Here is a 45,255-nt window from a genome sequence, read left to right as displayed (position 1 = left end):
CATCGCGCGCAGCCGTCGACGCGGGCTTCGTGCCGAACGACTATCAGGTCGGCCAGACCGGCAAGATCGTCGCGCCGCAACTGTACGTCGCGGTCGGCATCTCGGGTGCGATCCAGCATCTCGCCGGCATGAAGGACTCGAAGGTCATCGTCGCGATAAACAAGGACGAAGAAGCGCCGATCTTTAGCGTGGCCGACTACGGCCTCGTCGGCGATCTGTTCACCCTCGTGCCGGAACTCGAGCAGGCGCTCGGCTAACCGCCCCCAGCAAGCGGAATAATCATGAATGAGCTTAACGGATACGATTTCGAAGACCTGCAACTGGGCATGAGTGGCCGGTTCGCCAAGACCATCACGGAGGCGGACATTCTGTTCTTCGCGAGCGCGTCGGGAGACATCAACGCGGTTCACATCAACGAGCAGTTTGCGCAAACCACACCCTTCAAGGGGCGCATCGCCCACGGCATGCTGACCGCCAGCATCATCTCCGCGGCGCTCGCGGGGCAGCTGCCCGGTCCGGGCACGATCTATCTCGGCCAGAACCTGCGCTTCAAGGCGCCGGTCCGACCCGGCGATACCGTGCAGGCCGAAGTGACCGTCAAGGAACTGATCCACGACAAGCGCCGCGTGGTGCTGTCCACCGTTTGCACGGTCGGCGGCAAGGTGGTGGTCGACGGCGAGGCGACGGTGATGCCGACAAGCTGCCGCGACCGTGTCGTCGAGGACGCGGCTTGCGTCGCCAGCGAAGCATGATAGCGAGCCCCGCCATGAGAATGCCATTCAGCATGCCACACGAGTTTTCCACGGGCTGGGTCAAGGCCGGCTTCGATTTCTGGCGTTTTTCGCCGCTCAAGGAAGAATTCGATGCGTCGGTGCCTGACACCGACGGCTCGGACTTCGATTTCGACGGGCCGTTCGCGCGAGGCTCCGTGACCCACACGAGCGCCCACTACCTTCAAAAGCAGGCGCAACTGTGGAGCGATGCCGTCGCCGGATTGATCGGCGGGCGCACGGAGTTGAAGGCGGTCGCCGAGCCCGAGCAGGGAGACCGGCGCTTTCACGCCGACGACTGGTCCAGCAACGGCTGGTACAGTCTTCTGAAACAGAGCTATCTGATCAATGCGAGGGCGCTCGCGGACTTCGTCGAAGCGAGTACGCTCGACGAAAAAGGCAAGCACAAGCTGCGCTTTTTCATGCGCCAGTTCATCGACTGCGCCAGCCCCGCGAATTTCCTCGCGACGAATCCCGAGGTCCTCCGGGAGGCGGTGGAATCGGGTGGCTCGAGCCTGCTGTCGGGCGTCACGCATCTGCTCGACGATCTGGGCAGCGGCTCGATTTCGATCACCGACCGAAGCGCATTCGAAGTGGGCCGCAGCGTGGCCACGTCCAGCGGCGCGGTGGTCTATGAAAACGATCTGTTTCAGCTGATCCAGTACGATCCGTTGACGCCGAAGGTTGCCGCGCGGCCGCTCGTGATCATTCCGCCGTGCATCAACAAGTTCTACATTCTGGATCTGCAGCCCGAGAATTCGTTCGTGCGCTTCGCCTCCGAGCAAGGCCTGACGGTGTTTGTCGTGTCGTGGCGCAATCCGCAGCAGGACATGGCGCAGACCACGTGGGACGCCTACCTCGAGGACGGCGTGATGCAGGCGCTCAAGGTGGCGCGTGAGATTAGCCGGGCCGACCAGGTGAATGCGTTGGGTTGGTGCGTGGGCGGCACGATGCTGTCGTCGGCGCTGGCGGTCATGCGTGCGAACGGCGAGGACTCGGTGGCGAGCCTGACACTGTTGACGGCACTGCTCGACTTCACCGATCCGGGCGATCTCGGCGTGTTCATCGACGAGCAGGGCGTGGCGATGCGCGAGCACACGATCGGCCGCGGCGGCCTTTATCCTGGCCGCGAACTCGGCTTCGTATTCCAGGCGCTGCGTGCCAACGATCTGATCTGGCCGTATGTCGTGAACAATTACCTGAAAGGCAAAGCCCCAGCCGCGTTCGACCTGCTGTACTGGAACGCGGACACGACCAATTTGCCCGGCCCGATGTACAGCTTCTATCTGCGCAACATGTACCTCGAAAACAGTCTGCGCGTGCCGAACAAACTGACGTTCTGCAACACGCCGGTGGATCTCGGCAACGTCGATATCCCAAGCTATCTGATGGCGGCCGAGGAAGATCACATCGTGCCGTGGCGATCCGCCTATCAGTCGACGCAACTACTTGGTGGTCAAACCGAGTTCGTCCTCGGGGCAAGCGGCCATATCGCGGGTGTGGTCAATCCAGCGTCGAAGAACAAGCGCAGCTACCGGACCAACGATACCTGCAACGAGAACGCCGACGAGTGGCTCGCGACGTCGGTTCAGCAGCGCGGCAGCTGGTGGAATCACTGGATCGAATGGGTCAAGCAGCATTCCGGAGAGCAGGTCGAGGCGCGCACCAAGCTCGGCAATCGGAAGTACAAGCCTATCGAGAGCGCGCCGGGCCGCTATGTGAAGCTTCGCGCGGAATGAGCGGATGGCGACAGCGCGTGCGGCAATGGCGGAGTGTGATGTTCAGTGCATCACACTCCGTTTTTTTTCTTCGTCACTTCGCATGGCTCGCGCGCCAGTCGCGCGGCGTCATATGGAAGCGCGACACGAACCAGTTCGTGAACGATCCCTGTTGCGCATAGCCGAGCAGCGCCGACACACGTCCGATCGGGTAGGTCGGATTGCTCATGTAGCGCACGGCGAGCTCGCCGCGAACTTCCTCGACCTGATCCGAAAAGCTGGTGCCGGCCGAACTCAACTGCCGTTGCATGGTGCGCACGCTCAGATGCAGATAACGTGCGACCAGCTCGGCGTTCGCCTGTTCGAGCGGCAGCAGCAGGTAGATCGCCTTGCGCACTTCGAGCGCGGCCGATTCCGCGGCGCTCGCGTTCTTCGGAGAGGCGAGGCTCTCCGCATAGCGCACGAGTTCAGGATCGGCCAGCGGATTCGGGTAGTCGAGATCGGCGCTCGCGCAGACGAAGCCATTGAAGTCGCTGCCGAACTGCAGCGGACAGCCGAAGAAGCGTCGATGGAACGTCAGGTCCTTCGGTGCGGCGTGTGTGAAATGGAGCTCGCGCGGTTTCCAGAACTTGCCGAGCAGAGCACTGGAGTGCCGCGCGAGCACAGCGAGCGCCAGTTCGATCGCCTGCTTCGTCGGTGTACCCGGTTCGACGACGAGTTCCTCCCGAATGGTGACCGTTTTGTCCGCGTCCTCGACGTACACCGCCAGCGCTTCGTTGAGCAGATGACGGTATTCGGCCGCGGCCAGCAAGACTTCGCGCAGCGTGCGTTTGTGCGCGAGCAGGACATTGATTACGCCGCTGCCGAAGGTCTGCCGCGTTTCCGCCATTTGCAGCGCGAGGGTCGGGCACGACGCCTTTTCGGCCGTCATTTCGAGCAGCCGGCAACAGGCGGTGGCCGATACGCGATCGTCCGGATTCGCGAGCGCGCCGGCATCGATGCCGGCCTGTTTCGCGAGCTCGACCGGATTCAGTCCGAGCCGTCGCGCCACTTCGAAATAACCGCTCATGGCTACCGACGTCACCATCGTTTCCATCGTAGTTTCTCCGGACGATTCAAACGCTGAGTCTTTTTCTTGTCATTAAACGCTTGCTTCGCGCAATTATTGGTGTTAACGCGCAGTGGCACGAATCGCTAAAAGGATGGCGTCCAATCATAAAAGTGTAGCGCTTGATTCCCGTATCGTGTGCACATGTCGTTCGATGTGTTCCAGCAAATTTTCATGCGACCTCGCGATAGCGGAACACCGTCACTCACAACTGGATGGAGGCAATCAAATGCAATTTCTCGACGATTCGCTGCACCCTGAGAATCAGGACAAGGTAGTCATCACCACCGCCCCTTACGGCCCGGAATGGATGCCCGCGGACTTCCCGGAAGACATCCCCGTGACGATGGACCAGCAGATCCAGAAGGCCGTCGATTGCTACAACGCCGGCGCCACGGTACTGCACCTGCACGTGCGCGAACTGGACGGCAAGGGCTCGAAGCGCCTGTCGAAGTTCAATGAACTGATCGCGGGTGTGCGCGCCGCTGTGCCCGACATGATCATTCAGGTCGGTGGCTCGATCTCGTTCGCACCGGAAGACGACGGACAGGCCGCGAAGTGGCTGTCCGACGATACCCGCCATATGCTGGCCGAGCTCGATCCGAAGCCCGATCAGGTGACGGTCGCGATCAATACCACGCAGATGAACATCATGGAGTTGCTCTATCCCGAGTATCTGGCGGGCACCTCGCTTTCCAACCCTGCGTTCATGGCCGCCTACAGCGAAATGACGGTTCCGGCCGGTCCCGCATGGGTCGAGGAGCATCTGCGCCGCCTGCAGGCTGCGGGCATCCAGCCGCACTTCCAGCTCACCGGCATTCACGCGCTCGAAACGCTCGAGCGCCTCGTGCGCAAGGGCGTCTACAAGGGCCCGCTGAACCTGACGTGGATCGGCATCGGCGGCGGCTTCGACGGCCCGAACCCGTTCAACTTCTTCAACTTCGTGCATCGCGCGCCGGATGGCTGCACGCTCACCGCCGAGTCGCTGCTGAAGAACGTGCTGCCGTTCAACATGATGGCGATGTCGATGGGCCTGCATCCGCGCTGCGGCATCGAGGACACGATCATCGATCAGCACGGTAAGCGCTTCACGTCGGTACAGCAGATCGAACAGTGCGTGCGCGTCGCGCGCGAACTGGGCCGCGAAATTGCCACTGGTAAAGAAGCCCGCGAGATCTATCGTATTGGTGTGCAGTACGAGACGGTCGAAGAAACGCTCAGCGCCAACGGGATGGCGCCGAACCGCCAGGCCGGCGTCAGGAACCTGCCGCTTCGCGCGGCGTGAATGCCAGGAGTCCGGGCCGACGCGTTGGCCGAGGCCGGGCTTCATGGGTAACGCTCCCGCTGGATAGCGGGAGCAGATAGCTGAATCCATAACAGGTCGTCGGCCCAAGCGGGCAAGGCGGCCGCCACGGAGTCAGCGTGGAAGGAGACTAAACATGCTCGTTCAGCATGCAGCGCCCACGGCGGGCGAAGTTACGGCAGCAAAGACGGATGTGCGCGCTTATGCGTGGGTGGTGTTTGCGTTGACGGTCGGATTGTTGCTTTCCGACTATATGTCGCGGCAGGTGTTGAATGCCGTGTTTCCGCCGCTCAAGGCGGCATGGAATTTGTCCGATGCGCAGCTGGGTTCGCTCAGCAGCGTGGTCGCGCTGATGGTCGGTGTGCTCACATTTCCACTGTCGGTGCTGGCCGACCGCTGGGGCCGCGTGAAGAGCATCGTGCTGATGGCGGCGATGTGGAGTCTCGCGACGGTGGGCTGCGCGATCTCGGCGAACTACGGACAGTTGCTGCTGGCGCGTGCCTTCGTCGGAATCGGTGAAGCGGCTTATGGCAGTGTCGGCATCGCAGTTGTCCTGAGCATCTTTCCGGTGCGGCTGCGCTCCACGCTGACCGGCACCTTCATGGCCGGCGGCGCGTTCGGCTCGGTGCTGGGCATGGCGCTCGGCGGCGCGGTGGCGGCTCACCTCGGCTGGCGCTCCGCATTCGGCGCGATGGCGGCGATGGGGATCGTGCTGGTCGTGATCTACCGCCTCGTCGTCACCGAAAAGCGTCTTGCGCCGCTGCAGCCGGCGAGCGTGACGAAGCAGACGCAAACGCGCGGCATGCGCATGAGTCTGCGCGAACTGATGAAGGGCTTGTTTTCGACGAAGTCCGTGGTGTGCGCCTATGTGGGCAGCGGTTTGCATCTGATGGTTCCCGCCGCTGTGTGGGCATGGATGCCGAGCTTCCTGAACCGCTACTACGGCATGGCCACCGGCAAGGCTGCGATGTGCGCGGCGGTGTTCGTGCTGGTGACCGGGGTGGGCATGGTGGTGTGCGGAAACCTCGCCGACCGGCTCAGCAAGAACGTGCGGGAACGCAAGTGGAGTGCCGCGATCACCTACTGCCTCGCCTGTTTCGTTCTGCTCGCGATCGGCTTCCACATGACGGCGGGGCCGTGGCAACTGGTCGTGATCGGCGTCGGCATGTTCTTCTGCGCCGGTGCGAGCGGCCCGTCGGGTGCGATGGTGGCAAACCTCACGCCGCCGACCATTCACGCCTCGGCGTTTGCGACGCTGACGCTCGCGAACAACCTGCTGGGCCTCGCACCGGCGGCTGTTCTGACGGGGATCATCGCCGATCGGATCGGACTGCTGGGCGCGTTGCAACTGGTGCCGTTCGCACCGCTCGTCGCGGCCGCCGCATTCATGATCGGCAAACGGAACTACTCGGGCGATCTCGATCGGCTGAACACGCTGCGCGAACAGGCCGCACGCTGAGATCGGATCGTGCCGCGCGGACGGCGCGGAAGAACGGAACGTGTAACTGCGCCGCGGGCGCAATGAATTCTGCCAAGTGCAGATCAAGCAAAGAATTGGAGAGTCAACATGGCAAAGGCAGTGCGCTTTCATGAAACCGGTGGTCCCGAGGTCCTGCGCTACGAGGACGTCGAAGTGGGCAACCCGGGTCCCGGTCAGGTTCGCCTGCGCCATCAGGCAGTGGGCCTCAATTTCGCCGACACCTACTTCCGCAGCGGCCTGTATCCGGTGCCGCTGCCCGCGGGGATGGGCGTGGAGGCCGCGGGCGTGGTCGAGGCCGTGGGCCCCGACGTCACGAACGTCGCGGTGGGTGACCGTGTGACCTACACGGGCTTCATCAACACGCTCGGCGCGTACAGCACCGAACGCCTGATTCCGGCCGCGCCGCTGATCCGGCTGCCCGATGCGATCGACTGCGAAACGGCTGCCGGCATGACCATGCGCGGCCTGACCGCCGCGTACCTGATGCGCCGCATTCACGACTTCAAGGTCGGCGACACGATCCTTCTGCATGCCGCCGCCGGCGGTGTCGGCCTGATCGTTTCGCAGTGGGCGAAGCTGCTGGGTCTGACCGTGATCGGCACGGTGTCGAGCGAGGCGAAGGGCGAGGTGGCCCGCGCGCACGGCTGCGATCACGTCATCAACTACAGCCGCGAAGACGTCGCGAAGCGCGTTCGCGAACTGACCGATGGCGTCGGCGTGAACGTCGTGTTCGACAGCGTCGGCAAGGACACCTTCGAGGCTTCGCTCGATTCGCTGAAACGTCGCGGTCTGCTGGTTTGCGTCGGCACGGCCTCCGGCCCGATCCCGCCGTTCAATCCGCAGTTGCTGGCAATGAAAGGCTCGCTGTATCTGACCCGCCCGGCTCTGGCTGACTACATCGCCGATCCGGCCGAGAAGGACGAGCTTGCCGGCGAAATCTTCGGGCTCATCGCGTCGGGACGCATCAAGATCGAGTTGAATCAGCGCTATGCGCTCGAGGACGCGGCGCAAGCGCATCGTGATCTGGAATCGCGCAAGACGACGGGTTCGTCGGTCTTCGTTATCTAAGGAGCTAGCCATGCGAGTCGAACAACTGACGTACTCGATCGGCGCGGAACTGACCGGCGTGAATCTCGCTCATGCGATCCATGACGACGGCCTGTTTGCGGAGATCCGCTCCGCGCTGCTGAAGCACCGGGTGCTGTTCCTGCGCGACCAGGACATCACGCGCGCCGAACACGTGGCGTTCGCGCGCCGCTTCGGCGAACTGGAAGACCATCCGGTCGCGGGCAGCGATCCGGAAAATCCGGGCCTCGTGCGTATCTACAAGACCCCGGACCAGCCCAACGACCGTTACGAAAACGCGTGGCATGCCGACGCCACGTGGCGCGAAAACCCGCAGTTCGGTGCCGTGCTGCGTTGCGTGGAATGTCCGCCCGTCGGCGGCGACACGATGTGGGCGAACATGGTCCTCGCCTACGAGAATCTGCCGGCCTACGTGAAGACGCAGATCGCGGACCTGCGCGCGCGCCACAGCATCGAGGCGAGCTTTGGTGCGGCGATGCCGATCGAAAAGCGTCTGGCGTTGAAGGCGCAGTTTCCGGACGCGGAGCATCCGGTCGTGCGCACGCATCCGGAAACGGAAGAGAAGGTGCTGTTTGTGAGCGCTTTCACGAGCCATTTCACGAACTTTCATACGCCGGAGCGGGTGCGCTTCGGTCAGGACGCGAATCCGGGCGCGGGCGATCTGCTGCGCTATCTGATCAGCCAGGCGTACATCCCCGAGTACCAGGTGCGCTGGCGCTGGCAGAAGAACAGCATCGCGATCTGGGACAACCGCAGCACGCAGCACTATGCGGTGATGGATTACCCGCCGTGCCATCGCAAGATGGAACGCGCCGGCATTATCGGCGACAAGCCGTACTGAACCAGTAAGTAGCTTCCCATGAATTACGAATTGAAACCGACCATTCTGATGGTCCCGGGTTTGCGCGACCACGTCGCCGAGCATTGGCAAACCCTGTTGCAGCAACGGCTGCCGAAAGCGCTGTCGGTGTCGCCGCTCGAGCACGACAAGCTCAGTTGCGAGGCACGGGTTGCGGCGCTCGATGCCGCGCTCGCGAGAATCGACGGCCCGGTCATTCTGGTCGCGCATAGCGCGGGTGTGATGATCACCGTGCAGTGGGCGGCGCGGCACCAGCGCGAGATTCACGGTGCGCTGCTGGCGGCGCCGGCGGACCTCGAGACGCCGATGCCGGCGGGCTATCCGGAGCTGGATACGCTCGAGCAGCACGGCTGGCTGCCGATTCCGCGCAAGCGTCTGCCGTTTCCGAGCATCGTCGGCGCGAGCCGCAACGATCCGCTCGCACGGTTCGAGCGGGTGCAGGAAATGGCGCAGGACTGGGGCAGCCGCCTCGTCGATCTCGGCGAAGTCGGGCACCTCAATCCCGCTTCGGGCTTTGGCGAATGGCCGATGGCGGAGACGCTGATTCGCCGGCTGGTGCTGATGTGACGCGGCCGGCGCCGGATCAGAAGGAGCCTGGGATGTCGCGTCGGATCGAGGTGGGTGTCGCCGGTGAACTCGCGCCGGGCCAGCGCAAGCTGGCCTTCATCGATGGCCGCAGCATCGTGCTGTTCAACATCGCAGGCACGCTTCACGCCATCGACAACACCTGTCCGCACAACGGGGCCGCGCTTTCGGGCGGTCAGCTGGAAGGCTGCATGTTGCGCTGTCCGGCGCACGGTCTGCGCTTCGACGTGCGCACCGGCTGCATGGCGGGAACAGGCGGATTGAGTGTGACGACCTTCCCGGTCGAAATAGTGGATTCAAAGGTGGTGGTGAGTCTCGACGAGCCGAACGCGACGCCCTCGCATGAGCGAGCGGGCAGCGCGGCAACGTAAGGCCGGGTAGGCGAGATTCGAGACGCCACCACCAATCAGGAGACGGAAAAATGCAAGGCTTGATGATGCAGCAGTCGCTGCTGGTTTCCGCGCTGCTCACGCACGCGGAGCGCCATCACGGCGAACAGGAGATCGTGTCGCGACGCGTGGAAGGAGACATCCATCGTTATTCGTATCGGCACCTCGCGCAGCGCGCGCGCCGCATGGCCAACGCTCTGGCAACGCTCGGCGTCGGCCAGGGCGAGCGGGTCGCGACGCTCGCGTGGAACGGCTATCGCCACATGGAGCTGTACTTCGCGGTGTCGGGCTCCGGGTCGGTGCTGCATACGCTGAACCCGCGACTGCACGTCGACCAGCTCGAATACATCATCGAGCATGCGCAAGATCGCGTGGTGTTCTTCGACCTGACGTTTCTGCCGCTGATCGAGAGCGTCGCGCCCCGGGTGAAGAGCCCGAAGGTATTCGTGGCGATGACCGATCGCGCGCACATGCCGCAAGCGGACGAGCTGGGCGGCATGCTGATGTGCTACGAAGACCTGCTCGAGCTGCACGACGACGTTTTCGAATGGCCGCTGCTCGACGAAAACAGCGCGTCGTCGCTGTGCTACACGTCGGGCACCACCGGCAATCCGAAAGGCGTGCTGTACAGCCATCGCTCTACCGTGCTGCACACCTACGCGGCGGCGCTGCCCGATGCGCTGAACTGTTCCGCGCGCGACGTGATCCTGCCGGTCGTGCCGATGTTCCACGTAAACGCGTGGGGACTGCCCTATATCGCGTGCATGGTCGGCGCGAAGCTGGTGTTTCCGGGTCCGGCGCTCGACGGCAAGTCGCTCTATGAACTGATCGAAACGGAACACGTGACACTGTCGGCCGGGGTGCCGACCGTGTGGCAGGGACTCCTCACGCATGTCGATGCGATGGGCGGCACCTTCTCGTCGATGCGACGCACGGTGATCGGCGGCGCGCCGTGTCCGACCGCGATGACCGAAGCGTTCCAGAAGCGCCATCGGGTCGAGGTGCTGCACGCGTGGGGCATGACCGAATTGAGCCCGATCGGCACGGTCTGTAGCTTCAAGGCGCATCAGCAGTCGCTGCCGATGGACGAGCAGTACCAGGTGCAGGCGAAGCAGGGACGTGCGCTGTTCGGCATCGATATGCGGATCGTCGGCACGCACGGCAATGAATTGCCGTGGGACGGCGATAGCGCGGGCGATCTGCAGGTGCGCGGCCACTGGGTCACGCAACAGTATTTCGGCGCCGACGTCGAGTCGCCGCTGTGCGACGGCTGGTTTCCGACCGGCGACATCGCGACCATCGACCGGCACGGCTTCATGCAGATCACCGATCGCAGCAAGGACGTGATCAAGTCGGGCGGCGAATGGATCAGTTCGGCGGCCATCGAAAACGTCGCGTATCTGCATCCGGAAGTCGCGACAGCAGTGTGTATCGCCGCACGGCATCCGAAGTGGGACGAACGGCCGCTGCTGCTGGTCGTGAAAAAGCCGGGCAGCGAGCTGGCCGGCGACGAACTGCTGTCCTTCTTCAACGGCCGGGTCGCGCGCTGGTGGACCCCCGATGCCGTGGTGTTCGTCGACACGGTGCCTATCGGCGCAACGGGCAAGGTGCTGAAGAACCAGTTACGCGATCAATACGGGAACTACTACCTGCCCTGACGCACGGCTTGCGCAGCGACACAGTTCGATTCACGCAACAACGCGGCCGGGTACGCCCGGCGCACACAAAATCACCAATCGATTGAAGCGACCGCAGCATGGGCTTTGGCGCCACCGCCGGTACGCGAAGGAGACACAATGAAGTTAAAGACAAGCAGCGCTATCGTGTTGGCCATTTTCGCCACCGCAGCTCATGCGCAGTCGTCAGTGACGCTTTATGGCGTGATCGATACGGGCTTCCTGTATCAGAGCACGTCGGCGGCCACCTTCCTGCCGCACGCGCCGAACACGGGCAAGATTTATCAGCTGAAGGACGGCGGTATCTATGCGAGCTTCTGGGGTTTGAAAGGCAGCGAAGACATCGGCGGCGGCTATAAGGTCAATTTCAAGCTGCAGGGCGTATTCAACTCCACGAACGGCAAGTTCGGTCTGTCCGATACGCCGGGCACCACCGCGATCTTCAACCAGTTCGCGACGATCGGCGTGTCCGGGCCCTTCGGTACCTTCGACGCCGGCCGGCAGATCATTCCGATGATCTACGCGATGGCGGAAACCGACGTGCGTGGTGCGCAGTATTTCGGCAGTATTCTGACCGCGTGGCTGGGCATCAATCAGGCGGCCGGCTGGCCGGGTACGAGCACGAACGCGCCGATCGGCGCGCTGTACGACAGCAACGCGCTCGTCTATAACTCGCCGAAATTCCACGGCGCGTCGCTTGCGCTCGAGTACGCGCCGGGCGGCGTCGCCGGTCATTTCCAGGGCGGCACGCGCGAGTCGGCGGTGGCCAAGTATTCGAACTACGGTCTGAATCTGTCCGCGGTGTATTACAACGGCCACGATACCAACCCGTTCCCGATCACGTACCCGGCGGCACCCGCCATCCCTGCGACCGGGCTGGCGAACAACCGTTTCTACTATTTCGGTGCGATGTACACGATCGCCGGATTTTCGGTGTCGGCCTCGTACGGCGCAGGCAAGAACCCGGCGCATAGCAACACCGCGGACTTCGAAATGATTTCGGGGGGCCTTGGCTACCAGTTCAATCCGCGTTTCAAGGTCACGTCGGGGTACTACTACCTGAAAGACAAGAACAACTCGGCGAACCATTCGAGCGAATTCGCGGTGGGTGCGGAATACAACCTGTCCCAGCGCACCAAGGCATACGCGCAGGTGGGTTATGTGGCCAACAAGGGGACCATGAACCAGACCATCATCTATGGCGCGCCGGTTGCGCCTGGCGTGTCCACCACGGCGGCCATGGTCGGCATCCGCCACAACTTCTGATTACGTCACGTATAACAATTGGAGTATTCGATGAAAAGCATTCAGGTACGCGCGTTGGCGATTATCACATTGATTCTGGCCGCGTCGGGCAGCGCATGGTCGCAGTCGGGTCAGACGGCCAGCGCAGCTTCGGGTGCGCCCGCGATGTCAGCCAGCGCAGCCGCTCCCGTCAGCCCGAGGCAAGCGAATCGCGCGCTGCGTCGGCAGGTGTATGCCGCGATCGGCAAGCACAAGGAGATCAGCGCCGGCAATATCAGCGTCATCGCAAAGGGCGGTGCGGTGACGCTGAGCGGCACGGTCACCGACGCTTCCCAGATCAATCAGGTCGCGGAGATCGCGAAGGGCGTTCCGGGCGTGACTTCGGTGACCAACAAGCTCACCGTGCAAAAGCCGTTCGGCGGGCAGTGAAAAGAGCTCACGCAATCGGGGGGCCAAGCGCGAGCAGCCCACTGTCACAACCCGCTAGTTGTCGAACAGCGCCGTGTAACGGCGCTGCATCTCTTCAGGCGTGAGCGCTTCGATCTGCGCGCCGAGCTGCCATTCGTGGCCGAACGGATCGCGCACGGTCGCCGAGCGCTCGCCATAAAAATGATCGGTTAGCGGGAGGACCACGGTTGCGCCCGCTTTGACCGCTTGTGCGAATAGCTGGTCGACGTCGTCGCAGTGGATATGCAGCAGCACGCCCGGCCGGCTGTCGCCGCTCGGGCCGAGCATATCGTGCTCGGGATATTCATCGGACAGCATCACGATGGCGGGACCGATCTTCACTTCGGCATGGCCGATGCGGCCGCCCGGTTCGGTCAGGCGAAACTGTTCGACGCCGCCGAATGCCTGTGCGTAGAACTCAATCGCCTGCGCGGCATTGCGCACGCGCAGATAGGGGTAGACCTCATGGATCGCGCTCATCGTCACCTCCAGGTGGTGGGCGAATGATTCGTGGGACGTCATGGTCGTTGAGGCACATTACATTAGAAACAGACAGCCGGGTTTGGCCCACCGTGAATCCGGAATCGCGTCACATTTGTCACTCCCATCAGTCGATGACCGGCGGCGTAAACTGAACCTTCATCAACAGCGAGCGATGCAAGGTGAGCGAATCGCCTTCCGACCCGAACGCACAGGACATCGCTCTAACCCGGAGGTTGCGATGACGACGAACAAGTCACCTGAGAAGAGTGGGAAAGATGGACAGCCTGCGATGAAGACGCCGCCGGTTGTGTCGCGGCAAGAGTGGGAGGCCGCGCGCGAGCAGTTGCTCGTCAAGGAAAAAGCCTTGACACGTGCCCGCGACGCGCTGGCCGCCGAGCGGCGTCGGATGCCATGGCTTGCCGTGGAAAAAACGTATGCGTTCGACGGACCGCAAGGCAGAGTGAGCCTGCTCGATCTCTTCGAAGGCCGCCGTCAGCTGGTCATTTATCGCGCCTTTTTCGAGCCCGGCGTGCACGGATGGCCAGAGCATGCGTGCATTGGCTGCTCGCTGGGGGCCGATCAGGTCTCCCACCTTGCGCATTTGCACGCTCGCGACACGACCCTCGTGTACGCGTCCCGCGCACCGCAAGCCGACATCGCGCGGCTGAAGGCCCGGATGGGCTGGGAGATGATTCCCTGGTACACGATCACCGACAGTTTCGACGCCGACTTCGGCGTGGACGAATGGCACGGCCACAACGCGTTCATCCGGGACGGCGAGCGCGTGTTCCGAACATACTTGATTAACGGGCGTGGCGACGAGGCGATGGGCACGGTCTGGAGTTACCTCGACATGACGGCGCTCGGGCGTCAGGAGACGTGGGAGGATTCGCCGGAAGGCTACCCACAGAGCCGGCCGTACAAGTGGTGGAACTGGAACGACATGTACGTTCCCGGCGCGGCGCCCGATCCGAAGTGGGTCGAGGTGTCGGATGCCGGCGAGGCCGCATTTCGGAAGCAAGACGAGTAGCGCCTGCGAATCGTCGCTCGGAGAAACGGAGTTCGCCAACGTACGGGCACGGCGGTTCTCGCAGTCCAGCGGTACGTGAATGCTAGAGTCACGCTCGCACGCAAAGACAGCAATCACTGCAAGCCTGACTTCGAGCCTATCTATGTTCGCACTACCGTGGATCGCGATTTTCCTCGCCGCGCCGGCGACGTGGGCCAGCACGTTTCGCTGGCTCGGCGTCGGCCTGCTCGTGATCGGATACGGCACGGCGTTGGCGACCGGGCAGCTCGGCCCCTTGGCGAGCGTCGCCATTGCGCTGCTCGGCGTGGCCGCGTACGCGGTGTCGCCGGCTCGCCCGCGTTACGTTCGATACGCTGGTCATCTGCTGTTCGTCGCGCTCGCAATTGCGCTCAGCCTGCATTGGCTGCCAGGCTTTCATAACCCGCGCGTGATCGGCCCCGTGCAGTTCACGCCGGATGCCGTGCCCTTCACGATGTACCTCAATTTCGACAAGCCGCTAATCGGCTTCTGGCTGTTGCTCGCCTTGCCGTGGATCCGGCCTTCGCACGCGCTGCGCACGTGGTTAGTCGCCGGCGTCGGCGGTTGGCTGATCACGGTCGCGGCTTGCATGGCCGTTGCGTTGTCGCTGGGGATCGTCGGATGGGCGCCGAAGCGGCCCGCCGACAGCGTGCTGTGGTTGGTGAACAATCTCTTTCTCGTCACGCTGACTGAAGAGGCGTTGTTTCGCGGCTATCTGCAAGGCGGTCTCACGCGACTCTTCGCGCGCTGGCAAAGGGCGGACCTGCTCGCGCTATGCGTGGCGGCCGCGCTGTTCGGGCTCGCACATGGCGCGGGCGGATGGCAGTGGATCGTGCTCGGAAGTGTGGCGGGCATCGGCTATGGGCTTACGTATCGCTTCGGCGGATTATCGGCGGCGGTGCTCGCACATTTCGGGCTGAACGTGGTCCACTTTTTCTTCTTCACGTATCCGATGCTGCAGCCCGCGGGCAAGCTGTGAAACTACGCGGATCGGCCGTGCGCCAACCGCAAATCCAGGCGAAGATTACCAATGAATGGATCGTTTCTCCGTTTGCGAGGGCCACACTCCGATGAACGCATCCGAACGTATCGACGAACTGATCGCAGGACTCACCGACTGGCGCGGCGCGACCTTCGCTCGCATGCGTCAATGCGTGCTGGCGGCCGACCCGGCGATCGTCGAGGAATTCAAGTGGATGGGTAGCCCAGTCTGGTCGCGCGACGGCATGATCGCGGTCGCCAACGCGCACAAGGGTAAGGTCAAGCTGACCTTCGCGCATGGGGCGGGCCTGGCCGATCCGGACGGTTTGTTCAACGCGGGCCTCGAAGGCAACGCGCGGCGCGCGATCGACTTCTTCGAGCGCGACGAGGTCGACGAGCGCGCACTGAAAGCGCTGATCCGCGCCGCGATCGACTATAACCAAAGTCATCTGAAGAAGAACACGCGCGGCGCATTACTTAAAGCCGGCCGTAAGCAGGCGGCCGGCGAGGCCTGAAGCCGGCACGGTCTGCTCGCCGACCCCGGCGCGCCGCCAGCCCCGGCGGATCGATACCAGAACTGATATCAATATCGCCCAAAATATAATTGGAAAGATATCAACCCGCTCCGTACACTTCACCATCCCTGGACATTGAGCGGCAGCCTTGCGCCGTGGCGCCGGGTGGGCCGCTTCAGTCAAATATGCCGGTGAGGGTCCCGGCGCATGCATCAAGGACCTAGCATGTCGGAAAAAAAGCGGAAATTGCGCTCGGCCGAATGGTTCGGCACGGCTGACAAGAACGGCTTCATGTATCGAAGCTGGATGAAGAATCAGGGCATCCCGGACCACGAGTTCGACGGGCGCCCTGTGATCGGTATTTGCAACACGTGGTCCGAGCTGACACCGTGCAACGCGCACTTTCGCAAGCTCGCCGAGCACGTGAAGCGCGGCATCTACGAAGCAGGTGGCTTCCCGGTCGAGTTCCCGGTGTTTTCGAACGGCGAATCGAATCTGCGTCCGACCGCGATGCTCACGCGCAATCTCGCGGCGATGGATGTCGAGGAGGCGATCCGCGGCAATCCGATCGACGCGGTGGTGCTGCTGACCGGCTGCGACAAGACGACCCCCGCGCTCTTGATGGGCGCGGCGAGCTGCGACGTGCCGGCGATCGTCGTGACCGGCGGCCCGATGCTGAACGGCAAGCTCGACGGCAAGAACATCGGCTCTGGCACCGCCGTGTGGCAGCTGCACGAATCGCTGAAGGCCGGCGAGATCGACCTGCATCAGTTTCTGTCCGCCGAGGCGGGCATGTCGCGCTCGGCGGGCACCTGCAACACGATGGGCACCGCGTCGACGATGGCCTGTATGGCCGAAGCGCTCGGCACGTCGCTGCCGCACAACGCGGCGATTCCCGCGGTCGACTCGCGCCGCTACGTGCTCGCGCATATGTCGGGCATCCGCATCGTCGAGATGGCGCTCGAAGACCTGAAGCTGTCGAAGATCCTCACGCGCGAGGCGTTCGCCAACGCGATCCGCGTCAATGCGGCGATCGGCGGCTCGACCAATGCGGTGATTCATCTGAAGGCGATCGCGGGGCGCATCGGTATTGATCTGGAACTCGACGACTGGGTGCGCATCGGCCGCGACACGCCGACGATCGTCGACCTGATGCCGTCGGGCCGCTTCCTGATGGAAGAGTTCTATTACGCGGGCGGTCTGCCGGCCGTGCTGCGCCGGCTCGGCGAAGCGAACCTGCTGCCGCATCCGGACGCGTTGACGGTCAACGGCAAGTCGCTGTGGGACAACGTGAAAGACGCGCCCAACACCAACGACGAAGTGATCCGTCCGCTCGACAAGCCGCTCGTCGCCGATGGCGGTATTCGCGTGCTGCGGGGCAATCTCGCGCCGCGCGGCGCGGTGCTGAAGCCGTCGGCGGCGACGCCCGAGTTGCTCAAGCATCGCGGACGCGCGGTCGTGTTCGAGAACTTCGAGCACTACAAGTCGCGCATCGTCGACGAAACGCTCGACGTCGATGCGAACTCGGTGCTGGTGATGAAGAACTGCGGGCCGAAGGGTTATCCGGGCATGGCCGAAGTCGGCAACATGGGCCTGCCGCCGAAGCTGCTGAAGCAGGGCGTGAAGGACATGGTGCGCATTTCCGATGCGCGCATGAGCGGCACCGCATACGGCACCGTGGTGCTGCACGTGACGCCGGAGGCGGCGGCCGGCGGCCCGCTCGCCGCGGTGCAGGACGGCGACTGGATCGAGCTCGATTGCGACGCGGGCACACTGCACCTCGATATCAGCGACGCGGAGCTCGAGCGCCGTCTCGCGAAGCATGTGCCGCCCGAGCCGCCGGAAGGTGGCGGGTACCGGCGCCTGTATATCGATCACGTGTTGCAGGCCGATGAGGGGTGCGACCTCGACTTCCTCGTTGGTTGTCGAGGCTCCGCGGTGCCGCGGCATTCGCACTGACGCGCTGATCTGCTGTTGCAACCGTAACGGCTCGACCGATGACCATGCGGGCGATGCATTTGTGCATCGCCCGCATTTTTTTGATTCGTGGCTATCGGCCGAGGTTATCGACCGCGTCGAGCACCAGCCCGAAAAACTCGTTGGCCGAGGCCGGATTCAGCCAGCGCACGACCACCGTCATGCGCCGCTCCGGTTCGACCCACGTGAACGAACTGCCCGCGCCGATGCCGAAATAGCTCGACTCCGGCACGTTCGGGAACACCTTGCGCCCGGTGTTGAGCCACACGAGGTAGCCATAGAACGGCGCGATCGCGCACGGAGTGCGCATGCGCGCGATCCATTCGGACGACAGCACGCGCTGGCCGTTCGCGACGCCGTCATCGAGCAGCATCTGCGCGACCTTCAACTGATCGTTCGCGCTGACCGACATGCCGCCGCCCCAGTGCGTACCACCCGGCACCGACTGCATGCGTCGCCCGTCGATCTCGACCCATGCGCCGTCGTAGCCGACCCATTGCCAGTTTTCGCTCGCACCCGTTGGCCGCATGATCGCTTCGCGAAACACCTCGGGCAGCGGCTGACGGAACAGATGCAGCAGCGCGAGCGACAGCTGGTTGATGCGGACGTCGTTGTATTCCCAGTAGCTGCCCGGCCGTTGCAGCGGACGCGGGTCGCCTTTCTTGCCATCGGGCGGCGCGGCGAAATTGACCGCTCGGTAGTGATCCGCCTGATCCGACAAACCGAAGTAAGTGCCGCGCCATTCGCTGGTTTGCTGCAGCAGATGTGCCCAGGTGATCGGTGCGTTGTGTTCGTCGTCGAAGCCGATGTTGGGCACGCGCACGCGCACCGGCTCGTCGACGTCGGGCAACAACCCGCGATCGTGCGCGACGCCGGCGAGCAGCGCGAGGTACATCTTCGCGACGCTGAAGGTCAGATCGGCCCGATCCGGTTCGCCCCAGCTCGTCAGCACGCGGCCGTCGACAGCGATCGCACCCGATACCGGTCCGCGATCATGCACGGGACCGAGCAGCTTGTTCCATGGCGGCGGGTCGTTCACGTGCACACCCCATGCGCCACCCACATGGCGGTCCCAAAGCGATTCATGATCCACCGCGAACTGCACGGCTTGCTGCAATCGGTCTTGCATGGATAAGGTCCTGTCGGTTCAACGAAGCCCGCTGGGCAGAGACTCAGCGGGCGTGCAGCCGCAGGCGTGCCCACATCACGGTGAAAAGGCTAAGCACGGCCGCGAGCATCAGATAGAGGCCGGGTGCGAGGTTATTGCCGGTTGCCGCGATCAGCGCGGCGACCGCCAGTGGCGTGAAGCCGCCGAACACGGTGGTGCCGATGTTGTAGCCGAACGCCATGCCGGTCGTGCGCGTGCGGGTTGGGAACAGTTCGGACATCATGGCCGGAATCGGCGCGAAGTAGCTCGCCTTCAGTATCGCGACCCACGTGACCGCGGCCAGCAACGAGCCGAGCGACGGATGCGCGTTCATCAGCATGAAGGCCGGGTAGACGGTCGCGAAGAACAGCACGCCGGCGCAGAGCATGATGCGCACGCGGCCCACCTTGTCGGACAGATGACCGACGATCGGCGTGAGCACCATCATGATCAGACCGGCCGCGAGCGTCGCGATGAAACCCGACGACGGCGCGAGCCCGAGTTGCCGCGCCGCATAGGTCGGCATGTAGAGCAGCATGTAGTTGGCCGTGGTGGTCAGCACGAGCGCGCCGATCGACACGAGCACCTGTTCCTTTTGCGTCGCGAGCAGTTCTCGCACCGGCGCGGCGGATTTTTCCGCGCGCTCGAACTCCGGCGTTTCGTCGATGCGGCGGCGAATGTACAGCCCGACCGGACCGATCAGCAAGCCGAACAGGAACGGAATGCGCCAGCCCCAGCCTTCGAGTTGCGCGGTGCTCAGCGTGCTCGTCAACACCGCGCCGAACAGCGACGCGAGCAGCGTGCTCGCGCCCTGGCTCGAGAACTGCCAGCTTGCCATGAAGCCTTTGCGCTCCGGCGCATGTTCGATCAGAAACGCGGTCGAGCTGCCGAACTCGCCGCCCGCCGAGAATCCCTGCAACAGCCGCGACGCGAATACGCCGATCGGCGCGAGCACGCCGATCGCCGCATACGACGGCATCAGCGCGATCATGCCGGTGCCGAGCGTCATCATTGCAATCGATAGCGTCAGCGATGCCTTGCGGCCTTTGCGGTCGCTGAACGAGCCGAGCGCGAGCGCGCCGATCGGTCGCGCGAGATACGACAGCGCGAAGGTGCCGAGCGTGAGCAGCAGCGACACGGTGCGGTCGTGCACCGGAAAAAACGTTCGCGACAGCACGGCCGCGAAGTAGCCGTACACGACCAGATCGTAGAACTCCAGCGCGTTGCCGATCGAGGTCGCGAGAATCAGCCGCGATACGCTCGAGCGCGAGGTGTGCCGCGCGAGCGCGTCGGCGGTGGTGGCGGAGTCCATGCTCATATCGAAGTCCTCTAGCGGCGTTGGGAGGCGCGCTGGCAGTGTCGCGTGAGCGGGGCGGGCGCGGGATCGAAGCGTGTGACCCGATGTTGCGGTGGCCGATATTTATAGACAATTACAATATTTGGCAGATATCGTTGCCGAAAAGGCAAAGCGCGCAGCCTGCGTCGAATCCGGCGTTGCTCGACTGATTTCGCACGGCAAAAAGCAAAAGCGCCCCGTAGGGCGCTTTCCATCGATTCAGCCAGGCAGGGAACACGGGTGTTCCCCACCGCGAACCGTCTGCTTAGAACTTGTGACGCATACCGACGCGGAACGCGAGCTGGTTGTCGGCGCCGACGCCCGACGTGCTGAAGTAGCTCGTGCTCGAACCGATCTGTGCCTGCAGGTCGCCACTTGCGGCGTTGTGGCCCGATGCGATCTGATAGATGCCCAGCAAGTAGACGTCCGTGCGCTTCGACAGCGCGTAGTCGCCGCTCAGGTTCACCTGGTTCCAGTGACCGACGTTCGCGCCGCTCAGGTGCATGTAGGTGTAGCCCGCGCCTGCCGTGATAGCCGGCGTGACCGCGTACTTCGCGCCTGCTTCGTAGGCTGCGAACGTGGTCGAGCCGCCCGAGATCGGGGCGAGGCGCGTGTTCGTGTACAGGGCCCACAGCGTCGCCGGGCCGAATGCGTAGCGGCCGCCAACGCCGAACGAGCGCAGATCCTGGATCTGGCCGGTGCCGAGCGACGGGAAGCTCACGTTAGCCAGCGAAGTCGAGAAGGCCGGCGATGCCTGGCCCGGGTAACGGATGTCCGTGTACGCTGCGCCGATGCCGAACGGGCCGTTCGCATAGTTCGCGCCGAAGCTGTAAGCGCGCGACGAACCCGCGACCGGTGCAGCCGCCGTGCCCGTAGCCGGCGTGCCGGCAAAGCCGCCCGCCGTGTTCGAGAAGCCGTACATCGCGCCGAAGGTCAGGCCCGAGAAGTTCGCGCTGCTGAACTTGACCGAGTTGTTGATACGGCTCGACGTGAGCTGGTCGACGTCGTTGATGTGGTAAGCGTAGTTACCCGCGACGGTCAGGCCGCCGGTCGAGTAGTTCGAGCCGAGGTAGTCGGTCGAGAACGAGTACTGGCGGCCGAACGTCAGCGAGCCGATGTTGTTCTGCGACACACCGACATAGGCCTGGCGGCCGAACATCGCGCCGCCCTGGCCGGCGGTGCCGTTACCGCTGTTGAAGCCGTTTTCCAGCACGAACAGCGCCTTCAGGCCGTTGCCGAGGTCTTCCGTGCCACGCAGGCCCCAACGGCTGCCTTGTGCGACGCCGTCGTCGTACTTGGTCAGGCTGCTATGGCCGGTGGACGTCTTCGAGTTGTTCACGTAGCTGATACCGGCGTCGATCAGGCCGTACAGCGTGACGCTGCTTTGTGCGTGAGCGGCGGAGGCGAATGCGGCAACCGTAGCGGCGGTCAGGATTTTCTTGTTCAACATACTTCTCCGAGTTAGCGAATTTTGGCAATCGCGACGCGCTGCTCTGCGGCAACGTCGCGCGATGGCCGGCAATTTAAGGGAACGCTGAGTAAGGTATGTGACAGTGAAAAATTATTTCCACGGTGTCGTGCGGGCGCGACACTTCGCGTGTGCATCGGGGGGCGGGAGCGTCGGTGGCGGGGCGGTCGACCCTCGCGCGAAGCGGGGCGCGTGGCAGCGGATCGCCCGCCGGGCGGCGGGCGATCGGTTACTTCGGCTGCTGCGTGAAAATTCAGTTACATGGCCGGCTGCGACGGCATCGGCGGTCGCAGCGGTTTTGGCGTCAGTTGCTCAGCAACGAGCCGCTGCGGAACGGCGTCGCGCCAGCGATGCGCGCGAACTCGAGGCCGGCCGTCGCGAAACGCGCCAGATGCCGCGCGTACAACACGCCGGCCACGGTGTTTTTGATCGTGACGACGCGGTCCGTCAACGGATCGACGATGTCGGCGATTTCCTGGTCCGCGTCCACCCACGTGCCGACCGGGCAGCGATACACGAGCACGCCGCTGATCGGCGCGACGAGCGGCTCGGCGCCCGCGAGCGGCGTCGCCGCGAATTCGAGCGGCGGCAGCGGCGCCGGTTCGCCGTCGACCACGCCGCGCAGGGTCAGATACTCGATGATGGCCTGCGCGTCTTTTTCCGCGTACTGGTACGACACGTCGCGCTGGCCGCGCAGCTCGATCGTGACCGAGATGCCGCCGTTCGGGATCGGGAAGCGCTCGCCGAAACGGCCGCGCAGATCCGACCAGCAGAAGCTGTGGATCTCGTCGAACGGATTGCCGACCGAGTTCAGCGCGAGCAGCGACGCCTTCGCATCGATGTAGCGCGCGAGCGGTTCGACTTCGGGCCACAGGTCCGGATTGGTATACAGGTGCATCGCGGCTTCCCAGTCGCAATGCAGATCGAGCACGACGTCGGCGTCGTACGAAAGCTTTTGCAGCGCGAGGCGTTGCGAGCCGAGTTCGGTGGTCGGCTTCTGCGCGTCGAGCGCTTCGCGCATCGCCGCGCGGATGGCGGCGCGGTTCTCATCGATGTCGCTGGTCAGACGCGACTCGATGGTCGGCAGCACGAGTTCGGCGAGGTCGTAGAAGTTGCGGTTGAAGTTCTGCGCGCTGCCGGTTTCGAAGCGCCCGAGCATCTGGCCGAGCAGATGCTGGTTCAGGCCGATCGGATTGGGCACCGGCACGACCACGACTTCGCCGCGCAGCTTGCCCGCGGCTTCGAGCGCGGCCAGCTTGCGGCGCAGCGACCACGACACCAGCATGCCGGGCAGTTCGTCCGCGTGCAGCGACGACTGGATATAGATTTTCTGGCCGCCGCCGGAACCGTAGTGGAAACTCGTCAGTTCACGGGCGGTGCCAAGCGACGGGGCAATCAGCGGATGGGTCTGGGTTTGCATGGTTTTGACTTCGCGGCCTGTTCGAAGCAGCCGCGCTAGGTTGTTGATTGCAAGGGGAAAGGTGCGCGCGGGCTGCGCGCGAGGTCCGCGTGCGCGGACTGCGGCCACCTGTCTCCCGACGACCGCGTGTTGCACGATCTTAGCCGATATGCCGCACGATGTGGCTTCATGTGGCTAGATGTGGAGCCGCAAAACAAAACGGGCTCCGCATCGCGGAGCCCGTTTCGGACAAGCTGCCGGCGCGCCGTGCGGCGCGCGTGGGCAATTAGCTGCCGTACACGTCGAAGTCGAAGTACTTCTTCTCGATCTTCTTGTAGGTGCCGTCCTTGATCATGTCGGCGATCGCCTTGTCGACCTTCGCTTTCAGATCGGTGTCTTCCTTGCGCATGCCGATGCCGGCGCCGTTGCCGAGGATCTTCGGATCGTCGAGGTTCTGGCCGACGAACGCGAAGCCTGCACCGCGCGGCGTCTTCAGGAAGCCCTGCTCAGCCTGCACCGCGTCTTGCAGCGCTGCGTCGAGACGGCCCGAGATCAGGTCGGCGTAGACCTGGTCCTGGTTCTGATACGGCACGACTTTCGCGCCCTTCGGTTCCCAGTAGGTCTTCGCGTAGGTTTCCTGGATCGTGCCCTGTTCGACGCCAACCGACTTGCCCTTCAGCGATTCAGCGGTCGGCAGGATGCCCGAGCCCTGCTTCGCGACGAGGCGCGTCGGCGTGTTGAACAGCTTCGACGAGAAAGCGACCTGCTCGGCGCGTTGCGGCGTCATCGACATCGACGACAGCACGCCGTCGAACTTCTTCGCCTTCAGTGCCGGGATCATGCCGTCGAAGTCGTTTTCCACCCACACGCACTTCGCACCGACGCGCTTGCAGATTTCGTTGCCGAGGTCGATATCGAAGCCAACGAGCTTGCCGTCTGCGCCTTTCGACTCGAACGGGGGATAGCTGGCATCAACGCCAAAACGGATCGTCGACCAATCTTTAGCGTGTGCGCCAATGGAGACGGTGGCAATCAAGGCAACCGTCAAAGCCGCTAGCAGTTTTTTCACTGTTCTTACTCCTCGGTGTAGTTCAATTTCGCCCTCGGCGGTTGTGCCGCCTCGGGACGCCCGGCGCGACTCGCAAACGGGCTTCTGGTCAGGATGCAAGCCGGGGTGGCCTGCAACGCGCGCCAAGCTTATCAGTTCAAAAATATTGGGAAGCTAGTAAAACACCGGATGGCGCAGGAGGAGGCCCTCTAGAGCGACGCGTGCGCCCAAGCCGATGTGACCGGATCGTACACCGTTGGTGGGGTTTGCGTAACACGGGTGCAATGCAGGAGCGGTAATACGGTGGGCCGGCGAACGTGACCGACTGGAATATACGGCGGTTTTCTTGCGAGTTCGCCGAAAACCGGTTTGAATCGCGAGTTTGAAACGTGGATATCGTTAAAGCTCGCGGCTGAACTTGCCGTTAATTAACAGTGGCCTCGCGACCATTGGCTTACACGCTATTACCAGCGCCGATATTTTTGCGCGGCCGTTTCGAGGCTGTGCGAAAACCGAGGCTTTTGGCGCTATCATCGATGCTCCATGCGTAGGACGCCGACCGCCCGCGCAGGCGCGGATCGCATCGAAGCAAATCGTCGGACAGCCGTGAAGATTCAAATGCCGCGCATTTGCGCTAGATCAAAAGGCCTTTCTGCTCAACGGTGTTATTCATGCGCACGATGTCGTTCAAGGCGGATCAAACAGGCTGTTGTAAACAGACTTTCAAGCGACAAATCGCGAGCGTCGGCGCGCGCGTTCGCGCGGCATTATTGCAGCGCCGTTTTTATGTCGGCTTTTTGTCGAGAATTACATCGGGATTTACATCGATTGGCGTATCCGGATTTTGGTGCGACGTTTTGCCCCGCGCGTTGCGGGTACTGACAGGCGCACTGCTGTGCGCGAGTTTTGCCGTGGCCACGCCCGCCGCGGCTGCCGACAAAGTGCTGCACGTCCTCGCATGGCCCGGCTACGCGGACCCGGATGTCGTGAAGGCGTTCGAAGCACGCTACGGAGCGAAGGTCGAGGTTACGCTCGTCGATTCCGACGAGGCGCTGTGGGCGCAGATGCACAGCAAAAGCGAGCCGCCTTTCGACGTACTCGCCGCCAACACCGCCGAAATCCGTCGTTATACGCAGGCTGATCTGCTTGCGCCGCTCGATCTCGCGAGTCTGCCCAATACGAAGAAGCAGTTGCCGCGTTTTCAGGCGCTCGGCTCGATCGGCGGCTTGACGTCGGCGGGCAAGGTCTACGCGATTCCGTTCACCTATTCGTCGATGGGCCTCATCTACGATCGCAAGCAGATTCCGGTGGCGCCGCATTCGATGCTCGAACTGTGGAACCCGCGCTATCGCGGCAAGGTGCTCGACTTCAATAGCGCGCAGCACAACTTCTCGTTCACCGCGCTCGCGCTCGGCTATCCGCATCCGTTTCAGCTCGACTCCGCGCAGTTGCGCACGATCGCGCACAAGCTCGTCGATCTGCGCCGCAATCTGCTGACCTACTACACGCTGCCCGAGGAGGCGACCGCGTTCTTCATCCAGCACAAGGTCGCGCTGATGTTCGGCAACTACGGCACGCAGCAGGTGCAGTTGCTGCGGCGCGCGGGCGCCGACGTCGGCTATGTAATTCCGGACGAGGGCGCGCTCGCGTGGCTCGATTGCTGGTCGATGACGCGCGCGGCGAGCGACCAGCCGCTCGCGCTCGCGTGGATCAACTACATGCTCGAGCCGAGCGTGAGCGCGCTGCTGACGCAGCGCCAGGGGCTCGCGAATACGCTGACCGAGCCGGCCGAAGGCAACCCCAATGCGCACATCGTCTGGATCAGTCCGGTCGAGGATATCGACCGGCGCGAGCGATTGTGGACCCGCATCGTGTCGGGCGACCGTTCGGAGCGCTTCTGATGCTGCATCGCGGCCTGACCTTCAAGCTATCCGTGCTGCTCGCGTGCATCGGCGTGCTGGCGTCGGGCGCGACCGGCTATTACGCGTATCGCGCGAATCGCACGATGCTGGTCAACGAAGCGGAGCGTAGCCTGCAGACTTCGACGGAGCTGCTCGGCCAGCGCATCGCGGTATCGATCGACGACGTCGCGGCGGACGCGCTCGTGCTGGCGACGATGCCGTCATCGGTGAGCGTCGCGCAGACCGACGACGGCATCGGCCCGAACCAGGGCCGCGAGCGGCTCGCGCAGGTGTATTCGAGCTTCATGCTGCACCACCCGGAGTATCTGCAGGTGCGGCTGATCACGCGGCAGCATCACGGGCTCGAGCTGATCCGTTTCGATCGCGACAGCGACGGCCTCGTGCGTGTACAGGGTGACGATTTACAGGAAAAAGCTCAGTTTCCCTACGTATTCGAAACGCTCGCATTTTCGGCGGGACGCATCTACACCTCGCCGATTTCGATCAATCACGAATACGGCACGCATGCCGCGCAAGGCAGGCCGACGCTGCGTCTGGGCACGCCGATCGCGGATGCGCGCGGCACCGTGGTCGGCGTCGTGGTGATCGACGTCGATCTGGCCGGCATGCTGCGGCGTTTGCAGAGCGATCTGCCGAGCGACTACCAGGTCTATCTGGCGAACGAGTGGGGCGACTTCTTGGTCCATCCCGACGCGTCGAAGACCTTCGGTTTCGACCGCGGCCGGCGCGTGCTGATGCAGGACAGCTTTCCGGTCACGAGGCAGCTGTTCGAGCAGCGGCGCAGCGAAGTGCTCGTCAACGGTCTCGCGCGGCCCGATGAGGCGCACGGGCGCGTGCTCGCGTTCGTGCGGCGGCCGTTCGGCGATTCGGAGGGCAATCGCTTCATCGTGCTCGGTCTGGCGAAGCCGCTCGAAGACGTGCTGAGCGGCGCGAATCAGCTCGGCACGCGGATCATTCGCATGGTGCTGGTGTTCAGCGCTTTGTCGGTATTGCTGGCCATCCTGTTCGCGCGAGCGCTGACCAAGCCGCTGCATCAGCTCGCGCATGCGGCGACGCATCTGTTCGCCGAACACGCGATGCACACGTTGCCGCTCAAACGCACCGACGAAATCGGCGTGCTCGCGCGCTGCTTCGAGCGTTTGCGCCGTGAAATCCGCGGGCAGATGGATGCGCTGCACAGCAAGCAGAGCGAGCTCGTGCATCTGGCCTCGCACGACGTGCTGACCGGCTTGCCGAACCGCATGCTGTTCATGCAGAAGCTCGAGAACGCGATCGAGGAGGCAAGGTTCCGTCGCGAAGGCCTCGCGGTGCTGTTCGTCGACCTCGACCGCTTCAAGCAGATCAACGATCAGTTCGGGCACTCCGTTGGCGACAAGGTGCTGGTCGCGGTCGCGCGCCGTCTGAAGGACGTGCTGTGTGCCGGGGACGTGGTTGCGCGGCTCGGCGGCGACGAATTCATCGTGCTGATCGAAGGGCAGCGCGCGGCGCAGATCACGCCCGATATCGCCGAGCACATCATGGATGCGCTGAATGAAACGCTGAGCGTCGACGGCAATAGCATGACGGTCGGCGCGAGCATCGGCATCAGCGAGTTCCCGCACGACAGCGGCAATGCCGAGGAACTGCTGCTGAACGCCGATGCGGCGATGTATGCGGCGAAATCGGGTGGCCGTTGCGCGTATCTGCGCTATCAGGATCTGCTCGCCATGCGGCTCCACGAACAGGCCGAGCAGACGCGGCTTGCCCACGCGCAGCTCGCGCAGGCGCATGCCGCGCGCGATGCGACCGAGGGGTGCGAGGAGGAGCCCACCGCGTGACGCGACCCACTCAAACGATCCGCACCCCGCCGCGATAAGTCGCGCGCGGCACCGGCAGCCTGTCGAGCATCGTCACGCGCACGAGATCCGCGCGCAAGCCCGGCTCGATCGCGCCGCGGTCCGTGAGACCGGCGGTGCGCGCCGGCTCGGCCGAGACCGTTGCCATCGCGCGCGGCAGCGACCAGCCCGCTTTTTCGACGAGATCGAACACCGCGGTCAGCAAGCTCGACGGCACGTAATCCGACGACAGAATGTCGAGCAGACCGGCGCGCGCGAGTTCGAGCGCCGACACGTTGCCCGAATGCGAGCCGCCGCGCACGATGTTCGGCGCGCCCATGATGGTGGCGATGCCGTGCTCGCGCGCGGCTTGCGCGGCGATGCGCGTGGTCGGGAATTCGGCGAGCACGATGCCCTCGGCCTTCGCCTGTTCGACGTGCTCGATCAGCGTATCGTCGTGGCTCGCGACCGGAATGCCGAGCCGCCGGCACCGCGCGACGATCTCGCGGCGATGCTCATCCGCGTAACGCTCCTGTTCGACCGCGAGTTCGGCGAGCGTGCTCGCGACACGTTCGTCGCTCATCTTGCCGTTGCGTTCCTGGAAGCGGCGCCATTGCTCGCGGTCGTGCCATTGGCGCTGTCCCGGCGTATGGTCCATCACCGACGCGAGCCGCAACAGCGGATGCGCGCACAGCGAATCGAATACCTCGAGCACGTCGGCGGTCGCGATCTCGCAGCGCAGATGCAGAAAGTGCTCGGCGCGCAGCAGTCGACGCGTGGACAGCCGCAGCAGCGACTCCGCGCATTGCGTTTGCACGTGGCGGTTACGCAGCCCAACGCTCGAGCGCGAGCCGATCGCGAGCGCGTCGAATACCGTCGTGATGCCGGCCGCGGCCACTTGCGCGTCGTGGATCACGAAAGCCGCGTCGGTATTCCACTCGACGCCGGGACGCGGCACGAGGTGCTTCTCGAGGTTGTCCGTATGCAGTTCGATCAGACCGGGCAGCAGATAATCGCCGTCCCAGTCTTCGGCGTTGCGCGCCGAACTCGCGCCGCGTTCGACGTCGCGAATCACGCCGTCCTCCACGCGCACGGTGCCAATGAATTCTTCATCTCGCGTCACGATGCGAGCGTTGCTGATCAACATCGACTTGCTCCGTAGTCAGTCGGGACTGGTGTCAATTTAATGCCGCAGTGGCGGCCGCAATTCCAGGCGGCGCGTCGCGACCTTGTTGCGGGTCTCTTCGTCGTGAAAGATACCAACGATCGCCGCGCCGCGCTCGCGCGCCTCGACGATCAGATCGGCCACAACGTCGCGGTTTTCGGCATCGAGCGAAGCGGTCGGTTCGTCGAGCAGCAACAGCGGATGTTCGGCGATCAAACCTCGCGCGATATTCACGCGCTGCTGCTCGCCGCCCGAAAACGTCGCGGGCGCGAGCGACCACAGACGTTCCGGCACGTTGAGCCGCGCGAGCAATTCAGCGGCGCGCGCGTTTGCTTTGGGTTCTGCGATGCCGTGCAGCACGAGCGGCTCGGCGACGAGCGCGAGCGTCGGCACGCGCGGAATCACGCGCAAAAACTGGCTCACATAGCCGACCACGCTACGGCGCAGACGCAGCACGTCACGCGGTTCCGCACCGGTGATCGTGACGGGCCGGCCCTGATCGCTGGTGTCGCGAATCGCGATCGAGCCGGTGCTCGCCAGATAGTTGCCGTACAGGCAGCGCAGCAGCGTGCTTTTGCCCGCGCCCGACGGCCCGACCAGCACCACGCATTCACCGCGCTCGACTTCGAGCGATACGTTCGCGAGCGCGTCGATTCGCGCGCCGCCCTGGCCGTGCAGCGTGAAAGTCTTGCCGATGCCGGTGGCGCGCAGCATCAGCGCCGCGTTGTCGGCGAAAGCGCGCTCGGCGTGACGTGCCGCGCTGCCCGCATCAATTACTACCTCAGTGGATTGCATTGTGAGCCTCAAACCGGCAGAACCGAGGAAACCAGCGTTTGCGTATAAGGGTGCTGCGGATCGTCGAGCACCTGGTCGGTCAGACCCGCTTCGACGACTTCGCCCGCCTGCATCACCATCAGCCGATGTGCGAGCAGACGCGCGACGCCGATGTCATGCGTGACGATCAGCACCGACAGATGCAGCGTCGACGTCAGCGTGCGCAGCAGATCGAGCAGACGCGCCTGCACGGACACGTCGAGACCGGCGGTCGGTTCGTCCATGAACACCAGACGCGGACCGGTGACGAGATTGCGCGCAATCTGCAGACGTTGCTGCATACCGCCCGAAAACGCAGCGGGGAATTCGTCGATGCGCGCTGGGTCGAGTTCGACGCGCTCCATCCATTGCGTGGCCGTGCGGCGAATCTCGCCATAGTGGCGCGCGCCGACCGCCATTAACGGCTCGCCGATATTGGCGCCGGCCGATACGCCGCTGCGCAGGCCGTCGCGCGGGTTCTGCTGCACGAAGCCCCATTCGGTGCGCATCAGCAGACGGCGGCGCGGCTCCGACAGCGCGCGCAGATCGAGCAGGTCGCCGTGCGACGCGGCGTAGTGCAGCGCGCCGCTATCGGCCTCGGTCTTCAGCGCCAGCGTGTTGAGCAGCGTGGTCTTGCCCGAGCCCGATTCGCCGACGATGCACAGCACCTCGCCGGGATACAGATCGAAGCTCACGTTGCGGCAACCGTTGCGGCCGCCGTATTGTTTGGTGAGCGCGCGGGCGCTCAGAAGCGGCGTCATGCGGATTCTCCTTCGCGTTCGGCGCGGGGCAGTGGTGCTTGCGGTTCGATCTCGCCGTCGCCGCGCCGCTCGTGACAGTAGTCGCTATCCGAGCACACAAACATGCGCGTGCCGGCGTCGTCGACGATCATCTCGTCGAGAAAGCTTTCCTTCGATCCGCACAACGCGCACGCGTGCTGCCACTTCTGCACTTCGAACGGATGATCGTCGAAGTCGAGACTGCGCACCGGCGTATAAGGCGGAATCGCGTGGATGCGGCGCTCGCGGCCCGCGCCGAACAGTTGCAGCGCGGCGTTCATATGCATCTTCGGATTGTCGAACTTCGGGATCGGCGACGGCGACGTCAGATAGCGATGATTGACGATCACTGGGTAGTCATACGTGGTCGCGATGCTGCCGTGATGCACGATGTCCTCGTACAGCTTCACGCTGATCAGCCCGTAATCGGCGAGCGCGTGCAGCTTCTTGCATTCGGCGACGCGCGGTTCGAGCCGGAACAGCGGCTCGGGCATCGGCACCTGATAGACGAGGATCTGCCGCTCGGTCAGCGGCGTTTCGGGAATCCGGTGCCGGGTCTGGATGATCGTCGCTTCGCTCGTGTGCCGCGTGGTCGCCACGCCCGTGGTGCGCGCGAAGAGGCGGCGAATGTTGACGGCATTCGTAGTTTCGTCGGAACCCTGATCGATGACTTTCAGCGTGTCCGTCTTGCCGATGATCGCGGCCGTCACCTGGATGCCGCCGGTGCCCCAGCCGTACGGCAGAGGCATTTCGCGCGACGCGAACGGCACCTGGTAGCCCGGCACGGCGACTGCCTTCAGCAGCGCGCGGCGCAGCATGCGTTTGGTCTGCTCGTCGAGATACGCGAAGTTGTAGCCGTGCGCGGCGCTGTCGTATGAGGTGTTTGCAACGGCGGTGTCGGGCGCGTTCATGCTGCTTGCTCCTCGTCGGTGGCATTGCCTGATTCATCGTTGCCGTGGTGCTGCGCGCGCAAGCGCCGCACCAGTTCCAGCTCCGCCTGGAAGTCGACGTAGTGCGGCAGCTTCAGGTGCTGCACGAAGCCCGACGCCTCGACGTTATCGCTGTGCGACAGCATGAATTCGATGTCCTGCGTCGGCGACGAGAGCGTCTCGCCGAGTTCTTCGGCACGCAGCGCGCGATCGACCAGTGCCATCGCCATCGCCTTGCGCTCCGAGTGGCCGAACGCGAGACCGTAGCCCTGCGTGAAGGTGGGCGGCACCGCGCTGCTGCCCGCGAATTGGTTGATCATCTGGCATTCGGTGACGTCGATATCGCCGATGTCGACCGCTTCGCCGAGTTCGTCGAGGTCCATTTCGACCGCGATCGTGCCGAACCGAATCTCGCCGGCGAACGGATGCGAATGCGCGTAGCCGCGTTGCGTCGCATAGCCCATTGCGAGCAGAAAGCCTTCGTCGCCGCGCGCGAGGTTCTGCAGACGCGTCGCGCGGCTCGCCGGAAACGCGAGCGGTTCGCGCGACAGATCGCCGGGTTCCGCGCCATCCGGTGTTGGGCGCTCCTGTTCGATCAGGCCTTCCTTGTCGAGCAGCGAGACAACGCGCGGCATCGCTTCCGGCGCGGGCGGCTCTTGCGAGAGCGGCGCATTGCCTTGCGTCACGCGCTGCCGCGCGTCGTCGCCATCGGCGAGCAACGCGAAATCGAGCAGACGCTGCGTGTAGTCGTAGGTCGCGCCGAGCAACTGGCCACCTGGCAAGTCCTTGAAGGTCGCCGAGATGCGTCGCTCGACCTGCATCGTTTCGGTATCGATCGCGCGCGTATAGCCGAAGCGCGGCAACGTGGTGCGATACGCGCGCAACAGGAAGATCGCTTCGACCAGATCGCCGGCCGCCTGCTTGATTGCGAGCGCGGCAAGCTCCTCGTCGTAGACCGAACCTTCGGTCATTACGCGCGCGACCGCGAGCCGCAACTGCTCGCGAATCTGCGCGACGCTCAGTTCGGCGATCCGCGTATCGCCGCGGCGCGCTTTGTCGAGCAGACGCCACGACGCTTCGATCGCGCGTTCTCCACCTTTGACGGCAACGTACATCAGTTCACCTTCGCTTCAGTTGTGCGCGGCAAGCCGATCACGCGCGGGCCGCAAACCAGATAACAGTCGATGCCGCACGGAAACAGCGGCGCGAGCATCGCGCGCTCCTGCCAGAACCGTGGGGGAAGACCGGCCGGCGAAATCGTTTGACTCTCCAGAATGCCGGGGCCGCTCAGCGTGACCGGTACGCCGCCCGTCAGCGCGTCGACGCGGATCAGCAGCGTGGCCGATTGCTCGGGCGACTCGGCGCTGCCGGGTGCGAAGCTTTCTAGCGACGGCAACGCGTCGGCATCGTGCACATAGACGAATGCGGCGTCGCCGGGCGCATCGACGAGCGGCGCGCCGGTATGAAAACGCAACGCCGACGCGAGCGCGGTATCAGGCTGCGCGAGCCAGACCGGTGTCGCGTAGTCGCAGAGCGTCAGCAGCGCAGCGAATGCGGCGGGTTCGACCGGCGTATTGCGCAACTCGGGCAGCACGTCACTGATCACGCCGATCGTGCCGGGCCGCGACAACGCGTCGAGCAGCGTGCGAAACACGGCCTGGGTATCGTGGACCGGGTCCGCGAAACCCGGCGTCAGGGTGGACAATGCAATCGGTGAATGTTCCATCAGTCGCCTCGCACCATCGTAAAGAATTCGACGCGCGTCGCCGCGGCGTCCTGCTGCTGTTGCGCGCGCCGTGCCTTCTGTTGCGCGGCGAACGGCTCGATCAATTGACGATGCAGGCCGTCGTGATGCTCCGGCATCTGCAGCAAGGCATCGGCGAGCGCGGCAAGTTCGGCGCGCCGGCGGTCGCGTCCCAAGTGGCAGGCCACGCCGACGGTGGCCTCGGCGTCGCCGCTGGCACGAAGGCGCAGCGTGGCGCGCGTGACCGTCGCTTCGCCGAGATTGAACGGATCGCCGCTGCCGCCGATGCGCCCGCGCACCATCGCGAGGCCGATTTCAGGGGGACGCAGCCAGTCGTAGGCGGGGATAGGGTGACCTTGCAGCGCGTGCTGCAGCGCGGCTTCGAGGTCGGCGCGCGGCGTGCGGGCCAGCACGGCCATCCAGGCGCGCCGCGCCGCCGAAGACACGGCAGGCAACGGCGCAGAGGGCGGAACGGAACTCGGGCTCATCGGATTTCCTGTTGATCCAGCGAGTGGACATTGGAGCATCTATTCATCTAAACGTCTAGACGTTTATAGGCGTAGTTGTCTCGACTGTCGTGCGCGGCGGACGTTTCATATTTCCATCACGGCTTGCGCACTACAATGCACGACATGGCGATCATTTGAACCGAAGGGAATGACAGCACCATGACATCGAACGACAGCGCGGCGCCGGCCACGATGCTCGAACGCGGCGCAGGCGTGGCCGTCTGGAGACAGATCGAACAGATTCTCGCCGCCGAGATCGCGGCAAGCGGATTCGGGGAAGAAGGGCGGCTGCCGAGCGAAGGTGAGCTGGCGAAACGCTTTGACGTCAACCGTCACACGGTGCGTCGCGCGATGCTCGGCCTCGCCGCGCTCGGCCTCGTCAGCGTCGAGCAGGGGCGCGGCACCTTCGTACAGCCCGGCGCGATCGACTATTCGATCGGCCGCCGTACGCGTTTCACCGAAAACCTGCGCCAACAACATCACGCGCCCGGCGGCACGATGCTGTCGGGCTCGCGCGTGAAAGCCGAGCCCAGCGTCGCGAAGGCGTTGGGTCTGCGCGCGGGCGCGGCGGTCTATCGGATCGAATCGCTGCACGAGTCCGACGGCGTGCCGCTTACGTTCGCGCGCAGCTGGTATCCGGCCGCGCGTTTTCCGGAGCTGCCGGAAGTCGTGCAACGCCTCGGCGGCACGACGAAGGCGCTGGCCGAATTCGGCGTGGACGATTATCTGCGCAAGTGGAGCCGCATCGGCAGCGTGCTGCCCGAGCCGGAGGTCGCGCGGCGGCTCAACATCAACCGTCAGCAGCCGGTGCTGTGGGTCGAGAACGTCGACGTCGATTTGCACGGCACGCCGGTCAAATACGGCTTCACGCATTTCGCGGCCGACCGTGTGCAACTGCTCGTGGAGCATGACCTGTGAGCGGCCCCGCATGGAGTGATGAAGCGCGCTTCGCGCTGTACTACGCGCCGTCGGGTGAATCGGCGTGGTGGCAGGCCGGCTCGACGTGGCTCGGCCGCGATGCGCAAAGCGGCGAGCGCTGCGCGCAGCCGCAGCCGCCTGGCCTGACGCGCCCGCTCGCCGCGTTGACCGACTCGCCGCGCCGCTATGGCTGGCATGGCACGCTGGTCGCCCCGTTCCGGCTCGGCGGCGGTATCACGCAGCACGACGTGCTTGCGGCCGCGCGCGCGTGGGCGCTCGCGCAACAGCCGTTCGCGTTGCCGGTGGAAGCGGCCACGCTGGGCGACTTCGTCGCGCTGCGACCGGCCGATGCAAATGGCGAGACGCGCATTCGCGAGCTTGCGTCGAACGCGCTGGAGTCGCTAGACGGGCTGCGCGCGCGACCGTCTGCGGCCGATCTCGAGCGCCGGCTCGCCGCACCGCTCAGCGAACGCCAACGTGCGTTCCTGCTGCAATGGGGCTACCCGTACGTGTTCGACGAGTTCCGTTTTCATATGACGCTGTCCAGCTCGCTAGCGGATGCCGACGAGCGCGCGACTCTGCTCGCATGGTGGCGTGAGCGCACCCCTGCGCTCGGGCCGCTCGCGGTCGATCAGGCCGCGCTGTTCGTCGAGCCGGCGCCGGGCGAGCCGTTCGTGCTGTGGCAGCCGCTGCCCTTCAGCGACGGCGCGCAACACGGCGATCGCAAGGAAAAGCAGCAAGACGAGGTGAGCAGCCAATGAATGGGCGTTTGATCTATGTGATGGGCCCGTCTGGCGCGGGCAAGGATTCGCTGCTGCAATTCGCGCGCACGCGGCTCGCCGGCGAGCCGGTCGTGTTCGCGCATCGTTACATCACGCGGCCGAGCGGCCATGGGGAAGTGCATGTCGCACTGAGCGTCGAGGAGTTCGCCGCACGCTCGGTGTTGGGCCTGTTTGCGCTCGAATGGTCGAGCCATTCGCTGCGCTATGGCATCGGCATCGAACTCGATGCGTGGCTCGCGCGCGGCTGCACGGTGGTCGTCAACGGCTCGCGGCAGTACCTGCAGCATGCGCTCGCGCGCTATCCACGCGCGGAAGTGGTGCACGTGAGCGCCGCGCCGCATATTCTCGAAGCGCGGCTCGGCGCGCGAGCGCGCGAATCGTCGGAGCAGGTCGCGGCGCGGCTTGCGCGGCGTGCGCCGTTTGCGTTGCCGGCCGGCGTGCGCTGCACGACGATCGACAACTCCGGCACGCTCGAACAAGCGGGGCACGAGTTGATCACAGTGCTCAAGGAGCAGATGAGCGCGTAACGCAGTCACGCGGCCTTATTGCACGGCCGCCATCCGCTCCCGCGTGACCTGCCGCAAACACGCGACGAACTGCTGTACGGCCGGCGTCGGCAGCAGATCGCGTCGCGAGATGATGCTCAGATCGTAGTTCGGCAGCGCGTCTTCGATCTGCGCGACACGAATGCCGAGCGGCGCGACCCGCTGCGCGAGCGGCCGTGTGAAGCAACTGATCACGTCGGTCTGCGATACGAGCCCGAGCGTCACCGCAAACGACGACGGCGCGCGCAGCAGCCGCTGCGGCAGTGGCAGACCATGCGCGCTGAACATCGCCATCATCACGCTGTGCGGGAAGTGATCGGCGCCGACCGTGACGATCCACTCGGCGTCGAGCAGTTCGGACAGACGCGTGACGTTCGCGAGCGGGTGCCCCGCGCGCATCGTGACGACGAACTGCGTCGAGTACAGCGGCACCTGTACCAGATCGTTATCCAATGCCTGAACGTGATGGATCGCCGCGAGATCGAGTGTGCCGTTGCGCAGACGCGCGAGCGCATCGGGCACCGTCACTTCCTCCAGATGCAGACTCACGAGCGGCATCTTTTGGCGAAAGCTCGACACCGCATGCGGAAGAACCGTCAGCGCGAGCGATGGCATCGTGCCGACGCTGACCTTGCCGGCCAGTTCTCCTTTCACCTGCTCGACGGCCTCGACGGTGCGGCGCATGTCGCCCAGCAACTGTTCGGCGCGCGGCAACAGCGCGAGCCCGCACGCGGTCAGCTCAATGCCGCGCACGCTGCGCACCATCAACTCCGCATTGAGCGCGCTTTCCAGTTCGCGAATCGTATGCGTGACGGCCGGCTGCGTGACGCCGAGTTCACGCGCGGCGGCGCGCAGGCTGCGGTGATGCGCGGCGGCGACGAAGGCCTGCAACTGCTGCAGTTTCATCAGGGTAACCCCGTATATAAGAGCTGTTAATCAGGGTGAAAAAAATAGCATCTTATTCGAACGAAACGGCATGGATATAGTGCGAGGCTACTCACTGGAGCCATGCAAACGATGAACGAGACCCCGCGTTTGACCGAAGTGTCCGATCTGGAACCCCCCGCCGCGAGCCTGCGCGAGATTCGCCATCACATTCATCACCATCCCGAACTCGCGTACGAGGAAGTGCGGACCGCGGCGCTCGTCGCGGAAAAGCTCGAACAGTGGGGCTGGCAGGTCACGCGCGGGGTCGGCAAGACCGGCGTGGTCGGCACGCTGAAGGTGGGCGACGGCAAGCGCAGCATCGGCATTCGCGCGGACATGGACGCGCTGCCGATCATCGAACAGACCGGCTTGCCGTACGCGAGCGGCACCCACGGCAAGATGCACGCGTGCGGCCACGACGGCCACACGACGATCCTGCTCGGCGCCGCACAACGTCTCGCGGCCACGCGCAACTTCTCGGGCACCGTGCATCTGTATTTCCAGCCGGCCGAGGAAAGCGGTATCGACAGCGGCGCGCTGAAGATGATCAACGACGGCCTGTTCGAGCGCTTCCCGTGCGACGCCGTGTTCGGCCTGCACAATCATCCGGGCGCGGAGCCGGGCATGCTGCTGTTTCGCAAGGGGCCGTTCATGTCGGCAGGGGACAAGGCGACCATCACGATCGAAGGCGTCGGCGGTCATGCGGCGCGTCCGCATCTGACCGTCGATCCGGTCGTGGTCGCCGCGAGCATCGTGATGGCGCTGCAGACGATCGTCGCACGCAACGTCGATCCGTCGCAGCCGGCCGTGGTGACGGTGGGCTCGATGCACGCGGGCACCGCGAACAACGTGATTTCGAGCAGCGCGCGGCTCGAACTGAGCGTGCGCTCGTTCAGCCCCGAGGTGCGCGAGTTGCTGAAGAAGCGCATCACCGAGCTGGCCGAGTCGCAGGCGGCGAGCTATGGCGGCAAGGCGCATGTCGAGTACATCGAAGGTTACCCGGTCGTCATCAATACGGACGCCGAAACGGATTTCGCGGTGCAGGTTGCGCGTGAGCTGGTCGGCGATGACAAGGTGATCGAGCAGACCGACATCCTGATGGGCAGCGAGGACTTCGCCTTCATGCTGCAGAAGCGGCCGGGCACGTTTCTGCGCATCGGCAACGGCATCGGCGAGGATGGTTGCATGGTGCACAACCCGCATTACGACTTCAACGACCACAGTCTGCCGATCGGCGCGGCGTTCTGGGCGCGGCTCGTGGAGCGCTATCTCGCGCAGTGAGCGATAAGAGTCGACGCGGTAGCGCGCAGCAAATGCGCGCTACCAGATAGCCGCGTGCGTCAGCCGCGCCGCGCGACCATCTCGGAGACCGTCTGCGCGGCTTGCTGCAGCGGTTCCAGAAACGCCTTCACCATCTGTTTGGCCGAATTGCGCTGCGCGTTGCCGCTGATGTTCATCGCGGCGATCACGCGGCCCTGGCGATTGCGAATCGGCGCGGACAGCGAAATCAAACCGCCTTCGAGCTCCTGATCGACGATTGCCCACCCCTGGCGACGCACCTGCTCGATTACCTTCTTCAACTCTTCCTTGTCGGTAACGGTGCGCGGCGTGTGTGCGTAGAGCGGCGACGAGTTCAGCGTCGCGTCGAGCGTTTCCTCGTCGAGCGAGGCGAGCAGCACGCGGCCCATCGACGTGCAGTACGCGGGCAGACGGCTGCCGATCGACAGGTTGATCGTCATGATCTTGTGAGTCGGCACGCGCAGCACGTAGACGATCTCGGTGCGATCGAGCACGGCCGCCGAGCAGCTTTCGTGCACCTGTGCCGACAGGCTTTCCATCACCGGTTCGGCGAGATTCCAGAACGGCATCGAGGTGAGGTACGCGAAGCCGAGGTCGAGAATCTTCGGCGTCAGACGGAACAGGCGTCCCTCGGCTTCCACGTAGCCAAGCGTTTGCAGCGTCAGCAGAATCCGGCGCGCGCCGGCGCGCGGGAGGCCGGGCGCCGCGGCGACGTCGGTGAGCGTCTGTTCGGGGCGCGTCGCGTCGAATGCGCGGATGACCGCGAGGCCGCGCGCGAACGACTGCACGTACGAGTCACCCGGTTTCTCCGGGGCCGGTTCGACGTTGGCGGGCGCGACGGAAGACGGCGGCAGGGCTTTGCTCATGGACCTTGATCGTGGTTGCAAAAGAGTGCGCGCGCAAGGCACGCGACGCGCGTTCGTTTCGATGCGGCGCCGCGCGTGGCGTTGCGGCGCAAAGGCGAGACGATAGCTTAAGCCTTCTATTTCGCCAAATAACGCCGATTCGTGCAAAAAACCCAGGGTTTGCGTGGATGCGATTCGTGTCTCAAATTTGTATGATGACCCGATAACATGACCAGTTTGCGGCACCCGATCCAACCCAACCGATCCGCCATGTTCGACAAGATTCCCTCGCGCGCTTTGAGCGACACCGTCGCGCAGCAACTGCTGAAGCAGATCGACAAGGGCACTTTCGCGCGCGGCGCCAAGCTGCCGACCGAAGCCGTGCTCTCGGAACAGTTCGGCGTGAGCCGCACGGTGATTCGCGAGGCGCTGTCGCGGCTGAAGAACGAGGGGGTGGTCGAACCGCGCCAGGGCAGTGGCGTGTTCGTCGCTGGGCACGGCACGATCCGCCCGCTGCGGATCGACTACGCGGAAGCCGTCGAGCCGGGCTCGGTCGTGCAGATCCTCGCGCTGCGCCGCGCGATCGAGGCGGAGGTCGCGTCGGAAGCCGCAATGCGTCGCAGCGATGCCGACATGGCCGCGATCGACGCCGCGCTCGCTCAGATCGAGCGCGCGGTCGCCAATGGCGAAGACGGCGTCGCCGAAGACGTCGCGTTTCATCGCGCGATCGCGGCGGCGACGGGCAATCCGTATTTCCTGAAGACGCTGACGTTCCTCAATCAGTACCTCGAAGCAGGCACGGTCGTCACGCGCCGCAACGAGGCGCTGCGCGAGGACTTCTCGCGGCAGGTGCGCGAGGAGCACGCGGCGATCGCCGCGGCGATTCGCGCCGGCGATCCGATGGCGGCGCGCAATGCCGCGCAGACGCATCTGTACAACGCGGCACGGCGGCTTGCCGAGGCGGGCATCGCCTGACGCGCGGAAGGCGCGCGGTGATCCCGCCGCGCGCGAACGCACCAACGCAGCACCAATCCATAGAGGTCACGCATGTCGAGAAATGTCGGTGTCATCGGTTTGGGAGCCATGGGGCTCGGCGTTGCGCGTTCGCTGTTGCGCGCCGGCTTCAAGGTCCACGCGTGCGACTTGCGGCGCGACGTGCTGCAGGCGTTCGTCGCTGAAGGCGGCGTCGGCTGTGCGACGCCCGCGGAGCTCGGCGCGCAGTGCGAGGTCGTGATCACGCTGGTCGTCAATGCCGCGCAGACCGAGGCCGTGCTGTTCGGTGAGCACGGCGCGCTCGCGGCGATGAAGCCGGGCGGCGTCGTGATCGCCAGTGCCACGGTCGCGCCGGAATTCGCCAGCGATCTCGGCAAGCGCGTCGAGTCGGCCGGTCTGCAGATGCTCGATGCGCCGGTGTCGGGCGGCGCTGCGCGCGCCGCATCGGGCGAGATGACGATGATGACGTCCGGTCCCGCAGCCGCGTACGCCGCGTGCGAGGACGTGCTCGCCGCGATCGCCGGCAACGTGTATCGGCTCGGGGCCGCGCATGGCGCGGGCTCGAAAGTGAAGATCATCAATCAGTTGCTGGCCGGAGTGCATATCGCGGTGGCCGCCGAGGCAATGGCGCTCGGCTTGCGCGAAGGCGTCGATCCGGACGCGCTATACGACGTGATCACGCACAGCGCGGGCAATTCGTGGATGTTCGAGAACCGCGTTCCGCATATTCTCGCGGGCGATTACACGCCGCTGTCGGCAGTCGATATTTTCGTCAAGGACCTGGGCCTCGTGCTCGATACCGGGCGTCGCACGAAGTTTCCACTGCCGCTGTCGGCGGCCGCGCATCAGATGTTCATGATGGCGTCGACGGCGGGCCACGGCGGTGAGGACGACTCGGCGGTCGTGAAGATTTTCCCCGGCATCGAATTGCCGGCGAAGCCATAAGCGAGGACGGTGCTCATGACGGCTCAAACGAAACCCGCGCTGCTCGGCTGCATCGCCGACGACTTCACCGGCGCCACCGATCTCGCCAACATGCTCGTACGCGGCGGCATGCGCACGGTGCAGACGATCGGCGTGCCGACCTCCAACGAAGCGCCGGGCGCCGATGCGCCGGGCGCCGCTGCGCCGGGCGCCGCTGCGCTCGACGCCGACGCGCTCGTCGTCGCGCTGAAGTCGCGCACGATCCCCGCCGCCGACGCGGTCGCCCAATCGCTCGCCGCGCTCGCCTGGCTGCGCTCGCAAGGGTGCCGGCAATTCTTTTTCAAGTACTGCTCGACCTTCGATTCGACCGATGCGGGCAACATCGGCCCGGTGACCGATGCGTTGCTGAACGCGCTGTCCGCCGAGTTTGCTGAGCGCGCGTCGTTCACGATTGCGTGTCCCGCGTTTCCCGAGAACGGCCGCACGATTTTCCGCGGCCATCTGTTCGTCGGCGATGCGCTCCTCAACGAGTCGGGCATGGAGAACCATCCGCTGACGCCGATGCGCGACGCGAATCTCGTGCGCGTGCTGCAGCGGCAAACGCAGTCGAAGGTCGGGCTCGTGCGTTACGACCGGGTCGCGCAAGGCGATACGGCCGTGCGCGCCGCATTCGAAGCGCTGCGCGCCGACGGCGTGCGCATCGCGATTGCCGATGCGGTGTCCGACGCCGATCTGCATACGCTCGGCGCGGCCTGCGCGGACCTCGCGCTGATCACCGGCGGCTCCGGCGTCGCGCTCGGCTTGCCGGCCAACTTCCGGCGCGCGGGGCTACTCGGCGAGCAAACCCATGCCGCGCAATTGCCGCGCGTAGAAGGTTTGTCGGCGGTGCTCGCGGGCAGTGCATCGAAGGCGACCAACGCGCAGGTCGCCGCCTGGTGCGCGACGCGGCCGGCGTTCCGCATCGATCCGCTCGCGGCGGCGCGCGGCGAGGACGTCGTCGGCGAAGCGCTCGAGTTCGCGCGACAGCGCTTCGTGCACGCCGAGCCGGTGCTGATCTATGCGACTGCATCGCCCGACGAAGTGCAGGCGGTGCAGCGCGAACTCGGCGTCAACGAAGCCGGGCATCTGGTCGAGAAGACGTTGGCATCGATTGCGCGCGGCCTGCGCGAACGCGGCGTGCGCAAGTTCGTCGTCGCGGGCGGGGAGACCTCGGGCGCGGTCGTGCAGGCGCTCGACGTGCGCATGCTGCGCATCGGCGCACAAATCGATCCGGGTGTGCCGGCCACCGCGACGACCGAAGCGGAACCGCTCGCACTCGCGCTGAAATCCGGCAATTTCGGCACCACGGACTTCTTCGACAAGGCGCTGCGTCATCTCGATGGAGCCGCGCAATGAGCGGCGCACCGGCACTTCACATCTCGGCCGAAGCGCGCGTGCGCGAGGAAATCTGCGCGGTCGGCGCGAGTCTGTATCAGCGCGGCTATACGGTCGGTAGCGCCGGCAACATCAGCGCGCGGCTCGACGATGGCTGGCTGATCACACCGACTGACGCGTGTCTCGGCCGCCTCGATCCCGCCGATATCGCGAAGGTCGACGCAAACGGCCACGCGATGTCGGGCGGCAAGCCGTCGAAAACGCTCGCGCTGCATCGCGGTATCTATGCGCGCAACGGCGAGGCGCGCGGCATCGTCCATACCCATTCGACGCATCTGGTCGCATTGACGCTGGCGGGCGTATGGAGCGAAGCGGACGTGTTGCCGCCGATCACGCCGTACTACGTGATGAAAGTGGGCCACGTACCGCTGATTCGCTATCAACGCCCGGGCGATCCGCAAGTGGCCGCGCAGATCGCCCCGCTGGCCGACCGCGTACGGGCGGTGCTGCTCGAACGTCTGGGGCCGGTGGTGTGGGAGCGCTCGGTCGCGCACGCGTCGTATGCGCTCGAAGAACTCGAGGAGACCGCGCGCTTGTGGCTGATGACGAATCCGCGGCCCGCGCCGCTCGACGCCGCCGCGATCGAAGAACTCCGTACCGCGTTCGGCGCGCGCTGGTAGCAGCGCGCATTACCGATGAACGTCATGCACCGTATCGGACTGTCTCAAAGGAGCTGTTGACATGCCTCGCTTCGCCGCCAATCTGTCGATGATGTACAACGAGCACGCGTTCCTCGATCGCTTCGCCGCCGCCGCGCGCGACGGTTTCAACGCGGTCGAATACCTGTTTCCCTATGAGTTCCGCGCGGCCGAGCTGAAGTCGCGGCTCGACGCTCACGGTCTCACGCAGGCGCTGTTCAATGCGCCACCAGGCGACTGGAGCGGTGGCGAGCGCGGTCTGGCGTCGCTGCCGGGGCGCGAGGACGAGTTCCGCCGCAGCATCGATACGGCTCTCGAGTACGCGCGCGTGCTCGGAAATCGCAAGCTTCATGTAATGGCGGGGTTGATCGCCGGCGATCAGGCGGGCGAAACGCAACGCAAAACGCAACGCGACGTGTATCTGGACAACCTTGCCTATGCCGCGCAAGCCGCGCAAACCGAACGGATCACGGTCGTCATCGAACCGATCAATACGCGCGACATGCCCGGCTATTTCCTCAATCGACAGGACGACGCGCAAGCGATCTGCGCCGAAGTCGGCGCACCGAATCTGAAGGTGCAGTTCGACTGCTATCACTGCCAGATCGTCGAGGGCGATCTCGCAATGAAGCTCAAGCGCGATATGGCCGGCATCGGCCATATCCAGGTTGCGGGTGTGCCCGAGCGGCACGAGCCCGACATCGGCGAGCTGAACTATCCGTACCTGTTCGATCTGATCGATGCGCTCGGCTACGACGGCTACATCGGCTGCGAATACCGGCCGCGCGCGGGGACCTCGGCGGGGCTTGGCTGGCTGAAGCCTTATCTCGATGCGCGCTGACACTTTCCGACAACCACTGACGGACACGTAACCATGAAAGTACTGATCACCGGCGGCGCCGGTTTTCTCGGCCAGCGACTCGCGCGCGAACTGCTCGCACGCGGCAAGTTGAAAGATGCGCACGGCACACCGCAAGCGATTACCGGGCTGGTGCTGCTCGACGTCGTGCGCGCTCATGATTTCGGCGATGCGCGCGTGCATACCGAAGTCGGCGATATCGCAGAGCGCAGCGTGCTCGAACGCGTGATCGACGACCAAACCTCGGCGATCTTTCATCTGGCTGCGATCGTCAGCGGCCAGGCCGAGGCGGACTTCGATCTCGGTATGCGCATCAATCTCGATGCGTCGCGGCTGCTGCTCGAAGTCTGCCGACAGCGCGGGCATCAACCGCGCGTCGTGTTCACCAGCTCGGTTGCGGTCTACGGTGGCGATCTGCCCGCAGTCGTACAGGACGACACCGCGCTGAATCCGCAGTCGTCGTATGGCGCGCAGAAGGCGATCGCCGAGCTGCTGCTCAACGATTATTCGCGGCGCGGTTTCGTCGACGGCCGCGTGCTGCGACTGCCGACCATCAGCGTGCGGCCGGGGCGGCCGAATGCGGCGGCGTCGTCGTTTGCGAGCGGCATCATTCGCGAGCCGTTGAATGGCGAGGAGGCCGTGTGTCCGGTCGCCGGTTCGACGCGGCTGTGGCTGCTGTCGCCGCGCAAGGCGATCGACAGCCTGATCGCCGGCCTCGAACTCGATGGCGCCGCGCTCGGCAAGCAGCGCGTGCTGAATCTGCCGGGCCTGTCGGTCAGCGTCGACGAAATGATCGCGGCACTGCGCGAGGTCGCCGGCGAAGCGGTCGCGAGCCGCATCGTGCGGCAGCCGGACGAGCGCATCGAGAAGATCGTCGGCAGCTGGCCCGGCGCGTGGGATACATCGCGCGCCGAACGGCTCGGGCTCGCCGCCGAGCGCAACTTCGCGGATGTGATTCGCGGCTATGTCGCCGACGAAGGAATCGAAGTTCGCTGAAGATCTCTCCCTCCGCGTATTCCCTGGTGTTGTTGGCACGGCTGCGGCCGTGCTTGACACGCTTTCGCGCCGACGCCTATTATCGAGCCTGTTTTGTTCGATATATGACCTTGTGTTCGTATATAGAACATGAGGGCGGGCAAGGAAGGCGCAACAGCCGTATCGGTCGTCACTCCCAAGCCCATCGTTCACGATCCTGCGCTAAGCTGCCTTGACGTATCGGCCGCCGCACCGCTGCCGTTTTGCAGCTTCCCGCGCACGGCCGTCGGCCCCCGGGGCCGATGCCTCGGCGCATCGAACCGGCGACGTCGGTGCAAGGCCGGCCGCGGCGCGGCGCAGCGCACGCAGCATC

At 64.7% G+C, this 45,255-nt stretch carries 44 protein-coding genes; 28 read left to right on the top strand and 16 right to left on the bottom strand.

The features are described 5' to 3' along the window. From AB3X89_RS33825 to phaC, 3 genes are all read left to right on the top strand, one after another. A partial coding sequence (locus tag AB3X89_RS33825) for an electron transfer flavoprotein subunit alpha/FixB family protein (protein WP_368587145.1) occupies window positions 1-257 on the top strand: 257 nt, incomplete at its 5' end. A gap of 24 nt (window positions 258-281) precedes the next feature. After that, complete coding sequence (locus AB3X89_RS33820) at window positions 282-752, top strand: MaoC family dehydratase (RefSeq protein ID WP_368587144.1); 471 nt, start codon at window positions 282-284, stop codon at window positions 750-752. Window positions 753-766: 14 nt separating this feature from the next. After that, complete coding sequence (phaC, locus tag AB3X89_RS33815; protein WP_368587143.1) at window positions 767-2,509, top strand: class I poly(R)-hydroxyalkanoic acid synthase; 1,743 nt, start codon at window positions 767-769, stop codon at window positions 2,507-2,509. Window positions 2,510-2,582: 73 nt separating this feature from the next. Here the strand turns inward: phaC and AB3X89_RS33810 are convergent, their stop codons facing one another. After that, on the bottom strand, window positions 2,583-3,584 hold the full coding sequence (locus AB3X89_RS33810; RefSeq protein WP_368587142.1) for an AraC family transcriptional regulator: 1,002 nt from the start codon (window positions 3,582-3,584) through the stop codon (window positions 2,583-2,585). Window positions 3,585-3,825: 241 nt separating this feature from the next. Here AB3X89_RS33810 and AB3X89_RS33805 point away from each other — a divergent pair, with 241 nt between their 5' ends. From AB3X89_RS33805 to AB3X89_RS33765, 9 genes are all read left to right on the top strand, one after another. After that, window positions 3,826-4,881, top strand: a complete 1,056-nt coding sequence (locus AB3X89_RS33805; protein ID WP_368587141.1) for a 3-keto-5-aminohexanoate cleavage protein — start codon at window positions 3,826-3,828, stop codon at window positions 4,879-4,881. Window positions 4,882-5,035: 154 nt separating this feature from the next. Then, entirely contained in the window at window positions 5,036-6,358 is a 1,323-nt protein-coding gene (locus AB3X89_RS33800; protein WP_368587140.1) for an MFS transporter, read from the top strand. A 108-nt stretch (window positions 6,359-6,466) separates the two neighbouring features. Further along, the gene (locus tag AB3X89_RS33795; protein ID WP_368587139.1) at window positions 6,467-7,447 is read left to right on the top strand and encodes a quinone oxidoreductase; all 981 of its coding nucleotides are present in this window, start codon (window positions 6,467-6,469) and stop codon (window positions 7,445-7,447) included. A 10-nt stretch (window positions 7,448-7,457) separates the two neighbouring features. Further along, entirely contained in the window at window positions 7,458-8,306 is an 849-nt protein-coding gene (locus tag AB3X89_RS33790) for a TauD/TfdA dioxygenase family protein (protein WP_368587138.1), read from the top strand. Between the two features lie 18 nt (window positions 8,307-8,324). After that, on the top strand, window positions 8,325-8,891 hold the full coding sequence (locus AB3X89_RS33785) for an RBBP9/YdeN family alpha/beta hydrolase (RefSeq protein WP_368587137.1): 567 nt from the start codon (window positions 8,325-8,327) through the stop codon (window positions 8,889-8,891). Between the two features lie 32 nt (window positions 8,892-8,923). Beyond that, complete coding sequence (locus AB3X89_RS33780) at window positions 8,924-9,280, top strand: Rieske (2Fe-2S) protein (protein ID WP_368587136.1); 357 nt, start codon at window positions 8,924-8,926, stop codon at window positions 9,278-9,280. A gap of 50 nt (window positions 9,281-9,330) precedes the next feature. Further along, complete coding sequence (locus AB3X89_RS33775) at window positions 9,331-10,956, top strand: 3-(methylthio)propionyl-CoA ligase (RefSeq protein ID WP_368587135.1); 1,626 nt, start codon at window positions 9,331-9,333, stop codon at window positions 10,954-10,956. Window positions 10,957-11,094: 138 nt separating this feature from the next. Beyond that, entirely contained in the window at window positions 11,095-12,240 is a 1,146-nt protein-coding gene (locus tag AB3X89_RS33770) for a porin (RefSeq protein ID WP_368587134.1), read from the top strand. 30 nt (window positions 12,241-12,270) lie between these two features. Further along, window positions 12,271-12,648, top strand: a complete 378-nt coding sequence (locus AB3X89_RS33765) for a BON domain-containing protein (RefSeq protein ID WP_368587133.1) — start codon at window positions 12,271-12,273, stop codon at window positions 12,646-12,648. Window positions 12,649-12,702: 54 nt separating this feature from the next. Here AB3X89_RS33765 and AB3X89_RS33760 read toward each other — a convergent pair whose 3' ends face one another. Beyond that, window positions 12,703-13,146, bottom strand: a complete 444-nt coding sequence (locus tag AB3X89_RS33760; protein ID WP_176120769.1) for a glyoxalase/bleomycin resistance/extradiol dioxygenase family protein — start codon at window positions 13,144-13,146, stop codon at window positions 12,703-12,705. 241 nt (window positions 13,147-13,387) lie between these two features. On the opposite strand from AB3X89_RS33760, the gene AB3X89_RS33755 reads away from it, so the two are divergent. From AB3X89_RS33755 to AB3X89_RS33740, 4 genes are all read left to right on the top strand, one after another. Beyond that, window positions 13,388-14,179, top strand: coding sequence for a DUF899 domain-containing protein (locus AB3X89_RS33755; protein WP_368587132.1), 792 nt, complete (start codon window positions 13,388-13,390; stop codon window positions 14,177-14,179). A gap of 142 nt (window positions 14,180-14,321) precedes the next feature. After that, window positions 14,322-15,176: a lysostaphin resistance A-like protein gene (locus AB3X89_RS33750; protein ID WP_368587131.1), complete on the top strand. Its 855-nt coding sequence runs from the start codon at window positions 14,322-14,324 to the stop codon at window positions 15,174-15,176. A gap of 91 nt (window positions 15,177-15,267) precedes the next feature. Beyond that, window positions 15,268-15,693, top strand: a complete 426-nt coding sequence (locus tag AB3X89_RS33745; RefSeq protein WP_368587130.1) for a DUF1801 domain-containing protein — start codon at window positions 15,268-15,270, stop codon at window positions 15,691-15,693. 225 nt (window positions 15,694-15,918) lie between these two features. Then, window positions 15,919-17,652: an IlvD/Edd family dehydratase gene (locus AB3X89_RS33740; protein ID WP_368587129.1), complete on the top strand. Its 1,734-nt coding sequence runs from the start codon at window positions 15,919-15,921 to the stop codon at window positions 17,650-17,652. Between the two features lie 91 nt (window positions 17,653-17,743). Here the strand turns inward: AB3X89_RS33740 and AB3X89_RS33735 are convergent, their stop codons facing one another. From AB3X89_RS33735 to AB3X89_RS33715, 5 genes are all read right to left on the bottom strand, one after another. Beyond that, on the bottom strand, window positions 17,744-18,799 hold the full coding sequence (locus AB3X89_RS33735) for a serine hydrolase domain-containing protein (RefSeq protein ID WP_368587128.1): 1,056 nt from the start codon (window positions 18,797-18,799) through the stop codon (window positions 17,744-17,746). 43 nt (window positions 18,800-18,842) lie between these two features. After that, on the bottom strand, window positions 18,843-20,135 hold the full coding sequence (locus AB3X89_RS33730) for an MFS transporter (protein WP_368587127.1): 1,293 nt from the start codon (window positions 20,133-20,135) through the stop codon (window positions 18,843-18,845). 283 nt (window positions 20,136-20,418) lie between these two features. Next, on the bottom strand, window positions 20,419-21,600 hold the full coding sequence (locus tag AB3X89_RS33725; protein ID WP_368587146.1) for a porin: 1,182 nt from the start codon (window positions 21,598-21,600) through the stop codon (window positions 20,419-20,421). Between the two features lie 325 nt (window positions 21,601-21,925). Continuing rightward, window positions 21,926-23,041, bottom strand: a complete 1,116-nt coding sequence (locus tag AB3X89_RS33720) for a succinylglutamate desuccinylase/aspartoacylase family protein (RefSeq protein ID WP_368587126.1) — start codon at window positions 23,039-23,041, stop codon at window positions 21,926-21,928. 265 nt (window positions 23,042-23,306) lie between these two features. Continuing rightward, window positions 23,307-24,089, bottom strand: coding sequence for an ABC transporter substrate-binding protein (locus AB3X89_RS33715; protein WP_013091296.1), 783 nt, complete (start codon window positions 24,087-24,089; stop codon window positions 23,307-23,309). Between the two features lie 650 nt (window positions 24,090-24,739). On the opposite strand from AB3X89_RS33715, the gene AB3X89_RS33710 reads away from it, so the two are divergent. Together AB3X89_RS33710 and AB3X89_RS33705 are read left to right on the top strand one after the other, a co-directional pair. Continuing rightward, entirely contained in the window at window positions 24,740-25,969 is a 1,230-nt protein-coding gene (locus tag AB3X89_RS33710; RefSeq protein WP_368587125.1) for an extracellular solute-binding protein, read from the top strand. Then, window positions 25,969-27,807, top strand: coding sequence for a diguanylate cyclase (locus AB3X89_RS33705; RefSeq protein ID WP_368587124.1), 1,839 nt, complete (start codon window positions 25,969-25,971; stop codon window positions 27,805-27,807). Before AB3X89_RS33710 ends, AB3X89_RS33705 begins: the two co-directional genes overlap by 1 nt. A gap of 10 nt (window positions 27,808-27,817) precedes the next feature. Here AB3X89_RS33705 and AB3X89_RS33700 read toward each other — a convergent pair whose 3' ends face one another. Genes AB3X89_RS33700 through phnG form a run of 7 tightly spaced genes read right to left on the bottom strand, consistent with a single transcriptional unit; the run spans window position 27,818 to window position 33,722 of the window. Beyond that, window positions 27,818-28,951: an alpha-D-ribose 1-methylphosphonate 5-triphosphate diphosphatase gene (locus AB3X89_RS33700; protein ID WP_368587123.1), complete on the bottom strand. Its 1,134-nt coding sequence runs from the start codon at window positions 28,949-28,951 to the stop codon at window positions 27,818-27,820. A gap of 36 nt (window positions 28,952-28,987) precedes the next feature. Then, complete coding sequence (phnL, locus tag AB3X89_RS33695; protein ID WP_368587122.1) at window positions 28,988-29,764, bottom strand: phosphonate C-P lyase system protein PhnL; 777 nt, start codon at window positions 29,762-29,764, stop codon at window positions 28,988-28,990. A gap of 8 nt (window positions 29,765-29,772) precedes the next feature. Further along, a complete protein-coding gene (gene phnK / locus AB3X89_RS33690) occupies window positions 29,773-30,543 on the bottom strand; it encodes a phosphonate C-P lyase system protein PhnK (protein ID WP_368587121.1) in 771 nt (256 codons plus the stop codon). Beyond that, window positions 30,540-31,472, bottom strand: a complete 933-nt coding sequence (locus AB3X89_RS33685) for an alpha-D-ribose 1-methylphosphonate 5-phosphate C-P-lyase PhnJ (RefSeq protein ID WP_368587120.1) — start codon at window positions 31,470-31,472, stop codon at window positions 30,540-30,542. The genes phnK and AB3X89_RS33685 overlap by 4 nt, the downstream gene beginning before the upstream one ends. Then, a complete protein-coding gene (locus AB3X89_RS33680) occupies window positions 31,469-32,605 on the bottom strand; it encodes a carbon-phosphorus lyase complex subunit PhnI (protein WP_368587119.1) in 1,137 nt (378 codons plus the stop codon). The genes AB3X89_RS33685 and AB3X89_RS33680 overlap by 4 nt, the downstream gene beginning before the upstream one ends. Then, entirely contained in the window at window positions 32,605-33,216 is a 612-nt protein-coding gene (gene phnH / locus AB3X89_RS33675) for a phosphonate C-P lyase system protein PhnH (RefSeq protein WP_368587118.1), read from the bottom strand. Before phnH ends, AB3X89_RS33680 begins: the two co-directional genes overlap by 1 nt. Next, window positions 33,216-33,722, bottom strand: a complete 507-nt coding sequence (gene phnG / locus AB3X89_RS33670; RefSeq protein ID WP_368587117.1) for a phosphonate C-P lyase system protein PhnG — start codon at window positions 33,720-33,722, stop codon at window positions 33,216-33,218. The genes phnH and phnG overlap by 1 nt, the downstream gene beginning before the upstream one ends. A 180-nt stretch (window positions 33,723-33,902) precedes the next feature. Between phnG and phnF the strand changes: the two genes are divergently transcribed. The 3 genes from phnF to phnN are packed head-to-tail and all read left to right on the top strand — an operon-like array spanning window position 33,903 to window position 35,970. Further along, window positions 33,903-34,661 (top strand): phosphonate metabolism transcriptional regulator PhnF, encoded by a 759-nt coding sequence (gene phnF, locus AB3X89_RS33665; RefSeq protein WP_368587116.1) that lies wholly within the window; start codon window positions 33,903-33,905, stop codon window positions 34,659-34,661. Further along, the gene (locus tag AB3X89_RS33660) at window positions 34,658-35,422 is read left to right on the top strand and encodes a DUF1045 domain-containing protein (protein ID WP_368587115.1); all 765 of its coding nucleotides are present in this window, start codon (window positions 34,658-34,660) and stop codon (window positions 35,420-35,422) included. The genes phnF and AB3X89_RS33660 overlap by 4 nt, the downstream gene beginning before the upstream one ends. Next, window positions 35,419-35,970: a phosphonate metabolism protein/1,5-bisphosphokinase (PRPP-forming) PhnN gene (gene phnN, locus AB3X89_RS33655; protein WP_368587114.1), complete on the top strand. Its 552-nt coding sequence runs from the start codon at window positions 35,419-35,421 to the stop codon at window positions 35,968-35,970. The genes AB3X89_RS33660 and phnN overlap by 4 nt, the downstream gene beginning before the upstream one ends. A gap of 15 nt (window positions 35,971-35,985) precedes the next feature. Here phnN and AB3X89_RS33650 read toward each other — a convergent pair whose 3' ends face one another. After that, window positions 35,986-36,894 carry a LysR family transcriptional regulator gene (locus tag AB3X89_RS33650; protein ID WP_368587113.1) on the bottom strand — a complete coding sequence of 303 codons (909 nt, stop codon included), beginning with the start codon at window positions 36,892-36,894 and terminating at the stop codon, window positions 35,986-35,988. Between the two features lie 111 nt (window positions 36,895-37,005). Here AB3X89_RS33650 and AB3X89_RS33645 point away from each other — a divergent pair, with 111 nt between their 5' ends. Continuing rightward, window positions 37,006-38,196 (top strand): M20 aminoacylase family protein, encoded by a 1,191-nt coding sequence (locus AB3X89_RS33645; protein ID WP_368587112.1) that lies wholly within the window; start codon window positions 37,006-37,008, stop codon window positions 38,194-38,196. Between the two features lie 59 nt (window positions 38,197-38,255). Here the strand turns inward: AB3X89_RS33645 and AB3X89_RS33640 are convergent, their stop codons facing one another. Continuing rightward, entirely contained in the window at window positions 38,256-39,080 is an 825-nt protein-coding gene (locus AB3X89_RS33640) for an IclR family transcriptional regulator (RefSeq protein ID WP_368587111.1), read from the bottom strand. 249 nt (window positions 39,081-39,329) lie between these two features. On the opposite strand from AB3X89_RS33640, the gene AB3X89_RS33635 reads away from it, so the two are divergent. The 6 genes from AB3X89_RS33635 (at window position 39,330) to denD (ending at window position 44,903) form a co-directional block, all read left to right on the top strand. Further along, window positions 39,330-40,034 (top strand): FadR/GntR family transcriptional regulator, encoded by a 705-nt coding sequence (locus AB3X89_RS33635; protein WP_368587110.1) that lies wholly within the window; start codon window positions 39,330-39,332, stop codon window positions 40,032-40,034. Window positions 40,035-40,106: 72 nt separating this feature from the next. Next, window positions 40,107-40,997, top strand: coding sequence for an L-threonate dehydrogenase (ltnD, locus tag AB3X89_RS33630; protein ID WP_368587109.1), 891 nt, complete (start codon window positions 40,107-40,109; stop codon window positions 40,995-40,997). 15 nt (window positions 40,998-41,012) lie between these two features. Further along, the gene (gene otnK / locus AB3X89_RS33625) at window positions 41,013-42,371 is read left to right on the top strand and encodes a 3-oxo-tetronate kinase (RefSeq protein ID WP_368587108.1); all 1,359 of its coding nucleotides are present in this window, start codon (window positions 41,013-41,015) and stop codon (window positions 42,369-42,371) included. After that, a complete protein-coding gene (locus AB3X89_RS33620) occupies window positions 42,368-43,030 on the top strand; it encodes an aldolase (RefSeq protein WP_368587107.1) in 663 nt (220 codons plus the stop codon). Before otnK ends, AB3X89_RS33620 begins: the two co-directional genes overlap by 4 nt. A 61-nt stretch (window positions 43,031-43,091) precedes the next feature. After that, the gene (gene otnI, locus AB3X89_RS33615) at window positions 43,092-43,889 is read left to right on the top strand and encodes a 2-oxo-tetronate isomerase (protein ID WP_368587106.1); all 798 of its coding nucleotides are present in this window, start codon (window positions 43,092-43,094) and stop codon (window positions 43,887-43,889) included. A 33-nt stretch (window positions 43,890-43,922) separates the two neighbouring features. Continuing rightward, window positions 43,923-44,903, top strand: a complete 981-nt coding sequence (denD, locus tag AB3X89_RS33610) for a D-erythronate dehydrogenase (protein WP_368587105.1) — start codon at window positions 43,923-43,925, stop codon at window positions 44,901-44,903. Window positions 44,904-45,255: the final 352 nt, after the last annotated feature.

It is taken from the genome of Paraburkholderia sp. BR14320 (genome assembly GCF_040948665.1).
Classification (GTDB): Bacteria; Pseudomonadota; Gammaproteobacteria; order Burkholderiales; family Burkholderiaceae; genus Paraburkholderia; species Paraburkholderia youngii.
The sequence above is the reverse complement of the archived record's forward strand: the minus strand, read 5'-3'. Positions and strand labels throughout refer to the sequence as shown.

What these genes read in the sequence shown, in the direction of transcription:
- AB3X89_RS33820 (WP_368587144.1), top strand. Translation starts at nt 282, where the DNA reads ATGAATGAGCTTAACGGATACGATTTCGAAGACCTGCAACTGGGCATG.
- phaC (WP_368587143.1), top strand. Translation starts at nt 767, where the DNA reads ATGAGAATGCCATTCAGCATGCCACACGAGTTTTCCACGGGCTGGGTC.
- AB3X89_RS33810 (WP_368587142.1), bottom strand. Translation starts at nt 3,584, where the DNA reads ATGGAAACGATGGTGACGTCGGTAGCCATGAGCGGTTATTTCGAAGTG.
- AB3X89_RS33805 (WP_368587141.1), top strand. Translation starts at nt 3,826, where the DNA reads ATGCAATTTCTCGACGATTCGCTGCACCCTGAGAATCAGGACAAGGTA.
- AB3X89_RS33800 (WP_368587140.1), top strand. Translation starts at nt 5,036, where the DNA reads ATGCTCGTTCAGCATGCAGCGCCCACGGCGGGCGAAGTTACGGCAGCA.
- AB3X89_RS33795 (WP_368587139.1), top strand. Translation starts at nt 6,467, where the DNA reads ATGGCAAAGGCAGTGCGCTTTCATGAAACCGGTGGTCCCGAGGTCCTG.
- AB3X89_RS33790 (WP_368587138.1), top strand. Translation starts at nt 7,458, where the DNA reads ATGCGAGTCGAACAACTGACGTACTCGATCGGCGCGGAACTGACCGGC.
- AB3X89_RS33785 (WP_368587137.1), top strand. Translation starts at nt 8,325, where the DNA reads ATGAATTACGAATTGAAACCGACCATTCTGATGGTCCCGGGTTTGCGC.
- AB3X89_RS33780 (WP_368587136.1), top strand. Translation starts at nt 8,924, where the DNA reads ATGTCGCGTCGGATCGAGGTGGGTGTCGCCGGTGAACTCGCGCCGGGC.
- AB3X89_RS33775 (WP_368587135.1), top strand. Translation starts at nt 9,331, where the DNA reads ATGCAAGGCTTGATGATGCAGCAGTCGCTGCTGGTTTCCGCGCTGCTC.
- AB3X89_RS33770 (WP_368587134.1), top strand. Translation starts at nt 11,095, where the DNA reads ATGAAGTTAAAGACAAGCAGCGCTATCGTGTTGGCCATTTTCGCCACC.
- AB3X89_RS33765 (WP_368587133.1), top strand. Translation starts at nt 12,271, where the DNA reads ATGAAAAGCATTCAGGTACGCGCGTTGGCGATTATCACATTGATTCTG.
- AB3X89_RS33760 (WP_176120769.1), bottom strand. Translation starts at nt 13,146, where the DNA reads ATGAGCGCGATCCATGAGGTCTACCCCTATCTGCGCGTGCGCAATGCC.
- AB3X89_RS33755 (WP_368587132.1), top strand. Translation starts at nt 13,388, where the DNA reads ATGACGACGAACAAGTCACCTGAGAAGAGTGGGAAAGATGGACAGCCT.
- AB3X89_RS33750 (WP_368587131.1), top strand. Translation starts at nt 14,322, where the DNA reads ATGTTCGCACTACCGTGGATCGCGATTTTCCTCGCCGCGCCGGCGACG.
- AB3X89_RS33745 (WP_368587130.1), top strand. Translation starts at nt 15,268, where the DNA reads ATGAACGCATCCGAACGTATCGACGAACTGATCGCAGGACTCACCGAC.
- AB3X89_RS33740 (WP_368587129.1), top strand. Translation starts at nt 15,919, where the DNA reads ATGTCGGAAAAAAAGCGGAAATTGCGCTCGGCCGAATGGTTCGGCACG.
- AB3X89_RS33735 (WP_368587128.1), bottom strand. Translation starts at nt 18,799, where the DNA reads ATGCAAGACCGATTGCAGCAAGCCGTGCAGTTCGCGGTGGATCATGAA.
- AB3X89_RS33730 (WP_368587127.1), bottom strand. Translation starts at nt 20,135, where the DNA reads ATGAGCATGGACTCCGCCACCACCGCCGACGCGCTCGCGCGGCACACC.
- AB3X89_RS33720 (WP_368587126.1), bottom strand. Translation starts at nt 23,041, where the DNA reads ATGCAAACCCAGACCCATCCGCTGATTGCCCCGTCGCTTGGCACCGCC.
- AB3X89_RS33710 (WP_368587125.1), top strand. Translation starts at nt 24,740, where the DNA reads ATGCGCACGATGTCGTTCAAGGCGGATCAAACAGGCTGTTGTAAACAG.
- AB3X89_RS33705 (WP_368587124.1), top strand. Translation starts at nt 25,969, where the DNA reads ATGCTGCATCGCGGCCTGACCTTCAAGCTATCCGTGCTGCTCGCGTGC.
- AB3X89_RS33700 (WP_368587123.1), bottom strand. Translation starts at nt 28,951, where the DNA reads ATGTTGATCAGCAACGCTCGCATCGTGACGCGAGATGAAGAATTCATT.
- phnL (WP_368587122.1), bottom strand. Translation starts at nt 29,764, where the DNA reads ATGCAATCCACTGAGGTAGTAATTGATGCGGGCAGCGCGGCACGTCAC.
- phnK (WP_368587121.1), bottom strand. Translation starts at nt 30,543, where the DNA reads ATGACGCCGCTTCTGAGCGCCCGCGCGCTCACCAAACAATACGGCGGC.
- AB3X89_RS33685 (WP_368587120.1), bottom strand. Translation starts at nt 31,472, where the DNA reads ATGAACGCGCCCGACACCGCCGTTGCAAACACCTCATACGACAGCGCC.
- AB3X89_RS33680 (WP_368587119.1), bottom strand. Translation starts at nt 32,605, where the DNA reads ATGTACGTTGCCGTCAAAGGTGGAGAACGCGCGATCGAAGCGTCGTGG.
- phnH (WP_368587118.1), bottom strand. Translation starts at nt 33,216, where the DNA reads ATGGAACATTCACCGATTGCATTGTCCACCCTGACGCCGGGTTTCGCG.
- phnG (WP_368587117.1), bottom strand. Translation starts at nt 33,722, where the DNA reads ATGAGCCCGAGTTCCGTTCCGCCCTCTGCGCCGTTGCCTGCCGTGTCT.
- phnF (WP_368587116.1), top strand. Translation starts at nt 33,903, where the DNA reads ATGACATCGAACGACAGCGCGGCGCCGGCCACGATGCTCGAACGCGGC.
- phnN (WP_368587114.1), top strand. Translation starts at nt 35,419, where the DNA reads ATGAATGGGCGTTTGATCTATGTGATGGGCCCGTCTGGCGCGGGCAAG.
- AB3X89_RS33650 (WP_368587113.1), bottom strand. Translation starts at nt 36,894, where the DNA reads ATGAAACTGCAGCAGTTGCAGGCCTTCGTCGCCGCCGCGCATCACCGC.
- AB3X89_RS33645 (WP_368587112.1), top strand. Translation starts at nt 37,006, where the DNA reads ATGAACGAGACCCCGCGTTTGACCGAAGTGTCCGATCTGGAACCCCCC.
- AB3X89_RS33640 (WP_368587111.1), bottom strand. Translation starts at nt 39,080, where the DNA reads ATGAGCAAAGCCCTGCCGCCGTCTTCCGTCGCGCCCGCCAACGTCGAA.
- AB3X89_RS33635 (WP_368587110.1), top strand. Translation starts at nt 39,330, where the DNA reads ATGTTCGACAAGATTCCCTCGCGCGCTTTGAGCGACACCGTCGCGCAG.
- ltnD (WP_368587109.1), top strand. Translation starts at nt 40,107, where the DNA reads ATGTCGAGAAATGTCGGTGTCATCGGTTTGGGAGCCATGGGGCTCGGC.
- otnK (WP_368587108.1), top strand. Translation starts at nt 41,013, where the DNA reads ATGACGGCTCAAACGAAACCCGCGCTGCTCGGCTGCATCGCCGACGAC.
- AB3X89_RS33620 (WP_368587107.1), top strand. Translation starts at nt 42,368, where the DNA reads ATGAGCGGCGCACCGGCACTTCACATCTCGGCCGAAGCGCGCGTGCGC.
- otnI (WP_368587106.1), top strand. Translation starts at nt 43,092, where the DNA reads ATGCCTCGCTTCGCCGCCAATCTGTCGATGATGTACAACGAGCACGCG.
- denD (WP_368587105.1), top strand. Translation starts at nt 43,923, where the DNA reads ATGAAAGTACTGATCACCGGCGGCGCCGGTTTTCTCGGCCAGCGACTC.